Consider the following 57671-nt stretch of genomic DNA (forward strand, 5'->3'; position numbering starts at 1 on the left):
CGACAGACGCCTCTTCGACACCCTGCGGCGCACCGGCGGGCGCCGACGCACGACGCGTGGCCCGACGACGCGGACGCGCGGGAGCGGCCTCGGCAGTCTCCTCGGCGACCGGCTCCTGCGCGGCGGGAGCCGCGGCTTCACTCACCTCGGCGACAGACGCCTCTTCGACACCCTGCGGCGCACCGGCGGGCGCCGACGCACGACGCGTGGCCCGACGACGCGGACGCGCGGGAGCGGCCTCGGCAGCCTCCTCGGCGACCGGCTCCTCGGCCGCTTCCGTCCCGGCGGCGGCCGGGGCGACGGTCTCGGCGGCCTCGGCGGGGACCGGCGTAGCGGCGGCGGCCGACGCGCGGCGCGTGGCCCGGCGGCGCGGACGCGCGGCGGGAGCGGCCTCGTCGGGCGTCTGGGCCGTGGCGGCCTCGGTCCCGGCGGGCGCCTCGGCGGCCGCAGCGGTGTCGGTGTTCTCGGTGGTGGCGGGCGGCGTGGCCACGCTGCGCGTGGCCCGGCGCCGGGTGCGGCGCGGCGCGGCCTCCTCGCCGACGACGACGGCACCGGCCTCGGTGACGGCGGGGGCCGGCTCGGCGGTGGACGCGGCCGGGACGACGGTCTCGGCGGCCTCCGCGGCCTCGGCGGTCGCCGGTGTACCGGCGGGCGCCGACGCACGGCGCGTGGCCCGGCGGCGCGGACGCGCGGCGGCGGGCTCCGCGCTCTTCGCCTCCTGGCCGGTCCCGGCGGCCTCTGCCGCCTCTTCGGTCACCGTCTCTTCGGCGCCGGTGGCCTCAGCGGCCTCGCCGCCCTCGGTCGCCTCGGCGACCTCGTCCGTCTCCGCGGCCGGTATGGCCGGCACGGTGACCTCCGCGGGCGCCTCGGCCGCCGCGGCGGGCGGGCCCGCCGGGCGGGAGGCGGCACGGCGACGCCTGCGCGGGGGCAGGGTGTCGCTGGGGGTGTTCAGTTCGGAACCCTCTTGGGGTTCGTTCGGTCCGAGCATGCGGGCGTATCTCCCGTCAGGCTCCCGGGCGCCGCACCTGGTCCGGCGCCGGTCTCTGGGGACCGTCCGCCGTTGACGTCCGCGGCCCGCGCGATACGCGGTGGCCGCCGTCCGGGGCGCGGGCGCCGCACGGGAGCACTCTGTGTCCTGTCTCGCCGGTTCCGTACGCCTTGTCGGTACGGCCTGGCGAAAGTCTTCTGGTCGGTGCGCTGCCCGACCCAGGTGGCTCCCGAGTCCGAGGGCGGCGCTACGACGTCCGTCCCTACGCGGGACCTTCCGGCATCGCCGCCGTCGCGGCGGCGGCCGGCTGGGCCGTCAGGGCCCCGGCAGCCTCGCGGTCGGGCGCGAGCGGGTCGGTCACCGTGCCGGTCTCTTCATCGAACAGCCCCTGCGCCAGCCTGGTCACCGCTGCGGCGACCGGCGGCGCCAGGTCGGCCACGGCGCGGAGACCGGACAGGACGTCGTCGGGTCGTACGGCAGGCGTCACGTGCCGAACAACCAGCCGCAGTATCGCACAGGGCCGGTCGCTCGGCCTATCAGCCGGAGCGCCGTGCGTTTCCAGGCTCACCACCGCCGGGCGGGCGTCGAAGGTGCGGACGCCGTTCTTGGTCATCCGCTGCACCTCGACGGCGTCGGCCCGGGTGAAGGCCGCCACCGCGCGCTCGGCCTCGGCGGGCTCGACGCCGTCCAGCCGCAGCTCCCAGACGGAGGCCGTCAGCCGGTCGGCGAGGCCGGAGGTCCGTGCCTCGACCGCCTCGACGATGTCGAGCCCGGTGGGCAGCGACTCGTCGAGGAGGGCGCGCAGGGTCTCCGGGTCGCGCGGTGCGGTGAGCGCGATCTCCAGGTACTCCGCCTCACTGCCCGTGCCGGTGGGTGCGGCATTGGCGTACGACACCTTGGGGTGCGGTGTGAACCCCGCCGAGTACGCCATGGGCACCTCGGCGCGGCGCAGCGCCCGCTCGAAGGCGCGCTGGAAGTCTCGGTGGCTGGTGAACCTCAGGCGGCCGCGCTTGGTGTAGCGCAGACGAATGCGCTGCACCGCGGGTGCGGGCGGCGGGCCTTCGGGCTGTCGCTTGCCCAGTGTCGCTCAGTCCTTCGTGAGTGCGGTCTTGCTCCTACCAAGAGTACGTGTGTCGCGGCCCACGGGTTCCCGCCGGTCCGCATCGACCGGTTGCCCGGGAGTGCCGAACACCATGCGCCTGAATTCGGCGCGCGCCTGGCGCATGGTGTCGCGGGCCGTGGTCAGCGCCTCGCGGGCGAGGCGGCCCACCGTGCGCACGCCCGCGGCGACCGGGCGCAGGACGGTGGCCCGTACGGCGTGCCCGAAGGGGGTGAGGACGGTGCGGTACGCCCAGCGCACCGGCTCCACGAAGATCCACCGCAGGAGGGTGCCGAGGGCGCGGCCGACGGCGCGGGAGATCCGCCCGGCGATCCGCCAGGCGTGCCCGAGGGCGTCCCGGACCTCGCGGACGACGAGGGCGAGGAACCGGCCGGCGGGGGCGAGGACCCGGCGCCACAGGGCGAGCGCGGGCAGCACGACCAGCACGCGGGCGGTCCAGTACAGGGCCAGGCCGACCGCGCTGACGAGCACTCCCAGCAGCCATCCGACGCCTCGTACGCACCAGGCGACGGCCCGGCCGGCAGGGGCGAGGACCCAGGTGTACAGCCATCGGGCGGGGACGACGACCAGGTACCGCACCAGCCGGGCGACGGCCGTGCTGGCACCGAGCCCGAGCACGGCCAGTACGGCGCCGACGCCCTTCAGCAGCCGGACCAGCGCCCGCCCGACGGGGACGAGCACGCGCGCGTACACCCACGCGAGCCCGGCGCCGGCCCCGCGCGCCAGCCAGGCGAGGGCGTGCCCGGCGGGGGCGAGGACGTACCGGTGGAACCACACGGCCGGTACGACGACGAGGACCCGGCCGAGCCAGGCGAGCGCCCTGCCGGCGGGTACCACGAGATGGCGCCACAGGGCCACGAACGGCCGGACGAACAGGGCCCTGCCGGTCCAGGCGAGGGCCCGGCCGAACGGCCTGAGCACGGTGTCCCGCAGCAGCCGTCCGGCGACGACGAGCGCGTCCCACACCATCCGCACCGGCACGACCAGCACCAGGACGACGATCCGCACGGGCAGGCGCACGGCGACGACGAGGCACCCTTCGCCCTGGTGGCGCGGCTCCGGCGGCTTCTGAGCATCCATGCCCGGGAAGACGCGCGGACCGGCCGTTCGGATGCGGCCCTGTCATGTTCATCACGCACAGCGCCGTGCGTCGGGCGCCGATGAGCCCCCTCGCGACCGGGCGAGGGGGCTCAGGGGGCGTAGGGACGCGGGGCGGGCGGCCTCAGTGCGTGTGGCCGCTCGCGGCCGGCGTCGGGCCGGCGTTCTTCACCGTCAGGGGCAGCAGCTTCTTGCCCGTGGGGCCGATCTGGATGTGGGTGTCCATCTGCGGACAGACACCGCAGTCGAAGCACGGCGTCCAGCGGCAGTCCTCGACCTCGGTCTCGTCGAGGGCGTCCTGCCAGTCCTCCCAGAGCCAGTCCTTGTCCAGGCCGGAGTCGAGGTGGTCCCAGGGCAGGACCTCCTCGTAGGTGCGCTCCCGGGTGGTGTACCAGTCGACGTCCACGCCGAAGGGGGCGAGCGCCTTGTCGGCGCAGGCCATCCAGCGGTCGTAGGAGAAGTGCTCGCGCCAGCCGTCGAACCGGCCGCCGTCGTCGTACACCGCGCGGATCACCGCGCCGATGCGGCGGTCGCCGCGGGAGAGCAGGCCCTCCACGATGCCGGGCTTGCCGTCGTGGTAGCGGAAGCCGATCGAGCGGCCGTACTTCTTGTCGCCGCGGATCTTGTCGCGCAGCTTCGCCAGGCGGGCGTCCGTCTCCTCGGCCGACAGCTGCGGCGCCCACTGGAACGGGGTGTGGGGCTTGGGCACGAAGCCGCCGATGGAGACCGTGCAGCGGATGTCGTTGGAGCCGGAGACCTCGCGGCCCTTCTGGATCACCCGCGTGGCCATGTCGGCGATCTGCAGGACGTCGTCGTCGGTCTCGGTCGGCAGGCCGCACATGAAGTACAGCTTCACCTGGCGCCAGCCGTTGCCGTACGCCGTCGCGACCGTGCGGATCAGGTCGTCTTCCGAGACCATCTTGTTGATGACCTTGCGGATGCGCTCCGAGCCGCCCTCGGGGGCGAAGGTGAGACCGGACCGGCGGCCGTTGCGGGTCAGCTCGTTGGCCAGGTCGATGTTGAAGGCGTCCACGCGGGTGGAGGGCAGGGAGAGGCCGATCTTGTCGTCCTCGTAGCGGTCCGCGAGGCCCTTGGCGACGTCGCCGATCTCGCTGTGGTCGGCGGAGGACAGGGACAGCAGGCCCACCTCCTCGAAACCGGTCGCCTTCAGGCCCTTGTCGACCATCTCGCCGATGCCCGTGATGGAACGCTCACGGACCGGGCGGGTGATCATGCCGGCCTGGCAGAAGCGGCAGCCGCGGGTGCAGCCGCGGAAAATTTCCACCGACATCCGCTCGTGGACGGTCTCGGCGAGCGGCACCAGGGGCTGCTTCGGGTACGGCCACTCGTCCAGGTCCATGACGGTGTGCTTGGACACGCGCCACGGCACGCCGGAGCGGTTGGGCACCACACGGGCGATCCGGCCGTCGGGCAGGTACTCGACGTCGTAGAACGCCGGGACGTACACCCCGCCGGTCCGCGCGAGCCGGAAGAGCACCTCCTCGCGGCCGCCGGGGCGGCCCTCCGCCTTCCACTCGCGGATGATCCGGGTCATGTCGAGGACGGCCTGCTCGCCGTCGCCGATCACGGCCGCGTCGATGAAGTCGGCGATCGGCTCCGGGTTGAAGGCCGCGTGACCGCCGGCCAGGACGATCGGGTCCTCGTCGGTGCGGTCCCGGGACTCGAGCGGGATGCCCGCCAGGTCCAGCGCGGCGAGCATGTTCGTGTAGCCCAGCTCCGTGGAGAAGCTGAGGCCGAACACGTCGAAGGCCTTCACCGGGCGGTGGCTGTCCACCGTGAACTGGGGGACGCCGTGCTCGCGCATCAGCGCCTCCAGGTCCGGCCAGACGCTGTAGGTGCGTTCGGCGAGGACGCCCTCCCGCTCGTTGAGGACCTCGTAGAGGATCATGACGCCCTGGTTGGGCAGGCCCACCTCGTACGCGTCCGGGTACATGAGCGCCCAGCGGACATCGCACTCGTCCCACGGCTTGACCGTGGAGTTGAGCTCGCCGCCGACGTACTGGATCGGCTTCTGCACGTGCGGGAGCAGAGCTTCGAGCTGCGGGAAAACCGACTCGACAGGCATCTCGCGAACCTTCATGAGCTGACAGGGGGACCATCAAGCGTAACCCGCCCGGCGGGTCGCCCCGAACGCTCAGCCGGACAGCGCGCCGCCGGCCGCCTTCCAGCGCCCGGGCAGCCGTGCCTCCAGCCCGGCCGCGCGGCTCTCCTCCCTGCCGTACAGCAGCCCGTAGGTGAACGCGCTCTCCCCCGCCGCGTGGGCCACCGCGGCCAGCTCGCGCAGGACGCGCCGGGCCATGACGCTGTCCTGGTGGTCGCCGAGCAGGGTGGTCAGGCTCTTCATGGCCTTGGTGAGGGCGCGGGCGGGGGCGCCCAGGGCCTCGGTGGCGGCCTCGGCCGCGTACCGGGTGCGCTTGGCCTTCTTGCGGGCCTCGTGCAGGGCGCGGTCGCGCTCCTGCCCCGGCGGCAGCGCGAGCGCGTGCTCCATCAGGGCCGTGAGCTTGCGCTCGTCCTTGCGTACGGCCTTGCCGAGCGCCTTCTCGGGTTTCCGGCCGGCCGCCCTGCGCAGCGGGGGCTCGGCGAGCAGGGCGTCCAGGGCGTCGAGCAGGGCCAGATAGCGGCGGGAGTCCAGGACTCCGGTCAGATGGGCGCGGGCGCCGCGGCGGGCCCCGGCCCAGGCGGTGAGCCGTTCCGGGACGGGGCCGGTGACCAGGGCGGGCGGCAGCGCGTCGAGGGCGCTCGTCAGCCGGTCGGCCAGCACCTCCTGGTCGCGGTCGACGCCCAGTTCGCCCGCGAGCCACTTCAGCTCGGCGCCGACGGGGCCGGTGACGGCGCGGTCGAGGACGCCGGTGAAGGTGCGCAGGGTGCTGCGGGCGCGGCGGGTGGCGACCCGCATCCGGTGCACCGAGTCGGGGATGCCGCGGCGCACGGCGGGGTCGAGCGCCACCAGCGCGTCCCGCTGGGCGCGCAGATAGGCGAGGACATGGTCGCCGGCCGTCTCGGGCGCGGCGGGGGCGGCCGGCTTGCCGGTGTGGTCCGGCGCGGTCTCCGCCAGGGCGCGGGCCAGCTTGGAGGGGGAGGCGGAGGGCCGCACACCGGCCGCGCGCAGCCGCTTCTCCAGCCGGTCCAGGAGGGCCGGGTCGCCGTCGTCGGCGAGTTCCACCTCGATCTCGGTCCACCGGGCGGTCCCGCCCGGGCCGGTGAGCCGCTCGGCGGTCACGGTGTCGACGCTGGCCTCGGCCAGCAGGGCGCCCCGCGCGTCGAGCAGGTGGCGCACGTCCCGGGCCGAGCGCAGCCGGACCAGCGGGACCAGCGGGCGGTCCCGGACCCGGGAGCGGACGAGGGCGGCGATCTCCTCGGGCACGGTGTCGCCGAGCGGGGCCCGGATCTCGTCGCGGACCCCGGGGGCGACGGGGAACTTCAGGTGCCAGCCGGCGTCCGAGCCCCCGGTGCGGCGGCGGAGGGTGAGCGAGGCCGCGGTCAGGCGTTCGTCGGTGGTGTCGTAGTACGTGGCGTCCAGCTCGACCAGGCCCCGGTCGAGGACGGAGGCCACCGGGCCGGCGCCGGTCAGGTCGGGCAGCCCGCTGCCGTCGGATTCGTACTTGCGCTCGATCTCGCGTTTCGCGTCCGCCATGCACCGAATCTAATGGCGGCGGCGCCGATCCGTCAGGGGGCGCCGCCGCTCCCGGGCCCTACGCCGACATCGGCCGCTGCACCTTGATCGACTGGAGCAGTCCCACGGCCACCCATACGGCGAACATCGACGAGCCGCCGTACGACACGAACGGCAGGGGCAGGCCGGTGACCGGCATGATGCCGAGGGTCATGCCGATGTTCTCAAAGGACTGGAAGGCGAACCAGGCGACGATCCCGGCGGCCACGATCGTCCCGTACAGCTCGGTCGAGTCGCGCGCTATCCGGCAGGCGCGCCACAGCAGCAGGCCGAGCAGGAAGATGATGAAGCCGGCGCCGACGAAGCCCAGCTCCTCCCCCGCGACCGTGAACACGAAGTCCGTCTGCTGCTCGGGCACGAACTGGCCGGTGGTCTGCGAGCCGTGGAAGAGCCCGGCGCCCGTCAGGCCGCCGGAACCGATGGCGATGCGGGCCTGGTTGGTGTTGTAGCCGACGCCCGAGGGGTCCAGGTCCGGGTTGGCGAAGGCCGCGAAGCGGTTGATCTGGTACTCGTCCAGGATGTGCAGCTGCCAGATCGCGACACAGCCGACCACCCCGGCGACGAGCAACCCGAACACCCAGCGGTTGGAGGACCCGGAGGCGAGCAGCACGCCCAGGATGATCGCCACCATGGCCAGCACCGAGCCGAGGTCGGGCATGAGCAGCAGGATCATGATCGGCACGGCGGCCAGGCACAGCGACTGGAAGACCGTGCGGTGGTCGGGGAACGGCTTGTCGCCCGCGTCCACCCGGGCCGACAGCAGCATGGCCATGCCGAGGATGATCGAGATCTTGAGGAACTCGGCCGGCTGGAGCGAGAAACCGCCGATGACGAGCCAGTTGCGCTGGCCGTTGATGGTCGCCCCGAGCGGGGTGAGGACCACCAGGGCGAGGAGCACCGACAGGCCGTAGAGGATCGGCACGACGTTGCGCAGGGCGCGGTGGCCGAGCCAGACCGTGGCGATCATCAGGGCGATCCCGATGCCCAGGTTCATCAGGTGGCGCAGCAGGAAGAAGTACGGGTCGCCCTGGTTCAGCTCGGTGCGGTTGCGGGTCGCCGAGTAGACCAGCAGCGAGCCCAGCAGGGACAGCGCGGTGGCCGCGAGCAGGATCGGCCAGTCCAGCCGGCGGGTGAGCGAGTCGCGGGCGAAGAGCCTGGTCCAGCCGGCCCGCTCGGGGCCGTACCCGGAGACGGAGAAGCTGTTCGTGCCGGTCATGAGGGCATCCTCCGGCGTCCCCGGGTCCGCTGTCCGCGGCGCCTGCGGGTGTCGCGGTTGCCGGTCGTGGGCGACGGGGCGGTGCCCGCGGGCTGCTGCTCGTCGCCGTTGGTGGGGTTGTCCTTCTGCGCGGTCTCGGCGTCCTTGGCCGGGTCGCCGGTGACCTTCGGGGCGGCGATGGTGCCGTCCGTGCGGACCTTGGGCAGGCTCTTCTGCGGCTCGGGCAGCAGCGCCTTGCCGCTGTCGACGGAGCCGTCGCCCTGGACGCCGTAGAGCGCGCTGTAGATGTTGCGCACGGCCTCACCGGAGGCGCCGGATCCCGTACCGGCCTGGGCGATCGTCATGATCACCGTGTAGTCCTCGGAGTACGTGGCCAGCCAGGACGTGGTCTGCTTGCCGTAGACCTCGGCCGTGCCGGTCTTGGCGTGCAGCGGGATCTTGTCCTGGGGCCAGCCGCCGAACTTCCAGGCCGCCGTACCCCGGGTGATGACGCCCGCGAAGGCGTCGTCCATGCCCCTGAGGGTGGCCTGGCTGACGGGGAGCTTCCCGCGCTTCTTCGGCTTGATCTCCCGCACGGTCCTGCCGTCGGGGCTGATGATCGCCTTGCCGATGGTCGGCTGGTACATCGTGCCGCCGTTGGCGACGGCGCCGTAGATCACGGCCTCCTGGATCGGGGTGACGAGTGTGTCGCCCTGGCCGATGGAGTAGTTGATCGAGTCGCCCTCGCGCATCTTGTTGCCTTCGAGGCAGTTCTCATAGGCGATCTTCTCGACGTAGGAGCCGTCCTTCTTGCCGGACTTGCACCAGGCGTCCTTGTTGGCCTTCCAGTACGCCTCCTTCCACCGGCGGTCGGGGACGCGGCCGGTGACCTCGTTGGGCAGGTCGATGCCGGTCTCCTTGCCGAGGCCGAACTGGTGGGCGGCCTTGTAGAAGTAGTCCTTCGGCCGGCCCTTGGGGTTGCTGCCGCCGTCCCTCTTCCACTCCTTGTCGGACAGGTAGTAGAAGACGGTGTCGCAGGAGACCTCCAGGGCGCGGCCCAGGGAGATGGGGCCGAAGTTCTCGCCCTCGAAGTTCTTGAAGACCTGGCTGCCCACCGAGTAGGAGCTGGTGCACGGGTAGCGCCCGTCGAAGGCGTAGCCGGCCTCCACGGCGGCGGCCGTGGAGACCACCTTGAAGGTCGAACCGGGTGCGGCCTGGCCCTGTATGGCCCTGTTCAGCAGCGGGTAGTCCGAGTCCTTGCCGGTGAGGGCCTTGTAGTCCTTGGCGGAGATGCCGCCGACCCAGACGTTCGGGTCGTAGGTCGGGGCGGAGGCCATCGCGACGATCCGGCCGGTCTTGGCCTCCATCACCACCACGGCGCCGGAGTCGGCCTTGTAGTTGGTGCCGGTGATCTTGTCGTACTGCTGGCGGGCGGCCTTCATCGCCTTGTCCAGCTCGTACTCGGCGACCCGCTGGACGCGGCTGTCGATGCTGGTGACCAGGTTCGCCCCGGGCTCGGCCGCGTCCGACTCGGCCTTGCCGATGACCCGGCCGAGGTTGTCCACCTCGTAGCGGGTCACGCCGGCCTTGCCGCGCAGCACCTTGTCGTACGTCCGCTCCAGGCCGGAGCGGCCGACCATGTCGGAGCGCAGGTACGGCGAGTCGGTGTCCTTGGCCTTCTGGATCTCGTCGTCGGTGACGGGCGAGAGATAGCCGAGCACCTGCGCGGTGTTGGACTTGCCCGGGCCCGGGTAGCGCCGGACGGCCTCGGGCTCGGCGGTGATGCCGGGGAAGTCCTCGGAGCGCTCGCGGATCTGCAGGGCCTGCTTGGGCGTGGCCTCGTCGGTGATGGGGATCGGCTGGTACGGCGAGCCGTTCCAGCAGGGCCGGGGCGTCTTGGCGTCGCACAGCCGGACCTTCAGCATGACCTCCTCGGGGCTCATGCCGAGGACGCCGGCCAGCTTGGTGAGGACGGCCTTGCCGTCGTCCTTCTGCCGGCTCAGGTCGGTGCGGGAGGCGGAGACCACCAGCCGGGTCTCGTTGTCCGCGAGGGGCACCCCGCGGGCATCCAGGATGTCCCCGCGCACGGCGGGCTGGACCACCTGCTGGACGTGGTTGCCGGACGCCTCCTTCTGGTACTCCGCGCCCTGGCGGATCTGGAGGTACCACAACCGGCCGCCGAGCGTGCCGAGGAGGGAGAGGACGAGGATCTGGATCACGACGAGCCGGATCTGGACCCGCGGGGTCCGACCGGTCTCGGGAATGTTGGTCACTGCGGCTTTCTCCCCCTCTCAGTGCGCGGACGTCCGCGCCCGGACGTCTGTGCGTGCCATGTGCGTGCGTGCCGTATGCGTGCGGGGCACCGGGCGGCGGGCCCGCCGCCCCGGCACGCATGATGAACGACCGGCCAGTGAACGCGCGTTCCAGGAAAGCCGACCCGTTCGAGTGAACCTGCCGGGTGCGAACTCGTCGCCGGTCACAGCCGCTTGACCCCCTTGATGCGGCCGACCCGCGCGGACCGGGTGCGGGCCTTGGCCTTCAGCGCGCCGAGACCGCCGCGCTGCCCGCCGACGCGCAGTCCCGTGCCGGAGGAGAGCCAGCCGGAGGAGATGTCCCCGGCGCCCGCGGCGGGGCCGGTCTCGGTGAGCGGGTCGTTGTCGGCGCGGCGGGCCAGCCACATCACGCCGGGCACCACGAACGGGCCGAGCAGCAGGTCGTACAGGGCGGCCGAGAACAGCAGCCCGGGCAGGCCGACATGGCGGGCGGCGGTGTCGCCGACCAGGGCGCCCACCCCGGCGTAGAGCAGGGTGGAGCCGACGGCGGCGGCGACCACGACGGCCATCGGCCCGGTCGCCGACTTCAGCCGGCCCTTCTCCGGCCGGATCAGCCCGGCGAAGTACCCGGTGACGCACAGCACCAGGGCGTAGCGGCCGGCCGCGTGGTCGGCGGGCGGGGCCAGGTCGGCGAGCAGGCCGGCGCCGAAGCCCACGAGGGCGCCGCCGGCATGGCCGTACACCATCGCCAGGCCGAGGACGGTGAGCAGCAGCAGGTCGGGCACCGCGCCCGGCAGGTGCAGCCGGGCCAGGACGCTGACCTGGATCACCAGGGCCACCACGACCAGCGTGCTGGAGAGCAGGATCCGGTTGACACGCATGGGATTCGGCTCCTACTGCTGCTCGTCGCTGGCGGTGTCGGTGCTGTCGGTGTCCGGGGCGGGGGCGCCGGCCGACGGGTTGACGGTGACGGTCACCGTCGGTGTCGGCACCGGCTTCGGCTTGGCCGGGAGCACGGTGTCCCGCGGGTCCTTCTTGGGGCCCTGCACGACCACGCCGACGATGTCGAGCTTGGTGAAGCCGACGTACGGGGTGACGGACAGGGTGCGGGTCAGGCCGCCGCCGGAGGGGTCGACGCGGGAGACCACGCCGACCGGAACGCCGGGCACGAACGGCTTGTCGGACTGGGAGCCGAAGGTGACGAGCCGGTCGCCCTTCTTCACCTCCGCCTTGCCGTTGAGCAGTTCCACGCGCAGCGGCCGGTCGCCCTGGCCGGAGGCGAAGCCGAGTTCGTCGCTGCCCTCCATGCGGGTGCCGACGGTGAAGTCCGGGTCGTTGGCGAGCAGCACGGTGGCCGTGCCGGGGCCGACGGTGGTGACCCGGCCGACCAGCCCGTCCCCGTTGAGGACCGTCATGTCCCGCTTGATGCCGTCGTTGGCGCCGACGTCGATGGTGATGGTCCAGGAGAAGCCCTGCGCCGACCCGATGGCGATGACCTCGGCGCCCTTGATGGCGTACTGCCCCTCGCCGGCGATCTTCATCAGCTTGTCGAGCTGCTCGAGCCGGCTGCGGTTGCGGTCGTCGCTGCCGAGCTTGGCCTTGAGGGCCGCGTTCTCCTTCTCCAGCGCGGCGAGCCGGTCGTGCCGGCTGCCCGAGTCGCGCACGGCCGAAACGGCGTCACCGACCGGGTCGACCGCGCCGGACAGCCCGTCCTCGACCGGGCCGAACACCGCCGCGGCGGCGTGCCGGGCACCGTCGACCGGGGAGTTCCGCCCTCCGCGGATGTCCACCGTGATCAGCGCGAACGCGATGGCGACCAGCAGGACCAGGAGCAGCCGGCTCTCTTTCGTGTCCCTCACGTGCGGCGGCCGTGCCCTTCCTCAAGTAGGAATTCGGCGGGCCCCTGGAAAACGCGAATGGTGCGGCGCAAACCGGCGAGGCCCAATTGGTGGAGCTTATGCCTCTATATCAACGATCCGCCGCACGAGAGGAGAACGTCTCGTACGGCGGAATGGAAGAGTCGCCTCATCTGCGCGGCTGGGCGTCCAGAACCTGCTGCAGCGCCTCGAACTCCTCGACACACTTACCGGAACCGAGCGCGACGCTGTCCAGCGGGTCCTCGGCGATGTGGATCGGCATGCCGGTCTCGCGCCGCAGCCGCTCGTCCAGCCCGCGCAGCAGCGCTCCGCCGCCGGTCAGCACGATTCCCCGGTCCATGATGTCGCCGGACAGCTCCGGCGGGCACTTGTCGAGGGTGGTCTTGACCGCGTCCACGATCGCGTTGACCGGCTCCTCGATCGCCTTGCGGACCTCGGCCGCCGAGATGACGACGGTCTTCGGCAGCCCGGACACCAGGTCCCGGCCGCGGACCTCGGTGTGCTCGTCGGTGTCCAGGTCGTACGCCGAACCGATCGTGATCTTGATCTGCTCGGCGGTGCGCTCGCCCAGCAGCAGGCTGTACTCCTTCTTGATGTACTGGATGATCGCGTTGTCCAGTTCGTCCCCGGCGACGCGGATGGACTGGGCGGTGACGATGCCGCCGAGCGAGATGACCGCGACCTCCGTGGTGCCGCCGCCGATGTCCACCACCATGTTGCCCGTGGCCTCGTGCACCGGCAGACCCGAGCCGATGGCGGCGGCCATGGGCTCCTCGATGATGTGCACTTGGCGGGCACCGGCCTGCGAGGACGCCTCGATGACCGCACGGCGCTCGACGCCCGTGATGCCCGAGGGCACGCAGACCACGACCCGCGGCCGGGCCAGGTACCGCCGCTTGTGGATCTTCAGGATGAAGTAGCGGAGCATCCGCTCGGTGATCTCGAAGTCGGCGATCACACCGTCCTTCAGCGGGCGCACGGCCACGATGTTGCCCGGCGTCCGGCCGATCATCTTCTTCGCTTCGGCACCGACCGCGAGGATCCCACCCGTGTTGGTGTTGATCGCCACGACGGACGGTTCGTTCAGTACGATCCCGCGACCCCTGACGTACACCAGCGTGTTGGCGGTCCCGAGGTCGACAGCCATGTCACGGCCGATGAACGACATTGAGTTCCCCATCCGGATTCATCTGGCCTCCCTGCGCTTTTGAAGGCATGTCAGGTCGGCGAGGCGGGTGCTGTGACGTGAAGGCTTCCATCGTAAACGCGCCTGCACGAACACTGCGCGAGGGTCTCCGCCATTGTCACCAGATGGCGTGCCGCCCCGCTTGTGGAGACGGGCGTTCGGGGGCGCGCGTTCCCTCAAATGCGCGGACCGTGCGGCGACGTCCGCGGGAAAGCGCGGGAAAGGCCCGGGACCGGGCCCGGACCTTCTCCGCGGGCCGCCGCCGGCCCTACACGCGACCCGGGAAGAAGATCTTCACCTCGCGCTCGGCGGACTCCTCCGAGTCCGAGGCGTGGATCAGGTTCTCGCGGACGATCACGCCGAAGTCACCGCGGATCGAGCCGGGCGCGGCCGCGATCGGGTCGGTCGGGCCCGCCAGCTGACGCACGCCCTCGATCACCCGCTCGCCCTCCACGATCAGCGCGACGACCGGCCCGGAGGACATGAACTCCACCAGCGGCTCGTAGAACGGCTTGCCCACGTGCTCGGCGTAGTGCTGCTCCAGCGTGGCGCGGTCCAGGGTGCGCAGCTCCAGCGCGGTGATCTGCCAGCCGGCCTTGCGCTCGATACGGCCGATGATCTCACCGGTCAGCCCACGACGGACGGCGTCGGGCTTGAGGAGGACAAGGGTGCGCTGGCTCACGAGGGGCTCCTTACACGGCTTACGGGTGCGGTGGCACGAGGTTACAGGGCGTGCCGGGGCGCCCGTTACGCAGCGTCAGCCGGGGAGGAGGACGCCTGCGAGCGTGCCGCGAAGCGGGCCTTCGCCTCGTCCACCTTTCTCCCGAAGTGCACCGATGCCCACCACAGCGCGGCGAAGACCGCGCCCATGAAGTACATGGTCGGCACGAACACTCCGGAGGCGATCAGAGCGATCTGCAGGGCCCAGCCGAGGGCCACCCCGCCGGGCCGGGTCACCATGCCGCACAGCAGCACGCACAGCACCATGGCGATGCCGCTGACCAGCCATACCGTCGACGTGGCCAGGCCCGGGTCCTTCATGGCGACCAGCCCGGCGAAGCCGATGATGAAGAACTCGCCGATCAGGGTCGACGCACAGAGCGTCCGCATGTTCCTCAGCCCTTCCCCAGCAGCAGCCGGGCCTCGCCGACCGTGATGACGGAACCGGTCACCAGCACACCGCCGCCGGCGAACTCGCCCTCCTCCTCGGCCAGCGTGATCGCGGCCTCCAGGGCGTCCGGCAGCCGGGGCTCGACCTGCACCCGCTCGTCACCGAACACCTCGACGGCGATCGCGGCCAGCTCGTCCGCGTCCATGGCGCGGTGGCTGGAGTTCCGGGTGACGACGATCTCGGCGAAGATCGGCTCGAAGGCCTCCAGCAGCCCCCGCACGTCCTTGTCGCCGCTCGCGCCCACGACGCCGATCAGCCGGGTGAAGTCGAACGCCTCGCGCACCGCCTCGGCGGTGGCCTCGGCGCCCGCCGGGTTGTGCGCGGCGTCCAGCACGACCGTCGGGGAGCGCCGTACGACCTCCAGGCGGCCCGGGGAGGAGACGGCCGCGAACGCCTTGCGGACGGTGTCGATGTCCAGCGGCTCCGCGCGCTGCGCGCCGACCCCGAAGAACGCCTCCACGGCGGCGAGTGCCACGGCCGCGTTGTGCGCCTGGTGGCCGCCGTGCAGCGGCAGGTACACCTCCGGGTACTCGCCGCCGAGGCCGCGCAGGGTGAGCAGCTGCCCGCCGACGGCGACCTGCCGGGCGACGACGCCGAACTCCAGGCCCTCGCGGGCGACGGTGGCGTTCACCTCGACGGCCTTCTTCAGCAGCACCTGCGCCGCGTCCACCGGCTGCTGGGCCAGGATGACGGTCGCGTCCTGCTTGATGATGCCGCTCTTCTCGCCGGCGATCTCCGCGGGCGTCCCGCCGAGCCGGTCGGTGTGGTCCAGGGAGATGGGGGTCACCACGGCCACGTCGCCGTCGATGACGTTCGTGGCGTCCCAGGAGCCGCCCATGCCGACCTCGACCACGGCGACGTCCACCGGGGCGTCCGCGAACGCGGCGTACGCCATGCCGGTGAGGACCTCGAAGAAGGAGAGCCGGTACTCCTGCTGTCCGTCCACCATCTCGACGTACGGCTTGATGTCCTGGTACGTCTCCACGAACCGCTCGGCGGAGACCGGGGCGCCGTCCAGGCTGATCCGCTCGGTGATCGACTGCACGTGCGGGCTGGTGTAGCGGCCGGTGCGCAGCTCGAAGGCGCCGAGCAGGGCCTCGATCATGCGGGCGGTGGAGGTCTTGCCGTTCGTGCCCGTGATGTGGATCGAGGGGTACGAGCGCTGGGGCTCGCCGAGGACGTCCATCAGCGCGGAGATCCTGCTGACCGAGGGCTCCAGCTTGGTCTCGCCCCAGCGGGTGGCCAGCTCCGCCTCCACCTCGCGCAGCGCCTTGTCGACCTCCGGGTCCTCCGGGCGCGCGGGTACGTCGGCCTGGGGCGTGCCGCCCTGGGTACGCAGGGTGCGGCTGCCGGCCTCGATGACCGCGAGGTCGGGGTCGCGGGTGGTCTCGGCCTCGATGATCTCCTCGAAGCTGTCGAGAGGGTCGGGCTGCTCGGTACCGTTCGGGTCGCTCACGGGGCCCAGTCTACGGAGGCGGGCGGACAAAGGGTGCGGTGGCTTCACGGCGCCGGTACGGATGGCTCGCCGCAAGCCGAAGGCCCCGGTGCTTCAGGGGCACCGGGGCCTTGAGCAGCGTCGAACGTTTCGCGCTGCGCTACCTGGCGACTCACGCTTCAGCGTCAGACGTTTGACGCTCTCGTCAGTGACTCACGCTTCCGGCAGCCTCTCCAGCTGCGCGGTGATGCGGGCGATGTCCTCGTCCGCCTTGGCGAGGCGGGTGCGGATCTTGTCCACGACGTGGTCGGGGGCCTTGGCGAGGAACGCCTCGTTGCCGAGCTTGGCCGCGGCCTGGGCCTTCTCCTTCTCCGCTGCGGCCAGGTCCTTCGCCAGGCGCTTGCGCTCCGCGGCGACGTCGATCGTGCCCGAGAGGTCGAGCGCGACCTGCGCGCCCGCCACCGGCAGGGTCGCCGTGGCCGTGAAGGACTCGCCCTCGGGCTGGAGCCGCAGCAGCTGGCGGATGGCCGCCTCGTGCGGGGCGAGGGCCGTGCCGTCGAGGGTCAGGCGGGCCGGGACCCGCTGGCCGGGCTGCAGGCCCTGGTCGGCGCGGAAGCGGCGGACCTCGGTGATGACCGACTGGAGGGTGGAGATCTCCTGCTCGGCCGCCGTGTCACGGAAGCCGCTGTCGGCCGGCCAGTCGGCGATCACGATCGACTCGCCGCCGGTCAGCGTGGTCCACAGGGTCTCCGTGACGAACGGGACGACCGGGTGGAGCAGCTTGAGGGTGACGTCGAGGACCTCGCCGAGGACCCGCTTGGCGACCTCGGCCGGCTCGCCGCCCGCCTGGAAGACGGTCTTGGACAGCTCGACGTACCAGTCGAAGACCTCGTCCCACGCGAAGTGGAAGAGGGCGTCGGACAGCTTGGCGAACTGGAAGTCGTCGTAGTACGCGTCGACTTCGGCGACCACCGAGTTCAGGCGGGAGAGGATCCAGCGGTCGGTCGCGGACATCTTCGCCGGGTCCGGCAGCGGGCCCTGGACGGTCGCGCCGTTCATCAGCGCGAAGCGGGTCGCGTTCCAGATCTTGTTGGCGAAGTTGCGGGAGCCCTGGACCCAGTCCTCGCCGATCGGCACGTCGACGCCCGGGTTGGCGCCGCGGGCCAGGGTGAAGCGCAGGGCGTCGGAGCCGTACTTGTCCATCCAGTCCAGCGGATTGACCGCGTTGCCGAAGGACTTCGACATCTTCTTGCCGAACTGGTCGCGGACCATGCCGTGCAGGGCGATGGTGTGGAACGGCGGGGTGCCGTCCATCGCGTACAGGCCGAACATCATCATCCGGGCGACCCAGAAGAAGAGGATGTCGTAGCCGGTGACCAGGACGGAGTTCGGGTAGAACTTCGCGAGCGACTCGGTCCGCTCGGGCCAGCCGAGGGTGGAGAACGGCCACAGGCCGGAGGAGAACCAGGTGTCGAGGACGTCGGTGTCCTGGTGCCAGCCCTCGCCCGTCGGCGGCTGCTCGTCGGGGCCGACGCAGACGACCTCGCCGTTCGGGCCGTACCAGACCGGGATGCGGTGGCCCCACCACAGCTGGCGCGAGATGCACCAGTCGTGGAGGTTGTCGACCCAGTCGAAGTACCGCTTCTCCATCTCCTGCGGGTGGATCTTGACCTTGCCGTCGCGGACGGCGTCGCCGGCGGCCTTGGCCAGCGGGCCGACCTTGACCCACCACTGCATCGACAGGCGCGGCTCGATGGTGGTCTTGCAGCGCGAGCAGTGGCCGACGGAGTGGACGTAGGGCCGCTTCTCGGCGACGATCCGGCCCTCGGCGCGCAGCGCGGCGACGATCGCGGAGCGGGCCTCCAGGCGGTCCATGCCCTGGAAGGGGCCGTGGACGGTGATGACGGCGTGCTCGTCCATCACGGTGATGGACGGCAGGTCGTGGCGCTGGCCGATCTCGAAGTCGTTCGGGTCGTGGGCCGGGGTGACCTTGACGGCGCCCGTGCCGAACTCGGGGTCGACGTGGGTGTCGGCGACGACCGGAATGGAGCGGTCGGTCAGCGGGAGCCGGATGAGCTTGCCGACGAGGTGCTTGTAGCGCTCGTCGTCGGGGTGGACGGCGACGGCGGTGTCGCCGAGCATCGTCTCGGCTCGGGTGGTGGCGACGACGATGGACTCGTCCCCGTCGCCGTAGCGCATGGAGACCAGCTCGCCGTCGTCGTCCTGGTACTCGACCTCGATGTCCGAGATGGCCGTCAGACAGCGGGGGCACCAGTTGATGATGCGCTCGGCGCGGTAGATCAGCTCGTCGTCGTAGAGCTTCTTGAAGATGGTCTGGACGGCCTGGGACAGGCCCTCGTCCATGGTGAAGCGCTCACGGGACCAGGCGACGCCGTCGCCGAGGCGGCGCATCTGGCCGGAGATCTGGCCGCCGGACTCGCCCTTCCACTGCCAGACGCGCTCGACGAAGGCCTCGCGGCCCAGGTCGTGGCGGGACTTGCCCTCCTTGCCCAGCTCGCGCTCGACGACGTTCTGCGTGGCGATGCCGGCGTGGTCCATGCCGGGCTGCCACAGCGTCTCGTAGCCCTGCATGCGCTTGCGGCGGGTGAGCGCGTCGATCAGCGTGTGCTCGAAGGCGTGCCCGAGGTGCAGGCTGCCCGTGACGTTCGGCGGCGGGATGACGACGGTGTACGGCGGCTTGTCGCTCTTCGCGTCCGCCTCGAAGTACCCCCGCTCCACCCAGCGCTCGTACAACGGCCCCTCTACATCGGCCGGCGCGTACTGGGTCGGCAGTTCGGTGTCGGGCGCGGAGGGCTGCTGCTGAGCGTTGTCGGTCACGGGGGCCAGTTTAGAGGTGTCACGGGGTGGTCCCGAAACGCGTTTGTTCTGTAACGGTGCGGCCCCCGGTGCCGTGCGTTTCCCGGGCCTGGGCCAGGATGTCAGGAACACATAAGCTTCTGGAGGGGAACCCAGGAATGAGCAACAACCAGCCGGGCCCGTACGGCCAGCCGCCCCAGCAGCCGGGTCCGTACGGCCAGCCGGGGCAGCCTGGGCCGTACGGCCAGCCGGGCCCCTACGGCCAGCAGCCGCAGGCTCCCCAGCCCGGCTACGGCTACCCCCAGCAGGCCCCTCCGGCGCCGCAGCCGGGATACGGCTACCCGCAGCAGGGCGCCCCGCAGGGCACGCCCCCGCAGCCGGGCCCGTACGGCCAGCAGCCCGGCCCCTACGGCCAGCAGCCCTACGGCGTGCCGCAGCCGCCGCAGCCGGCCGGCGGGAAGAAGAAGACCGGTCTGATCGTCGGCGCGGTGGCCGTGGTGGCGGCGCTGGCGGTCGGCGCGTACTTCGTGCTCGGCGGCAGCGACGGCGGCGGCGGTGTGGCGGACGACGGCCCGCACAAGCTGACGACGCCGGCGACAGTGCTGACCGAGTACAAGAAGAAGGACGGCAACGGCGACACGATGACGAAGGAGGATCTGAAGGACGCCGAGAAGTGGGGCGTCCACGATCCGAAGGACGTCAGCGCGCAGTACGAGTCGGGTGACGACGACAACCCGCTGAGCAAGAAGATGCTCCAGTTCGGCGGCGTGTACGGCACGATCGACGACCCCGAGAAGGCCGTCGACGCGATGTTCGCCTACATGAAGACCAAGGCCACGGAGGAGAAGGACAGCGAGGTCACCCTGAACGGCGAGCCGAAGGCGTACACGCCGGCCGGACTCGACAGCGCGATCCTCAAGTGCCAGCAGGCCAGCGCCCCCACCGGCGCGGGCAACGGCGGGCCGAAGGACGTCACGATGAGCATCTGCATCTGGGGCGACCACAGCACCCTCGGGCTGGTCATGCCGATGGACATCGCCAACCTCGCGGCGGGCCGGAGCAGCGACCCGGCGACGGACGCGCAGACCGTCGCCAAGTTCCGCGGTGAGGTCCGCGTCAAGGCCTGACGCCTTTCCGCGGCGGCGAAGACGGCGAAGGGGCCCCGGTCGGCTGACCGGGGCCCCTTCTTCGCGTCCGTGTCCGGCGCTTACGCCGTCTTCTGCTCCCCCGAGCCCCGGCCGCGGGCGTCGCGCGGGATCAGGGTGGGGTTGACGTTCGAGAGGACCACGTCGGCGGTGATGACCACGCGGGCGACGTCCTTGCGGGACGGGACCTCGTACATCACGCCCTGGAGGACCTCCTCCATGATGGCGCGCAAACCCCGGGCGCCGGTCTGGCGCAGGATCGCCTGGTCGGCGATGGCCTCCAGCGCCTCGCGCTCGAAGTCCAGCTCCACCCCGTCCAGTTCGAACAGGCGCTGGTACTGCTTGACCAGGGCGTTGCGGGGCTCGACCAGGATCTTCAGGAGCGCCTCGCGGTCCAGGTTGTGAACCGACGTGATCACCGGCAGACGGCCGATGAACTCGGGGATCATGCCGAACTTGACCAGGTCCTCCGGCATGACGTCCTCGAAGACGTCCTTGGCCTCCAGCTCCCGCTTGGACAGGATCGTGGCGCCGAAGCCGATGCCCTTGGCGCCGGCCCGCGCCTCGATGATCTTCTCCAGGCCCGAAAAGGCACCGCCCACGATGAACAGCACGTTCGTCGTGTCAATCTGGATGAACTCCTGGTGCGGGTGTTTGCGGCCGCCCTGCGGCGGGACCGAGGCCGTCGTCCCTTCCAGGATCTTCAGCAGGGCCTGCTGCACGCCCTCGCCGCTGACGTCCCGGGTGATCGACGGGTTCTCGCTCTTGCGGGCGACCTTGTCGATCTCGTCGATGTAGATGATCCCGGTCTCGGCCTTCTTGACGTCGTAGTCCGCCGCCTGGATCAGCTTCAGCAGGATGTTCTCGACGTCCTCGCCGACGTAGCCCGCCTCGGTCAGCGCGGTGGCGTCGGCGATCGCGAACGGGACGTTCAGCATGCGCGCCAGGGTCTGCGCGAGCAGGGTCTTGCCGGAGCCCGTGGGGCCGAGCAGCAGGATGTTGGACTTCGCCAGCTCGATCGCGTCGTCCCGGCCGCTCGCGCCGCCGTTCTCGCCCGCCTGGACCCGCTTGTAGTGGTTGTACACCGCGACGGAGAGCGCCTTCTTGGCGGCCTCCTGGCCGACCACGTAGCCCTCGAGGAACTCGTAGATCTCGCGGGGCTTGGGCAGTTCCTCCCAGCGCACCTCGCTGGTCTCCGCGAGCTCTTCCTCGATGATCTCGTTACAGAGATCGATGCACTCGTCGCAGATGTACACACCGGGCCCTGCGATGAGCTTCTTGACCTGCTTCTGGCTCTTGCCGCAGAACGAGCACTTGAGCAGATCGCCGCCGTCACCGATGCGTGCCACGGTGTGCTTCCCCTTCGCCTGGGAGACGCCTGGACGTCATGAGTCCAGCGGCTCCTGGTGCTGCCTTATGTCCGACGGTACCTTGCCGGGCCCGGTGTTCGGGCCCCCCTTGGCAGGGTTCACTTTGCCGTGCACCGCGCCAAGGGGGGCTCGGGGTGCCGCGTTCCGCGTCAGCGGACGGCGGCGTTGTTCAGCTTGCGGGTGGAGATGATCTGGTCGACGAGGCCGTACTCCAGCGCCTCCTCGGCCGTGAGGATCTTGTCGCGCTCGATGTCCTCGCGGACCTTCTCGAGCGGCCGGTTGGAGTGCTTGGCCAGCATGTTCTCCAGCTGCTCGCGCATGCGGGTGAACTCGTTGGCGATGATCTCCAGGTCGGAGAGCTGGCCGCGGCCGGTGGAGCCCGCCGGCTGGTGGATCAGCACCCGGGAGTTCGGCAGCGCCATGCGCTTGCCGGGCGTGCCGGCGGCCAGCAGGATGGCCGCGGCGGAGGCCGCCTGGCCCATGCAGACCGTCTGGATGTCGGGCTTCACGAACTGCATCGTGTCGTAGATCGCCGTCAGCGCGGTCATGTCGCCGCCGGGGCTGTTGATGTAGATCGAGATGTCCCGGTCGGGGTCCATCGACTCCAGGCACAGCAGCTGCGCCATGACGTCGTTGGCCGAGGCGTCGTCGATCTGGACGCCCAGGAAGATCACGCGCTCCTCGAAGAGCTTCGCGTACGGGTCGTACTCGCGGATGCCCTGGGAGGTGCGCTCGACGAAGCGCGGGATGACGTAGCGGCTGTCGGGCCGGGGGCCCTCGTACATGCCGCTGGCGGCGCCGGGGAAGTTGCTCATGGGGTGTTCACCGTCCTGGTGGCGTTCTGGGGGCTTCGGTCTCGGCGGTGCGTGGCGTGGCCGGGCCGGTCAGGCACCGGTGCCGCCGCCGCCCGGAACACCCGAGGCGTGCGTGATGATCTCGTCAATGAGACCGTACTCCTTGGCCTCTTCCGGGGTGAACCAGCGGTCGCGGTCGCCGTCGCGGATGATCGCCTCGACCGTCTGGCCGGAGTGCAGCGCGGTCAGCTCCGACATGCGCTTCTTGGTGCGCATCAGGTACTCGGCCTGGATCTTGATGTCCGAGACCGTGCCGCCGAGGCCGGCGGAGCCCTGGTGCATCATGATGTCCGCGTGCGGCAGGGCGAAACGCTTGCCGGCGGCGCCGCCGGTGAGCAGGAACTGGCCCATCGAGGCCGCCATGCCCATGGCGATGGTGACCACGTCGTTCGGGATGTACTGCATGGTGTCGTAGATCGCCATGCCGGCCGTCACCGAGCCGCCGGGGCTGTTGATGTAGAGGTAGATGTCCTTGTCCGGATCGGCGGCAAGGAGCAGCAGCTGCGCCGTGATCTTGTTGGCGATGTCGTCGTCAACCTGCTGGCCGAGGAAGATGATCCGCTCGTTGAGCAGCCGGTTGTAGACCTGGTCGCCGAGGCCACCACCGATGGAAGGCTCGCCGGCGGCGGAGGGCATCAGATTCGTCACGTATCCACCTGCTCGTCTTACGACGGCGCCGGGCCGTCTCACGTCGTCCTGCCGGAGGCTTGGCGGGGGGTGTCAGGAGACTCCCCTGCCCCCGTATTCATGGACCCTAACGCTCAGGCTCCGTCGGGGAATCCCGGAGATGGGGGTGTTCGCCGGGGGCGTAGCGCGCGGGACTGACCGGGATGCCGGGTCCGGTGCGCGGAAAGCGGTGCGGTGGTCGTCGGGCCGCGGGCGCGCCGCGGCTCGTCGCGCGGTTCCCCGTGCCCCCGGGGCAGGCCGCGGCCCCGGGTGCGCGAACGGGCCCCGGGGACAGTCCCCGGGGCCCGCTGTACGCGCCTTACAGGCGCCGCAGGGCCGTCGCTCAGCCCTCGGCGTTCTCCTCGGCGGACTCGGAGGCCCCGGCCGCGGCCTCGGTCTCCTCCTCCTCGTCGTCCAGGTCGACGACCTCGCCGTTGGTGTCCTTCACCGTGGCGGCCTCGACCACGACGGCCAGGGCCTTGCCGCGGGCGACCTCGCCGACGAGGAGCGGAACCTGGCCGCCCTCGACGACGGCCTGGGCGAACTGGTCGGGGGACATGCCGGAGGAGGCGGCACGCCGCATGAGGTGCTCGGTGAGCTCCTCCTGGTTGACGTTGAGCTGCTCCTTCTTGACCAGCTCGTCCAGCACGAACTGGGTCTTGATGCCCTTGACCGCCGCCTCGCGGGTCTCGGTCTCGAACTCCTCGGCGGTCTTGCCCTGGATCTCCAGGTACTTGTCGAGGGTCAGGCCCATCTGGCCGAGCTGGTGGTGCTCCAGGTTGTGCTTGCGGGTGTTGATCTCGTCCTCGAGCAGCTTCTCGGGGACGGGGACCTCCACCAGCTCCAGCAGCTTCTCCAGGACGCGCTCCTGGGCCTGCGTGGCCTGGTCGAACTGCTTCATGTTGGCGAGGCGCTTGCGGCTGTCCGCCTTCAGCTCCTCCAGGGTGTCGAACTCGGAGGCGAGCTGCGCGAACTCGTCGTCCAGCTCGGGCAGTTCACGCTTGGCGACCTGGGTGACCTTGACGGTGACCTCGGCCTCCTTGCCGGCGGCCGAGCCGCCCTTCAGCTCGGAGGTGAAGGTGGCCTCGCCACCGGCCTCCAGGCCCTTCACGGCGTCGTCGATGCCCTCCAGCAGCTCACCGGAGCCGATGGTGTAGGACACGCCGTTGGCGATGCCGTCCTCCAGGACCTCGCCGTCGACCTTGGCCTCCAGGTCGATCGTGACGACGTCGCCGTCCTCGGCCGCGCGCTCGACCGGGGTGGTGGAGGCGAAGCGCTCGCGGAGCTGCTCGACCGACTTCTCGACGTCCTCGTCGGTGACCTCGACGGCGTCGACCTCGACCTCGATACCGGAGTAGTCCGGGATCTCCAGGGCCGGGCGGATGTCGACCTCGGCGGTGAAGTTCAGCGTCTCGCCGTCCTTCAGCTCCGTGATGTCGACGTCGGGCTGGCCGAGCGGGTTGAGCTCGGCCTCGTTGACCGCCTCGGTGTAGAACTTCGGCAGCGCGTCGTTGACGGCCTCCTCCAGCACCGCACCGCGGCCGAACCGCTGGTCGATCACGCGGGCGGGGATCTTGCCCTTGCGGAAGCCCTTCACCGTGACCTGCTGGTTGATCTTCTTGTACGCCGCGTCGAGGCTGTCCTTGAGCTCCTCGAAGGGCACCTCGACAGTGAGCCGAACCCGGGTCGGGTTCAGGGTCTCCACGGCGCTCTTCACGGTTCGGTCTCCTTGTGGCTGACTTCTTGGTTTCTGCCGGAGCCAGACAGGTCCGGCGGATTCGCCGCCCGGACGAGTACGTAGGCCGTGGGGGGCCAGGACACACGGGCGCGCAGCTTGCATAGTAACCGCAGCCGGTCAGCGCCCCAAAAGGCGATCTTCACGACGTCGTGTGCAGGTGGTCGGGGTGGCGGGATTTGAACCCACGGCCTTCCGCTCCCAAAGCGGACGCGCTACCAAGCTGCGCCACACCCCGTCTGGTGTGCGACACGTAGGGTACATGCCCCGGCCGGTCGCGTCGGCCGGTTTACCGGGGGCGACACGCGGGGCGGCGGGCGGGGGGCCGTACGGGTGAGCGGCCCCTCGGCGCGGCCCCGCCCTTCGGGACCGCCGCACCCCTCGCGGCCGTCGTGGTCGAAGTCGTTGGCCTCGGCGGCGGGCGACCCGCTACGATGCCTCCAGTGCCGCGGTCACCGACGTGCGGCGCGGCATTGCGGGCGTAGCTCAATGGTAGAGCCCTAGTCTTCCAAACTAGCTACGCGGGTTCGATTCCCGTCGCCCGCTCCGACCGGCCAGGGGCCGGGTGGAGGACCAGTCCTCCACCCGGCCCCTGGCCGTTTTCGTAGGCTCGCGGACATGACAAGTCCCTTGACACCCGACGAGCACATCGCCGACCGGGAGGCCTTCCTCGCCTTCCTCGCGCGTCTTCGCGCCGATCACGAGGCCAACGGCCCGCAGCGGGAGAACCCGACACTGGACCGCTTCCTCGAGGCCCTCGAAGCCTGGGTCGACGGGGCCGGCGGCTGGTACCGGAACTTCGGGCACGAGCTGCCGCCCGCGGGCGACTGGACGTTCTTCGCCCGGGCGCTGACCGCCGCCCGGGTCTACGAGTAGTCCCGCACCCCCTCGCCCGCCCGGCGGCCGGCGGGTGTGACGTCCGGCCGACCGGTGGGCGCGGGGGCGGTGGGTCAGAATCTGATCGAGTTGATCGAGTCCGCTATCGAGTCCAGGAAGCGGTTGATCGACGGGGCCATGCCGGTCGAGGCCAGGAAGAAGCCGAAGAGGATCGCGGCGATGGCGGGGCCGGGCTTGAGGTTCCCCCCGCGGATCAGGATCACCAGGATGATCGCCAACAGCAGCACCGCAGACAGTGAAATGGCCACACTGATCACACCCTAGGTCGGTCCGCCGGCCCGGGGGCACGGCCCGCGCACCCCCGCCAGAAGCATCGTGCCACCAACCCGGCCCGCGTATGCGGCCGATGACGAATCGTCGGGCACCGCCGCCCGTCGCGGGCGATCTTCCGCACAGTAATTCGATCAGACGCCCGCGCGCGACTCCCCACGGAATTACCCGACTTCGTTTCCGTGTCCACACATCTCGCACCCAGGTAATTCAAATTGAGGACACAGCGGCGACGTATGCCCCATTTAGTCGGGATGAATGGGGACATCAAGGGTGAACCAGCGACGTAACTGTGCCTGTCATCACGCGTACCGGAGTGGCAAGTTCGGCGAATACGCGGGTACCCGGACCGGATAACCAGGAATGACTGCGGGAGTTTTACGGATTCCAGCAGACGACGCTAGGGTGCCTGAGATGTTCGACGCCGCCTCGTCCCCCGGCCAGCACCGCAGCCCGCTCCCCCCGGCACAGCCGCCGGCGGACGGAGTGCCCACTCCGCGTCCCCCGTCGGGCACGCGTGAGCGGCAGGCGGCGCCGGGCAGACCCGGCCGACAGCGCGACGCGTTCTTCGACAACGCCAAATACCTGGCCATCGTGCTCGTCGCGATGGGTCACTCGTGGGAGCCGCTGAAAGGCGACAGCCGGATCCTGGAGAGCGCCTACACCGTCGTGTACGCCTTCCACATGCCGGCGTTCATCATCATCTCCGGCTTCTTCTCACGTAATTTCGACATGCGCCCGGACCGGCTGAAGCGGCTGGTCACCGGTGTCGCCGTCCCGTACGTCCTGTTCGAGACGGCGTATCCGCTCTTCAAGAGCCTCCTCACCGGCTCACGCGAGGACATCAGCCTCCTCGACCCCTGGTATCTGACCTGGTTCCTTGTCGCGCTGTTCGTCTGGCGGCTGACCACTCCCCTGTGGAAGCTGGTGCGTCATCCGCTGCCGCTGGCCGTCGGCATCGCCATGCTGGCGACCGTCAGCCCGGAGATCGGCGACGACCTCGATCTCCAGCGCGTCCTGCAGTTCCTGCCGTACTTCGTGCTCGGCCTGTGCATGAAGCCCGAACACTTCCACCTGGTGCGCCGCCGCTGGGTGCGGATCGTCTCGGTGCCGGTGTTCGCGGCGGCGCTGGCGGTCGGCTGGTGGGCGGTGCCGCGCATGAACACCGGGTGGTTCTACCACCGCGACTCGGCGCAGGAGCTGGGTGCCCCCTGGTGGTGCGGCCCGGTGATGACGCTCGCGCTGATGGGCTGCTCGCTGCTGCTGACGTCCTGCTTCTTCGCGTGGGTGCCGCGCCGCACGATGTGGTTCACCACCCTCGGCGCGGGCACGCTCTACGGCTATCTGCTGCACGGCTTCCTGGTGAAGCTCGGCGACTACCGCGGCTGGTTCGAGCACCCCTGGCTGCACCGCCCGCTCGGCGAGATCCTGGTGACCGTGCTCGCCGCCACCGCCGTCACGGCGCTGTGCACCCGGCCGGTGCGGCGCGTCTTCCGCTTCGCGATGGAGCCGGCGATGGAGTGGGCGTTCCGGCAGGACGCGGCCGAGCAGGCCCGCGCCCGCGGCCGCGGCGCGCAGCGGGTGCGGGAGAAGGCCGGCGTCTAGCCGGGTGCGCCGTCCGTCACGGTGCCAGGCCGAGGAGCGCGCGCATCTGGGCGTACTTCCCGGTCAGCCGGGTCCGCACCGGCTCGGCGAGGACGGCGAGGCGGTGCGGGTCGGCGTTGTGCGCCAGGTCGGCCTCCTTCACCAGCAGCGCGCCCGGGGTGGCGAGGATCCGGGCGGCGTACGCCTCCGGCGGCTCCCCCGGCCGCTTGGTGAGGGCCCGCACGATGGCCTTGGTCCGCGAGGTGAGGGGGGCCGCCTCCAGCCACTGTTCGCTCAGCGCGGCGTCCTCGACGGAGTCGTGCAGCCAGGCCGCCGCGATCTGTTCCGGGTCGCCGCCCCGGGCGCGTACGCCCTCGGCCACGGCCGAAAGGTGCTCGGCGTACGGCCGGCCGGCCTTGTCGGTCTGCCCGTCGTGGGCGGCGCGGGCGAGGGTCTCGACCTCGGCGAGGGTGAGAGGGGACATGCGCTCAGTGTCCCCTGCGGCGGGGCCGCGCCGGGAGCGGGAGCCGGGGCGGCCCGGTGCCGGACGGCGGGCGTCCGGCGGCTTGGCGCGAGGGGGCGGCTCAGCGGGCCGTGGCGGACTCGCGGCAGATCAGCAGCAGGGCCCGGTCGTCGTTGACGTCCTTGGCGACCGCTTCGATGAGATGCCAGGCGGCGCCGTGGAAGCCGCCCGGGACGTAGCGGTCGGCCTCCCCGGTGAGCCGGTCGATACCCTCCACGATGTCCCGCTCGGCGGTCTCCACCAGACCGTCGGTGAACAGCATCAACACGTCCCCGGGCCGTAGCGAGCCCTTCACGGGGTCGAACTGGGCGCCGTCGTACACACCGAGCAGCGGGCCCTCGGCCGCCTTCTCCTCCCAGCGTCCGCTGCCCGCGCTCAGCTGGAGCCCCGGCGGATGGCCCGCGGAGTACAGCTCGTAGTCCCCCGAGTCCAGGTCGAGGACCAGATGGATGGAGGTGGCGAAGCCCTCGTCCCAGTCCTGGCGGAGCAGATAGCCGTTGGCGGCCGGCAGGAAGGCGTGCGGGGGCAGCGAGCCGAGGAGCCCGCCGAAGGCCCCGGACAGCAGCAGGGCGCGCGAACCGGCGTCCATGCCCTTGCCGGAGACGTCGGTGAGGACGACCTCCAGCGTCCGCCCGCCGTTCGTACGGGCCGCCACGACGAAGTCGCCGGAGAAGGACTGGCCGCCCGCCGGGCGGAGCGCCATCTCGTGGTGCCAGCCCTTGGGCAGCTTCGGCAGCTTGCTCTGCACCCGGATCCGCTCGCGCAGGTCGAACAGCATGGTGCCGCCGCGCCGCCAGGGCACGCCGACCCGGCTGCGGAACTGCGCGGTCAGCAGCCCGAAGAAGCCGCACGCGGCGACCACCAGCACCACGCCGGGGGTGACCCGGGAGGGCCCCTCGGTGTACGGGCCGAGCCGTACCGACTCCACGATCAGCGCGGTGGCCGCCGCCGCGTACAGCCCGAGCAGGCTCGCCGGGCGCAGCAGCAGACCGCCGGCCACGATCGGCAGCACCAGGCCGGCCGGGGAGCACCACACCGGGTCGAACAGGGTCATGGCGGCGAGCAGCGGGACGGTCAGCAGCAGCCCGGCGAAGGCGATCCAGTCGGAGCCGTCGCCGCGGAAGTAGTCCACGGCGCTTTTGCGCAGGCCGACCCGGGCCCGGTGCCATCGCATCCTGCACCGGGCCGTGAACGTCTCGGCCTTCGCTCGCCGCTGTCGTCCTGCTGCCATCAGTTCGGGACCCTATCCAGCGGACCGGCCGCTTGGCACGGGAGGTCCCACTTGTCCCCCGTGCGGGATTCCGCTTCGCCGCGCGCACGCCGGGCCGCGCGGCGCCCGCGCCGGGCCGAAATTCGCTGGCTCGCCCCCCGACGCACTGATAGGCATGGCGCATGGCGACTGTGCACGGAACCGAGCTGAGGGTGCTGCGCGAGGACGAGTGGGACCGGTGGTACGACTCGTTGTACCGGGCCTTCGGCGCGGGGCCGGTCTCGGGTGAGGAACGCGAGGTGGAGCGGGCGGCCACGGAGTTCGACCGCTCCCTCGCCGCCTGGGACGGGGACGCGCTCGTCGGCACGGCGGGGGCGTTCAGCTTCCGGATGACCGTGCCGGGCGGGGCCGCGGTTGCCACGGCCGGGGTGACGATGGTGAGCGTCGCGGCCACCCACCGGCGGCGCGGGGTGCTGACCTCGATGATGCGCCGGCAGCTGGACGACTTCCACGGGCGGGGCGAGCCGGTGGCGGTGCTGACCGCGTCCGAGCCGGCGATCTACGGCCGCTTCGGGTACGGCGCCGCCACGTTCCGCGTCAGCGCCGAGATCGACACCAGCCGGGTGACCCTGGCGCTGCCCGCCGGCACCGACGAGGTGCGGGTGCGGTCCGCGGCGCCGGCCGAGGTGCTGGACGCCTGCGAGGCGGTGTACGCGGCGCTGGTCCCGCGCCGGCCCGGCATGCTGGCCCGGCAGCCGCACTGGGAGCGGGTCGCCCTGGTCGACTCGGAGCGCCACCGGGACGGGGGGCCGCCGTTGCAGTGCGTGGTCGCCGAACGGGACGGCGAGATCACCGGGTACGCCCGGTACCACACCAAGGGCAACTGGGACGCGGGCGGCGCGCCCGCCGGCCGGGTACGACTCGGCGACCTGGCCGGGCTGGACCCGGCGACCGAGGCCGCGCTGTGGCGTTTCCTGTTCGGCATCGACCTGATGACGACGCTGGCGGTGCCGTCGCGGCCGGTGGACGACGCGCTGCGGCACCTGGTCTCCGACGTCCGCCGCTGCGATCCGCGGCTGCGCGACGACGCCTACGTCCGGCTCGTGGACGTCGGCGCCGCGCTGGCGGCGCGGACCTACCAGGCGCCGGTGGACGTCGTGTTCGAGGTGGAGGACGCCTTCTGCCCGTGGAACGCGGGGCGCTGGCGGCTGTCGGGGGACGCGAAGGGGGCGTCCTGCGAGCGTACGGCCGACACGGCGGACCTCGCCCTGTCCGTACGGGAGCTGGGCGCGGCCTATCTCGGCGGGGTGTCCCTGCTGTCGCTGGCGGCGGCCGGGCGGATCCGGGAGCTGACGCCGGGGGCGCTGGCGGAGGCGTCGGTGGCGTTCGGCTCCCCGGTGGCCCCCTGGCTGCCGCACGGTTTCTAGCCGGCCCGCCGGCCGTCCTCCGGTCGCCGGCTCAGGCCTGCTGGCAGGTGGGGCACCAGAAGAGGTTGCGGGCGGCGAGACCGGCGGTGCGGATCTCGTCGCCGCAGACGTGGCAGGGCAGGGTGGCGCGGCGGTAGACGTACACCTCGCCGCCGTGGTCGTCCACGCGGGGCGGGCGGCCCATCGCCTCCGGGGTGTGCTCGGGGCGGACGGTGTCGATCCGGTTGTTCCGCACGCCCTCGCGCATCAGCCCGGCCAGGTCGGACCAGATCGCGTCCCACTCGGCCGGGGTGATGTCGCGGCCGGCGCGGTACGGGTCGATGCCGTGCCGGAACAGCACCTCCGCGCGGTAGACGTTGCCGACGCCGGCGACGATCTTCTGGTCCATGAGCAGCGCGGCGATCGTGGTACGGCTGCGGGAGATCCTCCGGTACGCGGCGGCCGGGTCGGCGTCCGCGCGCAGCGGGTCGGGGCCGAGCCGGTCGTGGACGGCCCGCTTCTCGCCGGGCGTGATCAGGGCGCAGGTGGTGGGGCCGCGGAGGTCCACGTACGAGGTGTCGTTCGCCAGGCGGAGCCGGACGGTGTCCGTCGGCGGGGGCGCGGGGGTGTCGCCGAAGCCGACCTTGCCGAAGAGGCCGAGGTGGATGTGGACCCAGTCGGCGTCGCGGAACCCGAGGAAGAGGTGCTTGCCGTGGGCCTCGGTGGCGGTCAGCTCGGTACGGTCCAGCAGGGCGGCGGCGTCGGAGAACTTGCCCTGGGGGCTGGTGACGCGGGGTGCCGTACCGAGGAAGCGGCCGGCGTAGTCCTCGGCCAGCCGATGAATGGTGTGCCCTTCCGGCAAGGCGGGGGTGTCCTTTCCTGCGTCTCGCCCACCCGCTCACCCGTCCCGGCGGGCAGGGGGCGGGCGTCCTTCGTTCCCGGAGCCGGGAGGCGGAGGTGTCGGGCGGGGCGGTCCGGGGCGTCCCGGTCTTTCGGCCGGCCGCGTCGGGCGGGCGGCAGAACCGGGATCCGGGGCGAAGCCCCCGGGCCCGGCTTCCCGGACCACCGAGTCGCTGGTCCGGGGGCGCGGCACCCGAGGGCCGGGCCTGCCGGCCCACCGGGTCCCGGGGGTGCGACCCCCGGAGGCCGGGCCTGCTGCCCCACCGAGTCCGGAGGGCCGGGGGTGCGACCCCCGGAGGCCGGGCCTGCCGGCCCACCGGGTCGGGTGGGCGAGACCCGGTCCCCGGGCCGTGTCAGCCCTGCGGGTGGTGCGGGGGGATCGGCGGCAGCTCGCCCGTCGTCTCGTAGCGCGCCAGCATCTCGATCCGCCGCTCGTGCCGCTCGTCGCCGGAGAACGGCGTGGCGAGGAAGACCTCGACGAACTTGGTCGCCTCCTCGGTGCTGTGCATGCGCGCACCCACGGCCACCACGTTGGCGTTGTTGTGCTGCCGCCCGAGCGCCGCCGTCTCCTCGCTCCAGGCCAGCGCCGCCCGCACGCCCTTCACCTTGTTCGCGGCGATCTGCTCACCGTTGCCGGAGCCGCCGATCACGATGCCGAGGGCGCCTGCGTCCGCGGCCGTCCGCTCCGCGGCCCGCAGGCAGAAGGGCGGATAGTCGTCCTGGGCGTCGTAGAGGTGCGGCCCGCAGTCCACGGGCTCGTGGCCGGCGGCCTTCAGCCACTCGACGAGGTGATTCTTGAGTTCGTAGCCCGCATGGTCGGAGCCGAGATACACGCGCATGCCACGAGTGTGACACGCCCGTACCCGGGCAGCAGCCCCAGGGTCACGGCGGCCTTACGGGCCGGAAACGTGTGAGTCATGCCATAGATCCTCAAGGGAGAACCCCAGGTAACGATACGGATTCGGAGGTTCCCGATTCCGTTCGCCTCGGATTCACTGGACCGACTCGTACACCGCTCGTACGGGCAGCTCCACCTGGCGCAAAGGAATTCCGTCCATGACCCCTGGTTCGGGCCTCCAAGCAGGACTCAAGAACCGCCACCTGTCGATGATCGCGATCGGTGGTGTCATCGGAGCCGGTCTCTTCGTCGGTTCCAGCACGGGTATCGCCACCGCGGGACCCGGCATCCTCCTGTCGTACGCCCTCGTCGGCACGCTCGTCGTCCTCGTGATGCGGATGCTCGGCGAGATGTCCGCCGCCAACCCCACCTCCGGCTCCTTCTCCGCGCACGCCGACCGCGCGCTCGGCCGCTGGGCCGGTTTCTCCATCGGCTGGCTGTACTGGTTCTTCTGGGTCGTCGTCCTCGCGGTCGAGGCGACCGCCGGCGCGAAGATCCTCGAAGGCTGGGTCCCGGCCGTCCCGCAGTGGGGCTGGGCACTGATCGTGATGATCGTGCTGACCGCGACCAACCTCGTCTCCGTCGGCTCCTACGGCGAGTTCGAGTTCTGGTTCGCCGGCATCAAGGTCGTGGCGATCGGCGCGTTCGTCGTCATCGGTCTGCTCGCCGTGTTCGGCGTGCTGCCGGGCGTCGACGCCGACAAGGCGTCCTTCGGCAACCTCACCTCGCACGGCGGCTTCCTGCCGCACGGTCCGGGCGCGATCCTCACCGGTGTACTGCTGGTCGTGTTCTCCTTCATGGGCAGCGAGATCGCGACCCTGGCGGCCGGCGAGTCCGAGAACCCGCAGCAGGCCGTCACCAAGTCCACCAACAGCATCATCTGGCGGATCGGCGTCTTCTACCTGGGCTCGATCCTGGTCGTGGTGTCGCTGCTGCCGTGGGACGACCCGACCATCGCCAAGGACGGCTCCTACGTCGCCGCCCTGAACTCCCTGGGCATCGCCCACGCCGGCGAGATCATGAACGTCATCGTGCTGACCTCGGTGCTGTCCTGTCTGAACTCCGGCCTGTACACGGCGTCCCGGATGGCCTTCTCGCTCGGCGAGCGCGGTGACGCGCCGAAGGCGTTCGCGCGGGTCAACAGCCGGGGCGTGCCGATGGCCGCGATCCTCTCGTCGGTCGTGTTCGGTTTCGTCGCCGTCTTCTTCAACTACCTGTCCCCGGACACGATCTTCCTCTTCCTGGTCAACTCCTCCGGCGCGGTGGCGCTGTTCGTGTGGCTGGTCATCTGCTTCTCGCAGCTGCGGATGCGGAAGATCCTCCAGCGGGAGGCGCCGGAGAAGCTGGTCGTGAAGATGTGGCTGTACCCGTATCTGACCTGGGCGACGGCGACGCTGATCGTGGGCGTGCTGGTCTACATGCTCTTCGACACCGAGCACGACGGCCGCGAGACGGTGCTGCTGTCGCTGCTGGTCGCGGCGGTCGTGCTGGTGATCGCGGTGGTCAGGCAGCGGCTGGCGGCGGCCCGCCCGGAGCCGACGGCCGAGAACCCGGCCGACAAGGTGTCCGTCGGCTGATGCGCCCCGGGGCAACGCGCTCCCGCGTGCGCGGCGACGCCCCCTGGATGACATCCCCTGTGAACAAGGAAGAGGCTCGCCCGGGTCGTGGAGTGATCCCGACCCCGGCGAGCCTCTGCCGTCGGTGGACTAGCGCTTGCCGGCGAACTTCCACGCGGCGGGCAGCGCGCCCATGGCCAGGGCGGCCTTGAGGGCGTCACCGATCAGGAACGGAGTGAGGCCGGCCGCGATCGCCTGGGAGGCGGACAGGTGGGCCGCCAGGGCCAGGTAGGGCACGCCGACGGCGTAGATGACCGCCTCGCCGAGGACCATCGTGCCGGCCGTGCGCAGCGGGGAGCGGTCGGCGCCGCGCCGGGCCAGGGCGCCGACGACGGCGGAGGCCAGGAGCATGCCGAGGACGTAGCCGAAGGAGACGAGACCGGTGCCGGCCTTGCCGTCCGCGAACCACGGCACGCCCGCCAGGCCGGCGACCGCGTACAGGGCGAGGGAGAGGAAGCCGCGGCGGGCGCCGAGGGCGGTGCCGACGAGCAGCGCGGCGAAGGTCTGGCCGGTCACCGGCACCGGGGAGCCGGGCACCGGCACCGACAGCTGGGCCGCGAGGCCGGTGAGCGCGGCGCCGCCCACCACGAGGGCGGCGTCACGGACGCGGGAGGCCGGGAGCAGGTCGGCGAGGACTGCTCCGGGGCGGGCGGTGGCGGTGGCGGTGCTCATGGGGACTCCACGGGATGGTGTGGACACGTCGGGACACCGTGACGCTATACCGGTGCGCTCGTCACGATCACCGTCAGCGCTCGACAAAGGCCGGAACGGCGACTTGGTGGGCTCCGGACAAAGACACCCGGTCACACCGGCCCGGGCGTGAGACTGATCACTGAGGCGGAGACGTTTCCCTCACGTGGCCCGTGTGGGCCGGACGGGCGGTCCGACTGTGGAACCCCGCCAAAGGAATCGCGAGTCGCGTACGACCTCTGGTCACGCTCGGCGCCGTAACCGTAGATTAACCCTGCGCACCAGAGGTGTCCGGATAGTGGTCACGCCCTTCGCCTGAGCGGACGGGACGCGGAGACTGGCGGGACTTTTGCCCGCCCATTGCACGGGGGAGAGCAGCACCCATGCCGAACAGCACCACCACCGAGACGCCTCCACCACCGGTGGACGGCTCCCTCTCCCAGGGCCTCAAGCAGCGCCACCTTTCGATGATCGCCCTGGGCGGGGTGATCGGCGCGGGCCTCTTCGTCGGTTCCGGCGCGGGCATCGCCGCCGCCGGCCCCTCCATCGTGCTCGCCTACGCCCTCTCCGGGGTGCTGGTGATGCTGGTGATGCGGATGCTCGGCGAGATGTCGGCCGCCTACCCGTCGTCGGGCTCCTTCTCCGCGCACGCCGAGCGGGCCATCGGCCCGTGGGCGGGCTTCGCGGCGGGCTGGTCGTTCTGGGTGCTGCTGTGCACGGCGGTGGGCCTGGAGGGCATCGGCGCGGCGAAGATCGTGCAGGGCTGGCTGCCGGGCACCCCGCAGTGGATGTGGGTGGCCCTGTTCATGGTGGTGTTCTGCGGGACGAACCTGGCCGCCGTGAAGAACTTCGGCGAGTTCGAGTTCTGGTTCGCGGCACTGAAGGTCGGCGCGATCAGCCTGTTCCTGATCCTCGGCGTGCTGGCCATCGCGGGCGTCCTGCCGGGCACGGACGCGCCCGGCACCTCGCACCTCGGCGATTTCATGCCGAACGGCGGCGACGGCCTGGTGATAGGCCTGCTCGCCTCGGTGTTCGCCTACGGCGGCCTGGAGACGGTCACCATCGCGGCGGCCGAGTCCCGGGACCCGGTGCGGGGCGTGGCGTCGGCCGTGCGCACGGCGATGTGGCGCATCGCGGTGTTCTACATCGGCTCGATGGCGGTCGCGGTCACCCTGGTGCCGTGGGACTCCGAGGAGGTCACGGCGAAGGGACCGTACATCGCCACGCTCGAACACCTGGGCATCCCCGGGGCGAGCCAGCTGATGAACGTGGTCATCCTGGTGGCCCTCCTGTCCGCCATGAACGCCAACATCTACGGCGCCTCGCGCATCGGCTTCTCGCTGGTCGAGCGCGGCCTGGGCCCGAAGGTGCTGGCGCGGCTGTCCGGCGGGGTGCCCCGGATCGCGGTGGTCACCTCCAGCGTGCTGGGCTTCGTCTGCGTGCTGCTCAGCTACTGGCGGCCGGACGACATCTTCAAGTGGCTGCTGAACATGATCGGCGCGGTCATCCTGATCGTCTGGATCTTCATCGCCGTCTCGCAGCTGCTGCTGCGCCGCCGGATCGAGCGCGAGGCCCCCGAGCGGCTGGTCGTGCGCATGTGGGCGTTCCCCTGGCTGACCTGGGTAGCGCTGGCCGGCATGGCCGCGATCTTCGTGCTGATGTGGCGCGAGCCGGACACCCGGACCCAGCTGTACTCCTCGGGCGGCATGGCCCTGTTCCTGGCCGCGGTCGGCTACGCCTGGCAGCGGCTGCGCGCCAGGGACTAAGACGCCCCGCCCCTCCCGGAGAGACAGGCCCCCACGGACGAACACGTGGGGGCCTTCCTGTTGTTCTGATCCACTTGTTGCTAGCGTGTAGTTGCAAGTGACTTGCAATAAGGTTCCGGAGGGGATCACCCATGCCCGTCTACACGCTGCCCGAGCTGCCGTACGACTACGCGGCGCTCGCCCCGGTCATCAGCCCGGAGATCATCGAGCTGCACCACGACAAGCACCACGCGGCCTATGTGAAGGGCGCCAACGACACCCTGGAGCAGCTGGCCGAGGCGCGGGACAAGGAGACGTGGGGCTCGGTCAACGGCCTGGAGAAGAACCTGGCCTTCCACCTCTCCGGGCACATCCTGCACTCGATCTACTGGCAGAACATGACCGGCCCGAAGGACGGCGGCGGCGAGCCCCTGGCCCAGGACGGCGTCGGCGAACTGGCCGAGGCGATCAAGGAGTCCTTCGGCTCCTTCGCCGGCTTCAAGACCCAGCTGTCCAAGGCCGCGGCCACCACCCAGGGCTCCGGCTGGGGCGTGCTCGCCCACGAGCCGCTGAGCGGGCGCCTGGTCGTGGAGCAGGTCTACGACCACCAGGGCAACGTCGGCCAGGGCTCCACCCCGATCCTGGTCTTCGACGCCTGGGAGCACGCCTTCTACCTGCAGTACAAGAACCAGAAGGTCGACTTCATCGAGGCCATGTGGCAGGTGGTCAACTGGCAGGACGTCGCCCGCCGCTACGAGGCTGCCAAGTCCCGCGCCGACGTGCTGCTGCTCGCGCCCTGAGCGCCGGGCCGCCCGAGTCGTCCTGCCTCGTGATCGTCTTCTCACCCTTCACGGCGGCAGGCGGAGGAAAGAGGACCCCCGTGAGGACGTGACTCACGGGGGTCCTCCCTGGCCGGCGACGGGTCACAGGTTGCCGAAGTCCGGGCCCTTGGTCCGGGTGCGCTTGATCTCGTAGAACCCCGGTACCGAGGCCACCGCCACCGTGCCGTCCCACAGGCGAGCCGCCTGTTCGCCCCGGGGGGCGGGGGTGACGACGGGGCCGAAGAAGGCGATCTGCTCGCCGTCGGGGCCCGGCAGGGCGATGACCGGCGTGCCGACCTCCTGGCCGACCTTCTCGATGCCCTCCTTGTGGGAGGCGCGCAGCTCGGCCTCGAACTCGAAGTCCTCCTGGCCGGCGTAGTCGATCAGCTCGGCCGGCAGGCCGACGTCGGCGAGCGCGCCCGCGATGGCCTCCACGGTCGCGCCCTCGCCGTTGTTGTGGATGCGGGTGCCGAGCGCGGTGTAGAGCGGGCCGACGACGTCCGCGCCGTGCTTCTGCCAGGCCGCGGTGACCACGCGGACCGCCGGCCACGCCTTGGTGGTCAGCAGCTCGCGGTAGTCGTCGGGCAGCTCGTCCAGCTTGTCCTCGTTGAGGACCGCGAGGCTCATGACGTGCCAGCGGACCTCGATGTCGCGGAGCTTCTCCACCTCCAGCACCCAGCGCGAGGTCATCCAGGCCCACGGGCAGAGCGGGTCGAACCAGAAGTCGACGGGGGTCTTGCCGGACGAGATGACGGTCTCGGACATGGCGCTCCTTGGCGAAACGTACGTTTCCCGCGTCAACGAGGTCGCCGCCACCGGCATTCCCCGCTGCCCGCCGTCAGGAGCGCATGGCAGGATCGGTCCTGTTCCAGCCGCTCATCACGCGATCACAAGGGAGTGCCGTCCGTGCCCGGTGAGAATCTGTCCCGCGACGAGGCCCGGGAGCGGGCCGCCCTGCTGTCCGTCGAGGGTTACGACGTGTCCCTGGACCTGCGGTCCGCCGTCGGCGACGGGGACGGCGAGCCGCGCACGTTCCGTTCGGTGACCACCCTGCGGTTCCGCTGCAACGAGCCGGGCGCCTCCAGCTTCGCCGACCTGATCGCCCCGCGGGTCACCTCGGTCTCGCTCAACGGCCGGGACCTCGACCCGGGCGAGGTCTTCGACGGCTCGCGGATCACGCTGGAGGACCTGGCCGCGGAGAACGAGCTGGTGGTGGACGCGCAGTGCGCCTACTCGCGCACCGGCGAGGGTCTGCACCGCTTCGTCGACCCGGAGGACGGCGAGGTCTACCTGTACACGCAGTACGAGCCGGCCGACGCGCGCCGGGTGTTCGCGAACTTCGAGCAGCCGGACCTGAAGGCGCCGTACCGGTTCGAGGTGCGGGCGCCGCAGGGCTGGACGGTGTGGGGCAACGGCGCCGGTGAACTCGTCGACGGGGTGTGGCGGTTCGCGGAGACGAAGCCGATCTCGACGTACATCACGTGTGTGGTGGCGGGTCCCTACCACTACGTGACGGACTCCTACAGCCGTACCTTCGAGGACGGCACGAAGCTGGAGATCCCGCTCGGCGCGATGTGCCGCAAGGCGCTCGCCCCGTACTTCGACGCGGATGACGTCTTCCTGGTGACCAAGCAGGGCCTGGACTTCTTCCACGACCACTTCGACTACCCGTACCCGTTCGGGAAGTACGACCAGGCGTTCGTGCCGGAGTACAACCTGGGCGCGATGGAGAACCCGGGCCTGGTGACGTTCCGGGAGGAGTACGTCTTCCGGGGGAAGGTGACACAGGCGTCGTACGAGGCGCGGGCCAACGTCGTCCTGCACGAGATGGCGCACATGTGGTTCGGCGACCTGGTCACCATGGAGTGGTGGGACGACCTGTGGCTGAAGGAGTCCTTCGCGGACTTCATGGGCACGTTCGCCAACGTCGGCGCGACCCGCTTCAAGGACGCCTGGGTCACCTTCGCCAACCGGCGCAAGGCGTGGGCGTACCGGGCGGACCAGCTGCCCTCCACGCACCCGATCACGGCGGACATCCGTGACCTCCAGGACGCCAAGCTGAACTTCGACGGCATCACCTACGCCAAGGGCGCCTCGGTGCTCAAGCAGCTGGTGGCGTACGTCGGCCGGGACGCGTTCCTGGAGGGCGCCCGGCGCTACTTCAAGCGGCACGCCTACGGCAACACGCGCCTGGGCGACCTGCTGTCGGTGCTGGGCGAGACGAGCGGCCGGGACATGAGCGCGTGGGCGCGGTCGTGGCTGCAGACGGCGGGCGTGAACGCGCTCACCCCGCAGGTGCTGCTGGACACCACGGGCGGCCGGATCGCCGAGCTGGCCGTGGTGCAGGAGGCCCCGGAGTCGCACCCGGAGCTGCGCCCGCACCGGATCGTGGTGGGGCTGTACCGGCGTACGCCCGAGGGCACGCTCGAGCGGTACGCGCGCGCGGAGACGGACGTGCATGAGCCGCGGACGGTCGTGGCGGAGCTGGCGGGCCAGGCGGCCCCGGAGCTGGTGCTGGTCAACGACGACGACCTGACCTACTGCAAGATCCGCTTCGACGCGACCTCGCTGGAGACGCTGCGCGCGGACCTGGGCGGGCTGACGGATCCGCTGGCGCGCGCCCTGTGCTGGTCGGCGCTGTGGAACATGACCCGGGACGGGCTGCTGCCGGCACGGGAGTTCATCGACCTGGTGCTGCGGTTCGCCGGCCGGGAGTCGGACATCGGCGTCCTGCAGATGCTGCACGCCTGGGCGAACTCGGCGCTGACGCACTACGCGGCGCCGGCCTGGCGGGAGGCCGGCGGGGCGCTGCTGGCCGAGGGGGCGCTGCGGGAGCTGCGCTCGGCCGCTCCGGGCAGCGAGCACCAGCTGGCGTGGGCGCGGTTCTTCGCCGCCGTGGCCTCGGCGGAGCCGGATCTGGGGCTGCTGAGGGAGCTGCTGGACGGCACCACGGGGATCGACGGGCTGGAGGTGGACCAGGAGCTGCGCTGGGCGTTCCTGGAGCCGCTGGCGGCGCACGGGGCGGCCGACGAGTCGGTGCTGGCGGCGGAGCTGGCCCGGGACGACACGGCCTCCGGCAAGCGGCACCAGGTGCGGTGCCTTGCCGCGCGGCCGTCGGCGGCGGTCAAGGCGCAGGCCTGGGCGCAGGTGGTGGAGTCGGACTCGCTGTCGAACGCGCTGGTGGAGGCGACGATCGCGGGGTTCGCCCAGCCGTCGCAGCGGGAGCTGACCGCGCCGTACGCGCAGCTGTACTTCGCGGCGATCGAGCGGGTGTGGCGGGAGCGGTCGATCCAGATCGGCATGGACGTGGTGCGGGGTCTGTTCCCGGCGTTGCAGGACCGGCCGGAGACGCTGGAGGCGACGGACGTGTGGCTCGCGGCGCACGAGGACGCGGCGTCGGCGCTGCGGCGGCTGGTGCTGGAGGCGCGGGACGACCTGGCGCGGGCGCTGCGCGCGCAGGCGTGTGACGCGGCGGCCGACCGCTGACCTCTGGCCTGGGCCCGCCCGGCCGGTGACCGTTACCAAATCCGGGCGGACGAGGCCGTAACCCCTGGTCCGCACCCGGGCGGACCAGGGGTTTTCACTGCCCTCTCGGCATCCGAACACCTGACCTTTAGTGCCGTCTTGTCCGGATTCATCGACGGGCGTGTAACAGCGGTTACGGGCCGGTCGGGACGGGGGAATTCCGAGGCCATGACGCACAACACCCCCCTCTCCCCCCGCCCGCTGCGCCACCTCGCCGAGGTCCACCGCCGCGTCCTGACGGCGGCCCAGCTGCGTGCCCACGGCGTGTCCCCCGAAGAGCTGGCCGAGCGGTGCGGCCCCGAAGGGCCCTGGCAGGAGCTGCTGCCGCACGTGGTCCTGCTGCACTCCGGCCCGCCCACCGGCGAGGAGCGGCTGCACGGGGCCCTGCTGTACGCGGCCCGACCGGCGCGGCCGGGGGTGCCGGCCCAGCCGACGGCCCGGGGCCCGCACCGGCCGCAGTACCCGGACGCGATGCTGACCGGGGCGGCGGCGCTGGCCCTGCACGGGTTCCCGTCCACCCCGCCACCGGACGCCCTGAACCGGGTGGACGTCCTGGTGCCCCGGCCGCGCCGGCCGCGCTCCACCGGCTATGTCCGCGTCGTGCGCACCTCCGCACCGCCCGAGCCGGTGGTGCTGGCGGGGCTGCCGGTGGCGCCGGTGGCGCGGGCGCTGGCGGACGCGGTGGCGGAGCCGGCGGAGACGGAGACGGTACGGCGGCTGCTGATCGAGGCGGTGCGCGGCGGCCACTGCGAGCCGGCCGCCGTGGTCCGGGAGCTGACCCGGGCGCGGCTGCTGCACCGCCCGCACGTGGCGGACGCGGTGGACGCGGTGCTCGCGGAGGGCCGCTCGGTCGCCGAGGGCCGCCTGTACCGGATGGTCCGCGAGCACGGCCTGCCCGACCCGCTGTGGAACGTCGGCCTGCGCCTGCCCGGCGGTCCCGACCTGGGCCGCCTGGACGCCTACTGGCCGGACCAGGCGGTGGCGGTCGAGCTGGACACCCGGGCGGCCCGGCAGGACGACGAGGAGGTGTGGGCGCGCTACGCCCGCAAGCGCGAGCACCTGGAGCGCCTCGGCATCACGGTCGTGCACATCACGCCGCGCAAGCTGCGGGACTGTCCGGAGCAGCAGGCGACGGTGGTGCGGACGGCGCTGATGGCCTCGGCAGACCGGGATCCGGCCGCGTACGTCGTGCTGCTGCCCCGGTAGCGCCCGGACGGCCAGTTCTGCTCGTCCGACCGGGTGAGGACTCACCCGGGCGGACGAGCGCGGCGGGCGGCGCGGCGCGGGCCCCGGTACAGGAGAGTCATGAGACAGACCCGAATAGCGGCGGGCGCCTGCTCCCTGCTCCTCGCGGCGGCCTGCGCGTTCGCCGGCCCCGCGACCGCCCAGGCGCCGCCCCGCGCCCCGGCCGGCGGCTATGTGGCCCTCGGCGACTCCTACTCCTCCGGTGCCGGCGCCGGCGACTACCTGGCCTCCGGCAAGGAGTGCAAGCGCAGCAGCCGGGCCTTCCCGGTGCTGTGGGCGGAGGCCCACGCGCCGGCGACGTTCAGCTTCGCCGCGTGCAACGGCGCCGGCACGGACGACGTGCTCACCGACCAGCTCGGCCATCTCAGCGCGCGCACGAGCCTGGTCACGCTCACCGTCGGCGGCCACGACTCGGGCTTCGCCGCCGTCATGGCGCTGTGCGCGATCGGCGGGACCGACGGCTGCCGCTCCGCCGTGACCCGGGCCCGCGACACCATGGACGGATCGCTGACCGGCCGCCTGGACCGCCTCTACTCGGCCATCCGGGGCAGGGCGCCCGCCGCCCGGGTCGTGGTGCTCGGCTACCCGCACCTGTACCACCTGCGGGGCGGGTGCGCGCTCGGCCTCCAGGACGGCGAGCGCGCCGCCCTGAACGACGCGGTGGACCATCTCAACGCGGTGATCGCGGGACGCGCCGCCGCCCACGGGTTCACCTTCGCCGATGTCACCGCCGCCTTCGCCGGCCACGAGATCTGCTCCGCCCGGCCCTGGCTGCACAGCGTCGACATCCTGGCGATCACCGAGTCGTACCACCCGACGGCGCCGGGGCAGTCGCTCGGCTACCTGCCGGTGCTCACCCGGATCTCCGGCTGAGGGAAGCGGCTAGCCCTTCCTCAGCACCAGTTCGGTGTTGCGGTCCCCGGTGCCGCCCGCGAGGGTCCGGTCGGCGCCGGGGGCGTTGTAGGCCAGTTCGCGGTAGAGGGCGGCGAGGCCGGTCTGGGAGAGGTCGGCGTAGTCGGTGCGGTGCGGGGCCGCCGACTCGATCAGCGTGGTGAACAGCGAGAGCGTGCCGTCCTTGTTGTCGACCAGCTCCACGATCCGGGCGAGCTGGGGGTGGTCGACGTGCGAGGCGGTGGAGATCTCCCAGAAGGAGCGCCCGCCGGACGCCTTGTGCGGGGTGATGACGTTCTTGTGGATGTGCCCGTTCACCCAGGCCAGCACGTTGGCGTGGGCGGACAGCACCGAGAGCACGGCGGCGCCGTCGTGCCGCTTCTCGCCGGGGCGGGCCGGGTCGGGCCGGGTGTTGGTCATGGACCCGCTGGTGTGGTGGCTGAAGACGACGGCGTAGGAGTCCTTGTGCGCCTTCAGCGTCCGGTCGAGCCACTTCAGCTGGGCGGTGCCGAGGGAGCCCGCGTAGTGGCCGCCGGGGTCGGTGGTGTCGAGGCTGATGCCGATGACGTCGTCGGAGATCCGGAAGGCGTAGTACTGGGTGCCCGTGTCCAGGTTCGCCGAGGAGTAGCCGTGCCCGGCCGGGCCGTGGCCCCGGTACGCCGGGTCCAGGTGGGCCTTCAGGTAGTCGGCCTGGGTGTACGGGGCGCGCCGCTCGTCCGGGGTGACCCGGCGCGCCGAGCGGGCGTGCGCCTCGAGGAAGTCGCGGTAGCCGCTGCCCCGGGGGTCCTTGACCTTCTTGATGGTGTCCTGGAGCTTCTTGGCGTCGGCGGCGGAGACGTTCATCAGCTTCCTGCCGCCGATGGCCGCCTCGGCGAGGTAGGGGTCGCCGTGGGAGCCGTAGCAGCCGAGCGGGAGGGCGTCGTGGTTGCCGACGGTGGAGTACCAGGGCAGGTTCAGGCCGGGGCTGCGCACGTCGCGGATCGCGGCGGCCAGGAAGTCCTTCACCTGGGGGAAGCCGAGTGCCTTGTCGTGGTCGCGGAGGGCGGAGCCGGGCTGCCAGTACTGCTTGAGCCCGCTGTTCTGCACGCCCTCGTAGTGCCTGGGGTCGCCGGTGTTGGGGGTGATCCGGCCGCCGCTCATCACCTTCATGAACCACTCCAGTTCGGAGTGGGCGTTGTTGTCGGTGTTGTCGCCGGTGGTCATCACGAACCGCAGCGGGGCGCCGGTGACGGGGGCGCCGCGCAGCGCGTTGACCCGCTCCACGAGGGAGATCGCGCCGGGCACGGTCAGCGCCTCGTGCGGGCGCCAGGCGTGCACGTCGTGCGCGCGCAGGAACTCCAGCCGCAAGGGGTGCTGGACGTCCATCAGGTGCAGGTCGGTGAACTGCACGAATGCCGCCAGGGCGGTACGGCGCCGCTCCCGGCCGGACGTGGGCGCGGCCAGCTCGGCGCGCACGACGCGCTTCCAGCCGGGCCCGTCGCCGAGCCTGCGGTAGCCGGAGCCGGCGCGCGGGGCGGCGACGGAGGCGACGGTGGTGCCCTTGGTGTAGGGGGCGAGCGGCGCCGTGGCGGACGCGGCCGCGGAAGCGGGCGGGGCCTCCGGCGGGGTGGCGGCCTGGCTGTCCGTGGGGCGCAGGGCGTAACCGGCGCCCGCGGCAAGCGAGACGGCGCCGGCGGCGGCGAGGACGCTACGGCGGTTGACCCGCGCGGCGGAGGCGGCTACGGAGCGTGTGGGCGGCATGGCGCGGTCTCCCCGGGTGCGAACGCGTCGGCGGTGGTCGCGGGCCGCCGCGGACGCGAACGCCCCGCTCACCGTGGATCGTTGGCAGTGGGGATGACCCGCACGTGAACGCGGCGGCAACGCGTGACACCGATCACCGAACGTGGATCACGGGGTACCGGGCGCGGTCACGGAGTCGCACGCGACCGGCCCGGGGACGGTCACTCGCCGTTCACCTGCCGGGGTAGGGGCCGGTCCGCCGGCCGTCCGTGCGGCGGGCGTTCGCGCCACAGCCGCAGCCCGATATCGACCAGCGGCACCCGGACCAGAGCGGGCACGGCGGCCAGGTCGTGCCAGGCGGCGAGGTCGGTGGACCCGCCGACCTCGGGGCGGAGTTCACCGCCGGTGACCTCGCCCTCGTAGAGGAGCCGCAGGGCGTGGTGGTCCCGGCGGCGGCCGAAGCGCGGGTCCCCGACCGCCCGCCGGGAGTGCACGCCGAGCAGGGCCCTCACCTCGATCCGGTAGCCGGTCTCCTCGGCGACCTCGCGGCGGACGGTGTCGTACGGGTCCTCGCCGTGCTCCATGCCGCCGCCGGGCAGCACCCACTCGGGGGTGCCGTCGGGCGCGGGTGACCGGGCGAGCAGGAGACGTTCACCGCGGACGCACACGGCGTAGGCCGCCACCCTCAAGTTCCGTCGCATACGCGGACGTTAGCCCGTAAGACACGCGGCGGCGGGCGAACGTCCCGGCACCGGGCGGGGTCAGCCCGTACACAGGGCCGCATTCTGTCCTATACCGACAGAACACGTTCCTTTCCCATCGCGGGTTTTCCCCATACGTTCATTTCGATTGTGTCAACGGTCCCCGAAAACCCCTCCCGTCGGTCAGGCTGAGCGCTCCCGTCCGCCCGTTCCTTGACCCGAGGGATGCCGATGACCCGCACCACCCCCGAGCGTGAACCCATATCCGGCCCCAGACGCCTGGCCCACACCGCCGTGGCCGTGGGCGTGGTGGCCGCCCTCTCCGCGGCCGGGCCGGTGCCGCTGGCCCTCGCCGCCGGGCAGGCCCCCGCCCCGGCCGCGGGCCAGGGCGTCAAGTCCGCCGACGACAAGCTCGGTCCGGACGACGCCGCCCTGCTCGCCGACGCCAAGGCCGACGGCGACAAGACCGTCACCCTGATGATCGCGACCTCGCCCGGGAAGACGGAGCAGGTCGCCGGGGAACTGGACGCGGTCGACGGCGGCCTGGTGGGCCGCAGGGACGACAAGCTCGGCTATGTCCGCGCCACCGTCCCGACGAGCCGCGCGGACGCGGCCATCTCCGCCGCCGTGAAGCTCTCCTCCGTGCGGGCCATCGACCTCAAGCAGGAGATCCCGCTGGACGACCCGGCGCCCGCCGGTGCCCCGTCCGCGACGGGCAAGGCGTCCTACCCGGCGCCGGGCCGCACCACCCCGGCGGAGAACCCGTACAACCCCTCCTTCGAGACCGGTGCCGTCGACTTCGTCCGCGACTACCCGAAGGCCGACGGGCGCGGGGTCACCATCGGCATCCTGGACTCCGGCGTCGACCTCGGCCACCCGGCGCTGCGCACGACCACCACCGGCGAGCGGAAGATCGTCGACTGGGTGACCGCGACCGACCCGGTCACCGACGGCGACGGCACCTGGCGGCGGATGACGACCGGCGTCACCGGCCCGTCCTTCTCCGTCACCACCGCGCAGGGCGCCGAGAGGTTCACGGCGCCCGAGGGCACGTACAAGTTCAACTACCTGTACGAGTCCGCCACCGCCGGAGGCGACGAGAAGGGCGACCTCAACCGGGACGGCGACACCACCGACGCCTGGGGCGTGCTGTACGACCCGGCCGCCGGCACGGTCCGCGTCGACACGAACGACAACCTGGACTTCACCGACGACGCGCCGATGAAGCCGTACAAGGACGCCTTCCAGGTCGGGTACTTCGGCACCGACGACCCGGCGACGGACGTCGTCGAGCGCGTCCCGTTCGTGGTCGAGACCCGCAAGGACGTCGTCTACAACGCCTCCGGCGCCAAGGCCGACTACGTCAACATCGGTGTCATCGAGTCCGAGCACGGCACCCACGTCGCCGGCATCACCGCCGCCCACGGCCTGTTCGGCGGGAAGATGAACGGCGCCGCCCCCGGCGCGAAGATCGTCTCCTCGCGGGCCTGCACCTGGACCGGCGGCTGCACCAACGTCGCCCTCACCGAGGGCATGATCGACCTGGTGACCAGGCGCGGCGTCGACATCGTCAACATGTCGATCGGCGGCCTGCCCGCGCTCAACGACGGCAACAACGCCCGCGCCGAGCTGTACACCCGGCTCATCGACACCTACGGCGTCCAGCTGGTGATCTCCGCCGGCAACTCCGGACCGGGCGCCAACACCATCGGCGACCCGGGCCTGGCCGACAAGGTGATCTCGGTCGGCGCGACGATCTCCAAGGAGACCTGGGCCGCCGACTACGGCTCGGCCGTGGAGAAGAAGTACGCCATGATGCCCTTCTCCTCGCGCGGCCCGCGTGAGGACGGCGGCTTCACCCCGACCCTGAGCGCGCCCGGCGCCGCGATCAACACCACCCAGACCTGGCTGCCGGGCGGCCCGGTCGCCGAGGCGGGCTACACCCTCCCGGCCGGCTACTCGATGCTCCAGGGCACCTCGATGGCCGCCCCGCAGGCCACCGGCGCCTCCGCGCTGCTGCTGTCGGCCGCGAAGCGCGCGGGCATCGACCTCACCCCCGCCCGGCTGCGCACCGCCCTGACCTCGACCGCGGACCACATCAAGGGCGTCCAGGCGTACGAGGAGGGCGCGGGCCTGATCAACATCGTGGACGCCTGGGACGCCATCGAGGACGGCGCCACCGCCCACGACTACACCGTCAAGGCGCCGGTCGACACCGCGATCGACGACGCCCTGAAGACCCCCGGCCACGGCACCGGCCTGTACGACCGCGAGGGCGGCCTGAAGGCGGGCCAGAAGAAGACGTACGACGTGACGCTCACCCGTACGTCCGGCCCGGACAAGGCGGTCCGGCACGAGCTGCACTTCGAGAACGACTCCGCGCACACCTTCCGCGTCGTCGGCGACGACGTGGTGCGGCTCCCGCTGAACCGGCCGGTGACCGTCAAGGTGCAGGCGGCCCCGGGGTCGGCCGGCATCAAGAGCGCGATCCTGGAGGTCGACGACCCGCGGACCGAGGGCATCGACAAGCAGGTCCTCACCACCGTCGTGGTCGCGGAACCGGTGGCGTACACCTACTCCGCCGCCGGTTCGGTGCAGCGCAACAGCACCCGGTCGTACTTCCTGACCGTGCCCGAGGGCGCGACGTCCCTGGAGGTCGCGCTCGGCGGGCTGAAGGACGGCAGCCAGACCCGGTTCGTCGCCATCCACCCCTACGGCGTCCCGTCCGACAACACCGGCACGCCGTACTGCTACAACAACTACCTGGACGGCAACGGCTGCAAGCCCGACGTGCGCGCGTACGCCGACCCGCAGCCCGGCGTCTGGGAGGTCGAGGTCGAGTCCCGGCGCACCTCCCCGCTGCTCGACAACCCCTACCGGCTGGACGTCTCCGTCCTCGGCGCGGCCTTCGACCCGGAGACCGTGACCGTGCCCGAGGCCAGGGTGGGCAGCCCGGTCGGCGCGTCCTGGAAGGTGACCAACACCTACGCGCCGCTGGACGGCAGGCTGGTCGGCGGCCCGCTCGGCTCCGCCGAGACGGACCGGCCGGCGATCAAGGAGGGTGAGACGCGGTCCACCACGGTGACCGTCCCGGCCGGCGCGACCTCGCTCGACGTCGCCATCGGGCGGGTCTCGGACGCCGCGGCCGACCTGGACCTCACGGTGTACGACGCGTCGGGCAAGGAGGTCGGCAAGTCCGCCGACGGCGACTCGGAGGAGGCGGTCTCCGTGCCGAACCCGGCCGCCGGCACCTACACCGTGAAGGTCGTGGGCTACGCGGTGCCGTCCGGCTCCACCGACTACGACTACCGGGACGTGTTCTTCTCCGCCGCGCTCGGTTCCGTCACGGTCGGCGACTCGGCCCCGGTCCACCTCGCCACGGGCGCCTCGGCGACGGTCACCGGGCAGGTCACGGCCGCGGCCGAGGCCCCGGCGGGCCGTGAGTTCTTCGGCCGGGTCCAGCTGGTGAACGCCCGCGGCACGACGGCGGGCAGCGCCAGCGTGAAGATCGGGAAGGTCACGCCGTAACGGAGTGACGACCGGGAAGGAGGGGCGGGTGTCCGTGCGGACGCCCGCCCCTTCTCGCGTGCGGAGGGACTAGTGGTCCTCCCCCGGGGTGCCGTCGGCGGGGCAGGGCAGGTCGCGGGAGCCGGGCAGGGCCTCGGTGATCCTGGCGCGTTCGGCGGCCACGCGGGTGTCGCCGACGGCCCACAGGGTCGCGTACTCCTCCCCCCGGGCCGCCCCGACCAGCACGTGCTGCCCCTCCCGGGGCGCCGGCCGCGTGTCCGCGTCGAGCAGGACGGCGACGTCGGCCGGGCCCCGCGCGGGCTTGTAGGAACGGGTCACGGTCAGTGTGACCCGGCTCCAGGGGGACTTCGGCCGCCGCTCCACCCTTGTCACGGTGCCCTCCACGACCAGCCGCGCGCAGGCCAGTTCGGGCCGGGGATCCGCCGGCCGCCGCCCGTCACCCGCGGCTTCCCGGCTCCCCGCGGCGGTGTCGCTCTTGGCCGACGACCCGCCGCCGTCGTCCATGCCACCGCCCTGGCTCACGAGCCAGCCGAACCCCAGCAGAAGACCGAAGGCCCCGGCCCCGCCGAGCACCCCGGCCCCGACCCGCAGCACCCGCCGGGCCCCGCCCGGCCTTCCCGGCCGAGGCGGCCGGGAGGGGCGGGTACGGGGGCGCGTGCGGGGGGTGGACGGCGCCGAGGAGGCGGGGGCGGCCGGCGCGGGGCCGGCGGGTGCGGGGGCATGGAGGGATGCCGGGGGAGCGGCGTCGCCGCGCGTCCGCGCCGCACCCCCACTCCGGATGCGGCTGCGGAAACGGGGGGCGGGGGGCAGGGGGGCCGCAGGGCCGCAGGGCACGGCGCCTCCGGGCGTCCCGGCCGTATCACCGGACCCCGAAACACCCGTCACCGCGTTCCCGGCTGCCGTGTCCGGGGTCGCCGCGCGCCGGGGCGCCGGCTCCCCGTCAGGGTGTCGCCCGTGCGGGCCGGGCTCGGTCGCGGGCTCCTCCCGCTGGTCTACCTTCCCCGTCTCCCCCGTCTCCCCCGTCAGCGTCTCGGCCAGCCGGGCCAGACCGTCCCGCAGGAGCGCCACGTCGGCCTCGGCGGCCCGGTGCGCGGCGAGGAAGGCGGGGTCCCGGTGGGCCGGTGCCGGCAAGGGCTCCCCGGTGATCGCGGCCATCAGGGCGTCCATGCCGCCGTACTCCCCCCGCTCTTCCCCGCCCCCGCCGTGCTCCCCGGCCCCCTCGCGCACCCGCTCGTCCCCCTCGCCCACCCGCTGATCCCCGCGCCCCGCCCGGCCCGCCGCGTACGCCCCACGGCCCTCGCGGCCCCCGGCACCCCCCGCGCTCCCCACGTTCTCCCGGTCGGCGGGCATGTCATACCACCTCGTCCTCGTGCAGGCGGGTGCGCAGGGCGCGGACCGCCGTGTGCAGCCTGCTCTTGACCGTGCCCTCGGGGACGTCCAGCGCCTCGGCGATGTCCCGCACGGGCAGGTCGGCGAAGAAGCGCAGGACGACCACCTGCCGCTGGGCGGCCGGCAGCTGGTCCAGGCCGCGGGCGACGGCGAGGGAGAGCAGGCTGGTCTCCTCCCCGGAGGACCCCGCGGGCTCGCGCAGCGCCGCCAGCCGCTCCCCCAGCCGTTCCTGGCGCCGCTTGGCCCGGTGCCAGTCCATCGCCAGGTTGGACGCGACGACCGCGGCCCACGCCGACACGTCCCGCGGCGCCTCGCGCCCGCTCGCGGCCCGCTCCAGCAGCCGCAGCCGTACCTGCTGTACCCCGTCCGGCAGGTCCGACTGCGGCACTCCGCCCAGCGCGAGCACCGCCCGCACCCGGCGTTCCTGGGCCGCGTCCAGCGGATCGTCACCGGCCCGGTCCCGGCCGGCGGCGAACGCCCCCTGGTCGCGGCGCGCCTTTCCGCGCAGCACAAGCCACCCCCCTCACGCGTGTGCCCCTACGACGCGGCACCGGGCCGAAACGTTCGGTGTGCGGCGGCCGGCCGGAGAGGCGTACGTCACACCTTCGTATGGCGGGGGCCCGCGCGGGCAGGGTCCGGGACGGCACAGCTTGCGGCGCGGGACCGCCGTAGAGGGAATTTCTCCAGCTCAGCGGCGTGCCGGGCGGACGTATGGAACCGTTCGCGGGGCGGTGGTGTCCCATTCCCCGGGCACGCCCGGCAAAGAATTGGACAGGTGGACCGGGGTCGGCCGCATGATGGAAACGCCCCGGTCAGGCAAGAGACACACAAGAGGGAGTCGCCGTGAGGGTCGGAATCGTCGGAGCCACCGGTCAGGTCGGCACGGTCATGCGCAGGATCCTCGTGGAGCGGAACTTCCCGGTCACGCAGCTGCGCCTGTTCGCCTCGGCCCGCTCGGCCGGGTCCGTGCTGGACGGTGTGACGGTGGAGGACGCGGCGACCGCCGACTACACCGGCCTGGACATCGTGCTGTTCTCGGCGGGCGGCGCGACCTCGAAGGCCCTGGCCGAGAAGGTCGCCTCCCAGGGTGCCGTCGTGATCGACAACTCGTCGGCCTGGCGCAAGGACCCCGAGGTCCCGCTGGTGGTCTCCGAGGTGAACCCGCACGCGATCGCCGACCGCCCCAAGGGCATCATCGCCAACCCGAACTGCACCACGATGGCCGCGATGCCGGTGCTGAGGCCGCTGCACGAGGAGGCCGGGCTCGAGGCGCTCGTCGTCGCCACCTACCAGGCGGTGTCCGGCTCGGGTCTGGCGGGCGTGGCCGAGCTGCACGGCCAGGTGCAGAAGGTGGCGGCCGAGGCCGACAAGCTCACCCACGACGGGCAGGCGGTCGACTTCCCCGAGCCGCAGGTCTACAAGCGCACCATCGCCTTCAACGTGCTCCCGCTCGCGGGTTCCCTCGTGGACGACGGTCTGAACGAGACCGACGAGGAGCAGAAGCTGCGCAACGAGTCCCGCAAGATCCTGGAGATCCCGGAGCTGAAGGTCTCGGGCACCTGCGTGCGCGTGCCGGTGTTCTCCGGCCACTCCCTCCAGGTCAACGCCCGCTTCGCGCGTCCGATCTCCCCTGAGCGGGCCACCGAGCTGCTGGCGAAGGCGCCGGGCGTGGCCCTGTCGGACATCCCGACCCCGCTCCAGGCGGCCGGCCAGGACCCGTCGTACGTCGGCCGCATCCGCCGCGACGAGACGGTGGACAACGGTCTGGCCCTGTTCGTCTCCAACGACAACCTCCGCAAGGGTGCCGCGCTGAACGCGGTGCAGATCGCGGAGCTGGTGGCGGCGGAGCTGTCGGGCAGGTAAGGACGGGTGCGAAGCCGGGGCGGTCACGGTGACGTGACCGCCCCGTGCGCGTCGCGGACCGGGGCGGTGGGGGTGAGGGCCGCCAGCCCCGCGAGCACGCCGCCGGTGAGCAGGACGGCGGTCAGGCCCGGGCCGTCCGCGAGGCGTCCGCCGGCCAGCGCGCCGAGGGCGATGGCCGCGTTGAACACCCCGGCGAACAGGGCGGACGCGGCCTCGGGGGCCTCGGGCGCGGCGGCCGTCAGGGCCCGCTGGCCGGACACGGACACCCCGCCGTACGCCAGTCCCCACACCAGCAGCAGCGCGGCCGACCCGAGGGCGGAGCCGCCCGCCGGGGCGAGCAGCAGGACGACCGCGCCGAGGACGGTGGCGATCAGCCGCAGGGCGCGGCGCGGATGGCGGGCCGCGAGCGCGCCGCCCGCGAAGTTCCCGGCGACGCCCGCGACCCCGTAGCCGAGCAGCAGGGCGCCGACCAGACCCGGACCGGTGCCCGGGGTGCGCTCCAGGACGGGGCGGACGTAGGTGTAGGCGGCGAAGTGCCCCGTGACCAGCAGGGCGATGGTGATCAGCAGCCACCGCACCCGCGGGGTGCCGAGCAGCCGGGGGAAGGTGCCGAGGCGGACGGCGCCCTCGGCGGGCAGCGGCGGCAGGACGACGGCCAGCCCGGCCGCCACCAGCAGCGCGCAGCCGGTCATCGCGGCGAACGCGGCGCGCCAGCCCGCCGCCGCGCCGAGGAGGGTTCCGGCGGGCACGCCGAGCACCGAGGCGACGGCGATCCCGCTGAAGACCAGGGCGGTGGCCCGGCCGGCCGAGGGCCCCGGCAGCAGCCGCGCGCCGAGCCCGGCGGCCACCGCCCACACCCCGCCCATGCACACCCCGACCAGCAGCCGGGCGGCGAGCACCACGGGGAAGGCGGGGGCGAGCGCGGTGAGCAGGTTGGCGGCGGCGAGCAGGAGCAGCAGCGCGCACAGCACGGTGCGGCGGTCGGCGCGGCGCACGGCGACCGGCAGCAGCGGGGCGGCGACGGCGGCGACCAGTCCGGGCAGGGTGACCGCGAGGCCCGCGGTGCCGGCGGAGACGTCCAGTCCCGCGCCGAGCGAGGTGAGCAGGCCGACGGGGAGCATCTCGGTGGTGACGACGGCGAAGGTGGCGGCGGCGAGCATGCCGACGGCGGCCCAGGGCCGGTCCGGGCGGGGTGCCGGGGTGCCGGGCCGGGGCGCGGGGTGGGGGGTGCGGGTTCGGCGGAAGACCATGTCCTCCAGCCTTTGCCGCGGGCGGCGCGGGAACAACGGCGATCCGCTCACCCTTGCATGAGCGGGAGTGATCGGCGGAGGGAGTCGCGTGTCCGGGCTGGAGCTACGGGAGTTGGAGTGCTTTCTGGTGCTCGCCGAGGAGCTGCACTTCGGGCGGGCCGGGGAGCGGCTGTTCGTCTCGCAGAGCCGGGTGAGCCAGTTGCTGGCCGCGCTGGAACGGCGGGTGGGCGCCCGGCTGGTGCACCGCTCCAGCCGCCGGGTGGCGCTGACCCCGCTCGGCGAACGCCTCCTGGAGCGGCTGCGTCCGGCGTACGGGGCGCTGCACGCGGCGGTGGCGGACGCCAGGGCGGTGGCCCGGGGCGGGGCCGGTCCGCTGCGGCTGGGTTTCCAGGGGACGGTGTACGCGCAACTGCTGGAGGCGGTCTCGGAGTTCGAGGCGGAGGCCCCGGCCCGCTCGGTCGACCTGGTGGAGATCCCGTACGCGGATCCGTTCGGGGCGGTGCGGCGGGGCACGGTGGACGCGGCGGTGGTGCTGCTGCCGGTGGAGGAACCGGACCTGGTCCTCGGCCCGGTGTTCTCCCGGCAGCGGCACGCGCTGGCCGTCGCCCGCCGGCACGCGTTCGCCGCGCGGGACCGGGTCGGCGCGGCGGACCTCGCGACGGTGCCCCTGATCGGGGTGGCGGCTCCGGCCCCGCCGTACTGGCGGGCCGCCCGTGCCCCCGGCGCGCTGCCCGGCCCGGCGGCGACGACCCTCCAGGAGGCCCTGTGCCTGGCCGCCGCCGGCCGCGGCGCCCTCCTGCTGTGCCACCCGACGGCCGCCCAGCACCAGCGCGCCGACATCGCCTACGTCCCCGTGGACGGCATCCCCGACTCCGCGCTCGGTCTGATCTGGCACCGGGACGCGGAGACGGGGACGGTGCGGGAGTTCGCCCGGGTGCTGGCGGGGCTGGAGGCGGGCCGCCGGGCGAGCCGGTCCGCCGAGGGGGCGCCCGGTGGTGTGCCGGACGCCCCCTCGGCCGCCGGCTAGCGGCTCGTGGCCGCCGCGTCCGCGGCCTGGGCCCGCAGGGCCCGCTCGATGCCCGAGCGGGACTCCGAGACCAGGCGGCGCAGGGCCGCGTTCGGCTCGGCCGTGGCGAGCCAGGTGTCCGTCCTGGACAGGGTCTCCTCGGAGACCTGGACCGCCGGGTACAGGCCGATGGCGATCTGCTGGGCCATCTCGTGCGAGCGCGACGCCCACACGTCCTTGAGCACCTCGAAGTACCGGTCGGTGTACGGCGCGAGCAGCTCGCGCTGGTCGGTCTGCACGAAGCCGCCGATCACGGCCTCCTGCACGGCGTTGGGCAGCTTGTCGGAGTCGACGACCGAGGCCCACGCCTCCGCCTTGGCCTCCGCCGTCGGGCGGGACGCGCGGGCGGTGGCCGCGTGCCGCTCGCCGGCCGCCGTCCTGTCCCGCTCGTACTCGGCCGCGATCTCCGTCTCGTCGTACCGGCCGACGGCCGCGAGCCGCTCCACGAACGCCCAGCGCAGCTCGGTGTCCACGGCCAGGCCCTCGACGGTCTGCGTGCCGTCGAGCAGGGCCTCCAGCAGGTCCAGCTGCTCCGGCGTGCGCGCGGTCGCCGCGAACGCCCGGGCCCAGGCCAGCTGGTGGTCGCTGCCCGCCTCGGCCGCGCGCAGGTGGGCCAGCGTGGCGTCGGTCCAGCGGGTCAGCAGCGCCTCGCGGGCCGACGGGTCGGCGTACAGGTCGATGGCCAGCTTGACCTGGCGCTGGAGCGACTGCACCACGCCGATGTCGGACTCCTTGCCGATGCCGGACAGCACCAGGGAGAGGTAGTCGCGGGTGGCCAGTTCGGCGTCCCGCGTCATGTCCCAGGCCGACGCCCAGCACAGCGCGCGCGGCAGGGACTCGGTGAAGTCGCCGAGGTGCTCGGTGACCACCGCGAGCGACCGCTCGTCCAGCCGGACCTTGGCGTACGACAGGTCGTCGTCGTTGAGCAGCACCACGGCCGGGCGGCGCCTGCCGGTCAGCTGCGGTACGGCGGTCAGCTCGCCGTCGACGTCGAGTTCGATCCGGTCGGTGCGCACCAGCTTGCCGGCGTCGGACAGGTCGTACAGGCCGATCGCGATGCGGTGCGGGCGCAGCACCGGCTCGCCCTTGGCGCCGGCGGGCAGCGCCGGGGCCTCCTGGCGGACGGCGAAGGAGGTGACGACACCGTCGGCGTCCGTCTCCACCTCGGGGCGCAGGATGTTGATGCCGGCCGTCTCCAGCCACTTCTTCGACCAGGTCTTCAGGTCCCGGCCGGAGGTCTCCTCCAGGGCGCCCAGCAGGTCCGACAGGCGGGTGTTGCCGAACGCGTGCCGCTTGAAGTACGCCTGCACGCCCTGGAAGAACTCGTCCTCGCCGACGTACGCCACGAGCTGCTTGAGCACGCTGGCGCCCTTGGCGTAGGTGATGCCGTCGAAGTTGACGAGCACGTCGTCCAGGTCGCGGATGTCCGCCATGATCGGGTGGGTGGACGGCAGCTGGTCCTGCCGGTAGGCCCAGGTCTTCATGGAGTTGGCGAACGTGGTCCACGAGTGGGGCCACCGGGAGCCGGGCGCGGCGGCCTGGCAGGCGATGGAGGTGTAGGTGGCGAACGACTCGTTCAGCCACAGGTCGTTCCACCACTCCATGGTGACCAGGTCGCCGAACCACATGTGGGCCAGCTCGTGCAGGATGGTCTCCGCGCGCACCTCGTACGCCGCGTCGGTCACCTTGGACCGGAAGACGTACTGGTCGCGGATGGTCACCGCGCCCGCGTTCTCCATGGCGCCCGCGTTGAACTCGGGCACGAACAGCTGGTCGTACTTCTGGAACGGGTAGGCGTAGTCGAACTTCTCCTGGAACCAGTCGAAGCCCTGCCGGGTGACCTCGAAGATCGCGTCGGCGTCCAGGAACTCGGCGAGCGAGGGCCGGCAGTAGATGCCGAGCGGCACCGACCGGCCGTCCTTCTCGTACACGCTGTGCACCGAGTGGTAGGGACCGGCGATCAGCGCGGTGATGTACGTCGAGATGCGCGGGGTCGGCTCGAAGGACCAGACGTTGTCCTTCGGCTCGGGCGTCGGCGAGTTGGAAACGACGGTCCAGCCCTCGGGCGCCTTCACGGTGAACCGGAAGGTGGCCTTCAGGTCCGGCTGCTCGAAGGAGGCGAAGACGCGGCGGGCGTCCGGGACCTCGAACTGCGTGTACAGGTAGGCCTGCTCGTCCACCGGGTCGACGAAGCGGTGCAGGCCCTCGCCGGTGTTGGTGTAGGCGCAGTCCGCGACGACGCGCAGGACGTTGGGGCCCTCCAGCAGGCCCGGCAGCGCGATCCGCGAGTCCTCGAAGACCTCGGCGGGGTCGAGCCGGTCGCCGTTGAGGACCACCTCGTGGACGGCCGGCGCCACCAGGTCGATGAAGGACTCGGCGCCGCCCCGGGCGACATCGAAGCGCACCGTGGTCACGGACCGGTAGGTACCCCCACCCTGCGCGCCGGAGAGGTCGAGATCGATCTCGTACGAGTCAACGGTGAGCAGCTCGGCCCGCTGCTGCGCCTCTTCGCGAGTCAGGTTTGTGCCAGGCACGCGGTCATCTCCTCGTTATGTGTCGGTTGCGTCATCCTTCCATGGGAGTGACGGGGAACGCGATGTCCGTCCCCCGCCGGTGTGCGCGGCGCCGGACACGACGAACCCCGGAGGGGAGGACGCCCGGGGAGGGCGCCCGGGGAGGGGCCGGGGACACGCCGAAGCCGGACGGGCGGCCGTCGGTGGCCGGCCCGTCCGGCCGGGGGCGTGGCGGACCCGGTGGTCCCGGCTCAGCTCACGACGATCACCACGACACCGGTGCCGACGAGGCCGTTGCGGAAGCCGTTGCCGAAGAAGTCGTTCCGGGCGAAGCCGCAGCCGTTCCCCCAGCCGCGGTCGTAACAGCCGTGGTGGGTGGAGACCTGCCGCGGGGCGGCCGCCGAGGCCGTGCCCACCGTGCCGATGGCGGCGCCACCGGCCAGGACGGCACCGGCCGCGGATACCGCGAAGAGACGCCTCACGCGTTGTGCTTTCATGGGCCTACCTTCCTTCCACGCCCTCGTCGGGGGTTTCCGGTACGGGGGCGACGGCCGCTGCGGCGGTGCGCGCGGGTACTGGTGCCGCGGGGGGGGGCGAGGGGTCCGTCCCACGCCCTGCCGGGGCCCGTGACAGGGCACTCGCCGGCGGTGGGCACACCGCCCGGTCGCGGCCCTCCTCCAACACGCTAGCGGCCCCCCGGACCCTCGGCATCTCGGCCACCGTCCTCCGCCCCCCGAGGCCGTCACCCGTTCGCCCGCCCCACGAGCGCCGGCCGGCACCCGGCACCCGGCCGCGGA

At 72.3% G+C, this 57671-nt stretch carries 44 protein-coding genes, 2 tRNA genes and 1 pseudogene; 14 read left to right on the top strand and 33 right to left on the bottom strand.

Going from position 1 to position 57671, the window contains the following annotated elements; all coding sequences use genetic code 11:
• From ACZ4W9_RS06950 to ACZ4W9_RS07015, 14 genes and pseudogenes are all read right to left on the bottom strand, one after another.
• Positions 1-988: pseudogene (locus ACZ4W9_RS06950) on the bottom strand (Rne/Rng family ribonuclease); the annotation flags it as partial.
• Positions 989-1250: 262 nt separating this feature from the next.
• The gene (locus ACZ4W9_RS06955; RefSeq protein WP_467933718.1) at positions 1251-2027 is read right to left on the bottom strand and encodes a TIGR03936 family radical SAM-associated protein; all 777 of its coding nucleotides are present in this window, start codon (positions 2025-2027) and stop codon (positions 1251-1253) included.
• A gap of 48 nt (positions 2028-2075) precedes the next feature.
• Positions 2076-3188 (bottom strand): hypothetical protein, encoded by a 1113-nt coding sequence (locus tag ACZ4W9_RS06960; RefSeq protein WP_467933719.1) that lies wholly within the window; start codon positions 3186-3188, stop codon positions 2076-2078.
• A gap of 142 nt (positions 3189-3330) precedes the next feature.
• Positions 3331-5292, bottom strand: a complete 1962-nt coding sequence (locus tag ACZ4W9_RS06965) for a TIGR03960 family B12-binding radical SAM protein (RefSeq protein ID WP_467933720.1) — start codon at positions 5290-5292, stop codon at positions 3331-3333.
• Positions 5293-5361: 69 nt separating this feature from the next.
• Positions 5362-6861, bottom strand: a complete 1500-nt coding sequence (locus tag ACZ4W9_RS06970) for a CYTH and CHAD domain-containing protein (RefSeq protein WP_467933722.1) — start codon at positions 6859-6861, stop codon at positions 5362-5364.
• 58 nt (positions 6862-6919) lie between these two features.
• The gene (gene rodA / locus ACZ4W9_RS06975) at positions 6920-8116 is read right to left on the bottom strand and encodes a rod shape-determining protein RodA (RefSeq protein ID WP_467933723.1); all 1197 of its coding nucleotides are present in this window, start codon (positions 8114-8116) and stop codon (positions 6920-6922) included.
• On the bottom strand, positions 8113-10368 hold the full coding sequence (gene mrdA, locus ACZ4W9_RS06980; RefSeq protein WP_467933724.1) for a penicillin-binding protein 2: 2256 nt from the start codon (positions 10366-10368) through the stop codon (positions 8113-8115). The genes rodA and mrdA overlap by 4 nt, the downstream gene beginning before the upstream one ends.
• Positions 10369-10571: 203 nt before the next feature.
• On the bottom strand, positions 10572-11249 hold the full coding sequence (gene mreD, locus ACZ4W9_RS06985) for a rod shape-determining protein MreD (RefSeq protein WP_467933726.1): 678 nt from the start codon (positions 11247-11249) through the stop codon (positions 10572-10574).
• Positions 11250-11261: 12 nt separating this feature from the next.
• Positions 11262-12227, bottom strand: a complete 966-nt coding sequence (gene mreC / locus ACZ4W9_RS06990) for a rod shape-determining protein MreC (protein WP_467933727.1) — start codon at positions 12225-12227, stop codon at positions 11262-11264.
• 166 nt (positions 12228-12393) lie between these two features.
• Positions 12394-13413 carry a rod shape-determining protein gene (locus ACZ4W9_RS06995; protein WP_014672705.1) on the bottom strand — a complete coding sequence of 340 codons (1020 nt, stop codon included), beginning with the start codon at positions 13411-13413 and terminating at the stop codon, positions 12394-12396.
• A 286-nt stretch (positions 13414-13699) separates the two neighbouring features.
• Positions 13700-14113 (bottom strand): nucleoside-diphosphate kinase, encoded by a 414-nt coding sequence (gene ndk, locus ACZ4W9_RS07000; protein ID WP_467933728.1) that lies wholly within the window; start codon positions 14111-14113, stop codon positions 13700-13702.
• Positions 14114-14178: 65 nt separating this feature from the next.
• Positions 14179-14541, bottom strand: a complete 363-nt coding sequence (locus tag ACZ4W9_RS07005; protein ID WP_467933730.1) for a DUF4233 domain-containing protein — start codon at positions 14539-14541, stop codon at positions 14179-14181.
• Positions 14542-14546: 5 nt separating this feature from the next.
• On the bottom strand, positions 14547-16058 hold the full coding sequence (folC, locus tag ACZ4W9_RS07010) for a bifunctional tetrahydrofolate synthase/dihydrofolate synthase (protein ID WP_467933731.1): 1512 nt from the start codon (positions 16056-16058) through the stop codon (positions 14547-14549).
• A gap of 192 nt (positions 16059-16250) precedes the next feature.
• Positions 16251-18875 (bottom strand): valine--tRNA ligase, encoded by a 2625-nt coding sequence (locus tag ACZ4W9_RS07015; RefSeq protein ID WP_467933732.1) that lies wholly within the window; start codon positions 18873-18875, stop codon positions 16251-16253.
• 137 nt (positions 18876-19012) lie between these two features.
• Between ACZ4W9_RS07015 and ACZ4W9_RS07020 the strand changes: the two genes are divergently transcribed.
• Positions 19013-19981, top strand: coding sequence for a hypothetical protein (locus ACZ4W9_RS07020; protein WP_467933734.1), 969 nt, complete (start codon positions 19013-19015; stop codon positions 19979-19981).
• Between the two features lie 80 nt (positions 19982-20061).
• On the opposite strand, the gene clpX is transcribed toward ACZ4W9_RS07020, so the two are convergent.
• From clpX to ACZ4W9_RS07045, 5 genes are all read right to left on the bottom strand, one after another.
• Positions 20062-21348: an ATP-dependent Clp protease ATP-binding subunit ClpX gene (gene clpX, locus ACZ4W9_RS07025; RefSeq protein WP_467933735.1), complete on the bottom strand. Its 1287-nt coding sequence runs from the start codon at positions 21346-21348 to the stop codon at positions 20062-20064.
• Between the two features lie 170 nt (positions 21349-21518).
• Positions 21519-22184, bottom strand: a complete 666-nt coding sequence (locus ACZ4W9_RS07030) for an ATP-dependent Clp protease proteolytic subunit (RefSeq protein ID WP_030608200.1) — start codon at positions 22182-22184, stop codon at positions 21519-21521.
• Positions 22185-22253: 69 nt separating this feature from the next.
• Complete coding sequence (locus ACZ4W9_RS07035) at positions 22254-22859, bottom strand: ATP-dependent Clp protease proteolytic subunit (protein ID WP_051009690.1); 606 nt, start codon at positions 22857-22859, stop codon at positions 22254-22256.
• A 373-nt stretch (positions 22860-23232) separates the two neighbouring features.
• Positions 23233-24606 (bottom strand): trigger factor, encoded by a 1374-nt coding sequence (gene tig / locus ACZ4W9_RS07040; RefSeq protein ID WP_467933737.1) that lies wholly within the window; start codon positions 24604-24606, stop codon positions 23233-23235.
• A 179-nt stretch (positions 24607-24785) separates the two neighbouring features.
• Positions 24786-24862, bottom strand: a tRNA-Pro gene (locus tag ACZ4W9_RS07045).
• A 237-nt stretch (positions 24863-25099) separates the two neighbouring features.
• Between ACZ4W9_RS07045 and ACZ4W9_RS07050 the strand changes: the two genes are divergently transcribed.
• Positions 25100-25170: transfer RNA gene (locus ACZ4W9_RS07050), tRNA-Gly, on the top strand.
• Positions 25171-25242: 72 nt separating this feature from the next.
• Positions 25243-25500 carry a DUF7660 family protein gene (locus ACZ4W9_RS07055; protein ID WP_467933738.1) on the top strand — a complete coding sequence of 86 codons (258 nt, stop codon included), beginning with the start codon at positions 25243-25245 and terminating at the stop codon, positions 25498-25500.
• A 74-nt stretch (positions 25501-25574) separates the two neighbouring features.
• Here ACZ4W9_RS07055 and ACZ4W9_RS07060 read toward each other — a convergent pair whose 3' ends face one another.
• Positions 25575-25769, bottom strand: a complete 195-nt coding sequence (locus ACZ4W9_RS07060; protein WP_467933740.1) for a hypothetical protein — start codon at positions 25767-25769, stop codon at positions 25575-25577.
• A 436-nt stretch (positions 25770-26205) separates the two neighbouring features.
• Here ACZ4W9_RS07060 and ACZ4W9_RS07065 point away from each other — a divergent pair, with 436 nt between their 5' ends.
• Positions 26206-27396: an acyltransferase family protein gene (locus tag ACZ4W9_RS07065; protein WP_467933741.1), complete on the top strand. Its 1191-nt coding sequence runs from the start codon at positions 26206-26208 to the stop codon at positions 27394-27396.
• Positions 27397-27412: 16 nt separating this feature from the next.
• On the opposite strand, the gene ACZ4W9_RS07070 is transcribed toward ACZ4W9_RS07065, so the two are convergent.
• Positions 27413-27859, bottom strand: coding sequence for an HD domain-containing protein (locus ACZ4W9_RS07070; RefSeq protein WP_467933742.1), 447 nt, complete (start codon positions 27857-27859; stop codon positions 27413-27415).
• 100 nt (positions 27860-27959) lie between these two features.
• Positions 27960-29129, bottom strand: coding sequence for a SpoIIE family protein phosphatase (locus tag ACZ4W9_RS07075; RefSeq protein ID WP_467933744.1), 1170 nt, complete (start codon positions 29127-29129; stop codon positions 27960-27962).
• A gap of 161 nt (positions 29130-29290) precedes the next feature.
• On the opposite strand from ACZ4W9_RS07075, the gene ACZ4W9_RS07080 reads away from it, so the two are divergent.
• On the top strand, positions 29291-30535 hold the full coding sequence (locus ACZ4W9_RS07080) for a GNAT family N-acetyltransferase (protein WP_467933745.1): 1245 nt from the start codon (positions 29291-29293) through the stop codon (positions 30533-30535).
• 31 nt (positions 30536-30566) lie between these two features.
• Here the strand turns inward: ACZ4W9_RS07080 and ACZ4W9_RS07085 are convergent, their stop codons facing one another.
• Together ACZ4W9_RS07085 and ACZ4W9_RS07090 are read right to left on the bottom strand one after the other, a co-directional pair.
• Complete coding sequence (locus ACZ4W9_RS07085) at positions 30567-31376, bottom strand: Fpg/Nei family DNA glycosylase (RefSeq protein WP_467933746.1); 810 nt, start codon at positions 31374-31376, stop codon at positions 30567-30569.
• A 391-nt stretch (positions 31377-31767) separates the two neighbouring features.
• A complete protein-coding gene (locus tag ACZ4W9_RS07090) occupies positions 31768-32253 on the bottom strand; it encodes a ribose-5-phosphate isomerase (protein ID WP_467933748.1) in 486 nt (161 codons plus the stop codon).
• A 217-nt stretch (positions 32254-32470) separates the two neighbouring features.
• Between ACZ4W9_RS07090 and ACZ4W9_RS07095 the strand changes: the two genes are divergently transcribed.
• Positions 32471-33889, top strand: coding sequence for an amino acid permease (locus tag ACZ4W9_RS07095; RefSeq protein WP_467933749.1), 1419 nt, complete (start codon positions 32471-32473; stop codon positions 33887-33889).
• Between the two features lie 129 nt (positions 33890-34018).
• On the opposite strand, the gene ACZ4W9_RS07100 is transcribed toward ACZ4W9_RS07095, so the two are convergent.
• Positions 34019-34600 carry a biotin transporter BioY gene (locus ACZ4W9_RS07100; protein ID WP_467933750.1) on the bottom strand — a complete coding sequence of 194 codons (582 nt, stop codon included), beginning with the start codon at positions 34598-34600 and terminating at the stop codon, positions 34019-34021.
• A 401-nt stretch (positions 34601-35001) separates the two neighbouring features.
• On the opposite strand from ACZ4W9_RS07100, the gene ACZ4W9_RS07105 reads away from it, so the two are divergent.
• Positions 35002-36384, top strand: a complete 1383-nt coding sequence (locus ACZ4W9_RS07105) for an amino acid permease (RefSeq protein WP_467933751.1) — start codon at positions 35002-35004, stop codon at positions 36382-36384.
• Positions 36385-36515: 131 nt separating this feature from the next.
• Positions 36516-37163, top strand: a complete 648-nt coding sequence (locus tag ACZ4W9_RS07110; RefSeq protein ID WP_467933753.1) for a superoxide dismutase — start codon at positions 36516-36518, stop codon at positions 37161-37163.
• Between the two features lie 123 nt (positions 37164-37286).
• On the opposite strand, the gene ACZ4W9_RS07115 is transcribed toward ACZ4W9_RS07110, so the two are convergent.
• Positions 37287-37949, bottom strand: a complete 663-nt coding sequence (locus ACZ4W9_RS07115; protein ID WP_467933754.1) for a mycothiol-dependent nitroreductase Rv2466c family protein — start codon at positions 37947-37949, stop codon at positions 37287-37289.
• Positions 37950-38090: 141 nt separating this feature from the next.
• Here ACZ4W9_RS07115 and pepN (ACZ4W9_RS07120) point away from each other — a divergent pair, with 141 nt between their 5' ends.
• The 3 genes from pepN (ACZ4W9_RS07120) (at position 38091) to ACZ4W9_RS07130 (ending at position 42827) form a co-directional block, all read left to right on the top strand.
• Positions 38091-40670: an aminopeptidase N gene (pepN, locus tag ACZ4W9_RS07120; RefSeq protein ID WP_467933755.1), complete on the top strand. Its 2580-nt coding sequence runs from the start codon at positions 38091-38093 to the stop codon at positions 40668-40670.
• A gap of 207 nt (positions 40671-40877) precedes the next feature.
• On the top strand, positions 40878-41915 hold the full coding sequence (locus ACZ4W9_RS07125; RefSeq protein WP_467933756.1) for a hypothetical protein: 1038 nt from the start codon (positions 40878-40880) through the stop codon (positions 41913-41915).
• 99 nt (positions 41916-42014) lie between these two features.
• Complete coding sequence (locus tag ACZ4W9_RS07130) at positions 42015-42827, top strand: SGNH/GDSL hydrolase family protein (protein WP_467933758.1); 813 nt, start codon at positions 42015-42017, stop codon at positions 42825-42827.
• Positions 42828-42836: 9 nt separating this feature from the next.
• Here ACZ4W9_RS07130 and ACZ4W9_RS07135 read toward each other — a convergent pair whose 3' ends face one another.
• Together ACZ4W9_RS07135 and ACZ4W9_RS07140 are read right to left on the bottom strand one after the other, a co-directional pair.
• Positions 42837-44585 (bottom strand): TIGR03767 family metallophosphoesterase, encoded by a 1749-nt coding sequence (locus ACZ4W9_RS07135; RefSeq protein ID WP_467933759.1) that lies wholly within the window; start codon positions 44583-44585, stop codon positions 42837-42839.
• Positions 44586-44785: 200 nt separating this feature from the next.
• Positions 44786-45265 carry an NUDIX hydrolase gene (locus ACZ4W9_RS07140; protein ID WP_467933760.1) on the bottom strand — a complete coding sequence of 160 codons (480 nt, stop codon included), beginning with the start codon at positions 45263-45265 and terminating at the stop codon, positions 44786-44788.
• 225 nt (positions 45266-45490) lie between these two features.
• On the opposite strand from ACZ4W9_RS07140, the gene ACZ4W9_RS07145 reads away from it, so the two are divergent.
• The gene (locus ACZ4W9_RS07145) at positions 45491-48793 is read left to right on the top strand and encodes a S8 family serine peptidase (protein ID WP_467933761.1); all 3303 of its coding nucleotides are present in this window, start codon (positions 45491-45493) and stop codon (positions 48791-48793) included.
• Between the two features lie 69 nt (positions 48794-48862).
• Here the strand turns inward: ACZ4W9_RS07145 and ACZ4W9_RS07150 are convergent, their stop codons facing one another.
• Together ACZ4W9_RS07150 and ACZ4W9_RS07155 are read right to left on the bottom strand one after the other, a co-directional pair.
• Positions 48863-50143, bottom strand: coding sequence for a hypothetical protein (locus tag ACZ4W9_RS07150; RefSeq protein WP_467933762.1), 1281 nt, complete (start codon positions 50141-50143; stop codon positions 48863-48865).
• Between the two features lies 1 nt (position 50144).
• The gene (locus tag ACZ4W9_RS07155) at positions 50145-50693 is read right to left on the bottom strand and encodes an RNA polymerase sigma factor (protein ID WP_467933764.1); all 549 of its coding nucleotides are present in this window, start codon (positions 50691-50693) and stop codon (positions 50145-50147) included.
• Positions 50694-51025: 332 nt separating this feature from the next.
• On the opposite strand from ACZ4W9_RS07155, the gene ACZ4W9_RS07160 reads away from it, so the two are divergent.
• Positions 51026-52045 carry an aspartate-semialdehyde dehydrogenase gene (locus ACZ4W9_RS07160; protein WP_467933765.1) on the top strand — a complete coding sequence of 340 codons (1020 nt, stop codon included), beginning with the start codon at positions 51026-51028 and terminating at the stop codon, positions 52043-52045.
• A 23-nt stretch (positions 52046-52068) separates the two neighbouring features.
• Here the strand turns inward: ACZ4W9_RS07160 and ACZ4W9_RS07165 are convergent, their stop codons facing one another.
• Positions 52069-53295 (bottom strand): MFS transporter, encoded by a 1227-nt coding sequence (locus ACZ4W9_RS07165; RefSeq protein WP_467933766.1) that lies wholly within the window; start codon positions 53293-53295, stop codon positions 52069-52071.
• 88 nt (positions 53296-53383) lie between these two features.
• Here ACZ4W9_RS07165 and ACZ4W9_RS07170 point away from each other — a divergent pair, with 88 nt between their 5' ends.
• On the top strand, positions 53384-54322 hold the full coding sequence (locus ACZ4W9_RS07170; RefSeq protein ID WP_467933767.1) for a LysR family transcriptional regulator: 939 nt from the start codon (positions 53384-53386) through the stop codon (positions 54320-54322).
• Here ACZ4W9_RS07170 and pepN (ACZ4W9_RS07175) read toward each other — a convergent pair.
• The gene (gene pepN, locus ACZ4W9_RS07175) at positions 54319-56895 is read right to left on the bottom strand and encodes an aminopeptidase N (protein WP_467933769.1); all 2577 of its coding nucleotides are present in this window, start codon (positions 56893-56895) and stop codon (positions 54319-54321) included. The two genes, ACZ4W9_RS07170 and pepN (ACZ4W9_RS07175), sit on opposite strands and share 4 nt — an antisense overlap.
• Before the next feature lie 230 nt (positions 56896-57125).
• Positions 57126-57371, bottom strand: a complete 246-nt coding sequence (locus ACZ4W9_RS07180; protein WP_467933770.1) for a hypothetical protein — start codon at positions 57369-57371, stop codon at positions 57126-57128.
• Positions 57372-57671: the final 300 nt, after the last annotated feature.

This window comes from Streptomyces sp. NPDC029296 (assembly GCF_055569255.1).

Excerpts from the sequence above, each read along its gene's own strand:
- ACZ4W9_RS06960 (WP_467933719.1), bottom strand. The coding sequence starts at position 3,188 with ATGGATGCTCAGAAGCCGCCGGAGCCGCGCCACCAGGGCGAAGGGTGC.
- ACZ4W9_RS06965 (WP_467933720.1), bottom strand. The coding sequence starts at position 5,292 with ATGCCTGTCGAGTCGGTTTTCCCGCAGCTCGAAGCTCTGCTCCCGCAC.
- ACZ4W9_RS06970 (WP_467933722.1), bottom strand. The coding sequence starts at position 6,861 with ATGGCGGACGCGAAACGCGAGATCGAGCGCAAGTACGAATCCGACGGC.
- rodA (WP_467933723.1), bottom strand. The coding sequence starts at position 8,116 with ATGACCGGCACGAACAGCTTCTCCGTCTCCGGGTACGGCCCCGAGCGG.
- mreD (WP_467933726.1), bottom strand. The coding sequence starts at position 11,249 with ATGCGTGTCAACCGGATCCTGCTCTCCAGCACGCTGGTCGTGGTGGCC.
- ACZ4W9_RS06995 (WP_014672705.1), bottom strand. The coding sequence starts at position 13,413 with ATGTCGTTCATCGGCCGTGACATGGCTGTCGACCTCGGGACCGCCAAC.
- ACZ4W9_RS07005 (WP_467933730.1), bottom strand. The coding sequence starts at position 14,541 with ATGCGGACGCTCTGTGCGTCGACCCTGATCGGCGAGTTCTTCATCATC.
- ACZ4W9_RS07020 (WP_467933734.1), top strand. The coding sequence starts at position 19,013 with ATGAGCAACAACCAGCCGGGCCCGTACGGCCAGCCGCCCCAGCAGCCG.
- ACZ4W9_RS07030 (WP_030608200.1), bottom strand. The coding sequence starts at position 22,184 with ATGAGCAACTTCCCCGGCGCCGCCAGCGGCATGTACGAGGGCCCCCGG.
- ACZ4W9_RS07035 (WP_051009690.1), bottom strand. The coding sequence starts at position 22,859 with ATGCCCTCCGCCGCCGGCGAGCCTTCCATCGGTGGTGGCCTCGGCGAC.
- ACZ4W9_RS07055 (WP_467933738.1), top strand. The coding sequence starts at position 25,243 with ATGACAAGTCCCTTGACACCCGACGAGCACATCGCCGACCGGGAGGCC.
- ACZ4W9_RS07065 (WP_467933741.1), top strand. The coding sequence starts at position 26,206 with ATGTTCGACGCCGCCTCGTCCCCCGGCCAGCACCGCAGCCCGCTCCCC.
- ACZ4W9_RS07070 (WP_467933742.1), bottom strand. The coding sequence starts at position 27,859 with ATGTCCCCTCTCACCCTCGCCGAGGTCGAGACCCTCGCCCGCGCCGCC.
- ACZ4W9_RS07075 (WP_467933744.1), bottom strand. The coding sequence starts at position 29,129 with ATGGCAGCAGGACGACAGCGGCGAGCGAAGGCCGAGACGTTCACGGCC.
- ACZ4W9_RS07080 (WP_467933745.1), top strand. The coding sequence starts at position 29,291 with ATGGCGACTGTGCACGGAACCGAGCTGAGGGTGCTGCGCGAGGACGAG.
- ACZ4W9_RS07090 (WP_467933748.1), bottom strand. The coding sequence starts at position 32,253 with ATGCGCGTGTATCTCGGCTCCGACCATGCGGGCTACGAACTCAAGAAT.
- ACZ4W9_RS07095 (WP_467933749.1), top strand. The coding sequence starts at position 32,471 with ATGACCCCTGGTTCGGGCCTCCAAGCAGGACTCAAGAACCGCCACCTG.
- ACZ4W9_RS07100 (WP_467933750.1), bottom strand. The coding sequence starts at position 34,600 with ATGAGCACCGCCACCGCCACCGCCCGCCCCGGAGCAGTCCTCGCCGAC.
- ACZ4W9_RS07105 (WP_467933751.1), top strand. The coding sequence starts at position 35,002 with ATGCCGAACAGCACCACCACCGAGACGCCTCCACCACCGGTGGACGGC.
- ACZ4W9_RS07110 (WP_467933753.1), top strand. The coding sequence starts at position 36,516 with ATGCCCGTCTACACGCTGCCCGAGCTGCCGTACGACTACGCGGCGCTC.
- ACZ4W9_RS07115 (WP_467933754.1), bottom strand. The coding sequence starts at position 37,949 with ATGTCCGAGACCGTCATCTCGTCCGGCAAGACCCCCGTCGACTTCTGG.
- ACZ4W9_RS07125 (WP_467933756.1), top strand. The coding sequence starts at position 40,878 with ATGACGCACAACACCCCCCTCTCCCCCCGCCCGCTGCGCCACCTCGCC.
- ACZ4W9_RS07130 (WP_467933758.1), top strand. The coding sequence starts at position 42,015 with ATGAGACAGACCCGAATAGCGGCGGGCGCCTGCTCCCTGCTCCTCGCG.
- ACZ4W9_RS07135 (WP_467933759.1), bottom strand. The coding sequence starts at position 44,585 with ATGCCGCCCACACGCTCCGTAGCCGCCTCCGCCGCGCGGGTCAACCGC.
- ACZ4W9_RS07140 (WP_467933760.1), bottom strand. The coding sequence starts at position 45,265 with ATGCGACGGAACTTGAGGGTGGCGGCCTACGCCGTGTGCGTCCGCGGT.
- ACZ4W9_RS07145 (WP_467933761.1), top strand. The coding sequence starts at position 45,491 with ATGCCGATGACCCGCACCACCCCCGAGCGTGAACCCATATCCGGCCCC.
- ACZ4W9_RS07150 (WP_467933762.1), bottom strand. The coding sequence starts at position 50,143 with ATGCCCGCCGACCGGGAGAACGTGGGGAGCGCGGGGGGTGCCGGGGGC.
- ACZ4W9_RS07165 (WP_467933766.1), bottom strand. The coding sequence starts at position 53,295 with ATGGTCTTCCGCCGAACCCGCACCCCCCACCCCGCGCCCCGGCCCGGC.
- ACZ4W9_RS07180 (WP_467933770.1), bottom strand. The coding sequence starts at position 57,371 with ATGAAAGCACAACGCGTGAGGCGTCTCTTCGCGGTATCCGCGGCCGGT.